Origin of the sequence: Hydrogenimonas cancrithermarum (genome assembly GCF_030296055.1) — a bacterium.
Lineage (GTDB): Bacteria > Campylobacterota > Campylobacteria > Campylobacterales > Hydrogenimonadaceae > Hydrogenimonas > Hydrogenimonas cancrithermarum.
On sequence record NZ_AP027370.1, the window covers coordinates 2,036,500 to 2,094,170 of the forward strand.

Below are 57,671 nucleotides of genomic sequence, written 5' to 3' on the forward strand. Positions count from 1 at the left end.
CCGACAAGGTGAGGTTTTCTGTTCGTCCGTTCCAGCGTAGCGTCGTTTCGATTTCGACACGGTCGTCGCGTACCAGATCGGTCATATGGGTCATGAAAATCGTAAGAGAATCGACCGAAATCGTTTCGATATCGATTGGTACCTGTATCTTCTCTTTGCGCAAGATCCCTTCGAGGGGAGGGACGAGTTCGACATGAACGTTTTTTCGATCGAGTGGTGAATGCATCACCGGTTCGAAGTGACCCAGGCGCACCCACGACTTCTCTTTGTCCAGATCTTCGACAATCGCTTTGAAGTGGGGTTTCTCTTCGGTTTTTATATAGATTTCGCTGTTTCGATGCAGTGCATGAACCGCCACTTTGCGTAACCGTACCCAGATAAGATCGTCGATGATTTTGACGATTTGCGCTTTCGAGTCGATGGGGACTTCGAAATAGTGGTTGACGATCTCCAGCGGCTGTTTCGTCTCGAAAAGGCGTTGGCACTGTGCCAAAAAGGTTTTGGTTGCCGCTTTGATCTTCCTATCCTCTTCCACCAAAAGTGTATCGTCCATGATGGCATCACCACCCTGGTTGATGATACATTGAACGACTCTGTCGCCACGGCCGAGCATCGTATGGGCATCGTCGTCCGGTTGGCAGGAGACGATCGCGATATTGCCTTTCGTATGCTCCTCTTCATTATAGAAGATCGTATGCAGTTCTGCCAACACCTTTTTTGCCAACACCTCGGCATTGTCATGGTCGGCTTCTTCCGCCAGCAAAGCGAAACGGTCGCCGTCGATCCGGGCGAAGAAGCTCTTCTCGTCCAAATGATGAAACATCCCTTCCGCGAAGGTTTTCAATATCAGATCCCCTGCATCCCGGCCGAGCGCTTCGTTGATCTCCGTCAAATTGTGGATATCGATCAGAAGCAGGTAGAATGGTCTCTTTTCCTTCAAATATGTTGCCAGCATTTCATTGAATTTTCGACGGTTGGGCACCTGTGTCAGGGCATCGGTATAGACCATCTGTGCCATCGACGCCAATTGCGCTTTCTGTTCGGTGATATCCTGCATCACGACGATATATTCTCCGGTTTCGCCTTTTGGCATCGAACGGATCGTCATCTCCATCTGAGCTCTTCGATTCGATCGATAATCGAAGAGTTCCACTTCGCATTTGCCTTCACACTCCCGAATACTCTTTTCGATCCATTCCTCATACTTTTTCATAGCGAAAAGCTCTTCGAAGCAGTCGACGTTCTCGATGAAATTCCAGATATCGGGATAGGTGTGCATGAAATCGTCCCGATCGGCGGCACCCACTGTTTCGTAGAACGCGCTATTGGCCAGGAAGAGCCGGTTGTCACGTATTTTAAAGATGGCATTTTCCTGCAGATCCAGAATCGTATGAAGCCGTCTTATATGATCCTGGAAATCTTCCTCGCGCTGTTTTTGGAGCCTCTTTTCAAGGAGCTGTTTTTCGAAATACTCCAGGATACCCGAGAGATTCTGATCGAAGAGTTCGGAAAGAAGTTCGATGATCCAGGACTCCTCTCTACCGATCTTTCCATGGGTGGCCATTTGGGAAAAAAGTGCACGTCTAAATCCCATACAGATGAGAAAGACCTCTTTGACGGTAATCTTTTTCTCATACATCAGGTCGATAAATCTGCTCATGACCGGGCAGCGTCCGACAGGCTCCTGTTGGCGGAGGACTTTCGCGAAATGGTCGATGATTCTGACAGCGATACCGGAACCGAATCTGTCGGGATCCATACGATATTTCGAGAGTATTTGCGAGACACTCTTTTTCGATACCCATGCCTTTGCAACCTCTGCTTTTCTATCCTCGAGCAAGAGTGCGACCTGGATAATTTTCTCTTTTTTATCAATCACCTATACCTTTCCTTTTTCCTATCATCAGAATTCATCAACCTGTTACGGGTGTGGGTTTCCCGATATAAAATCCCTGGAGGTAGTCGATACCGAGCGCTTTGCACATTTCGGCGATCTCTTCGGTCTCCACATACTCGGCGATCGTTTCGACACCGAGTTTTCCTGCGAAATGGACGATACTCTCGACAAGCATTCTCGAATTCGGATCTTTCGTGATGTAGCGAATCAGCGAGGCATCGATTTTGTAGAAATCGACCTTCATCTTCAGAAGATAGTGGAAGTTCGAATAGCCGCTACCAAAATCGTCGATCGCCACTTTCGCTCCAAGCAGATGAACCGTACGGATAAACTCATTGACCAGCTTGAAGTTCGAAACCTCTTCCGACTCCAGAATTTCGAATGTCACGCGTTCCGGCTCGGGATACTCTCTGAGCGATTCATAGATATAGTTTCGGCACATCGGATCTTTGATGTCGTTGATGTGGAGATTCAAAGAGAAACTGTAGTCGCTTTTTTTAAAAGCGGTGAACGTTTTTTTGATAACGATCTGTGTCAATCTGGCATAGAGACGGCTGTTTTGGACCACTTCCAAAAACTCGCCCGGAAGATGGATCTCTCCATTACGGTCGACGAGCCGTACCAAAGCTTCATATTTTTTCACTTCAGGCTGGGAAGCCTTGACGATCGGTTGGTAATAGACGATGAGCCGGTCCTCCTCGATCGCCTCTTCCACCTCTTTTATCCAGCGAATATGACGCTTGTAGTCCACTTCTATCTCTTTCGCGTTGCGATAGAACTCGAAAGGTTTATTGCGGCGTTTTGCCGCATTGAGTGCGATCGATGCCTTTTCTATCAGTCGAGTGTTCTGTTGTTGGACGACACCGCCCGTCATGGTGATTCGCAGCTCTTCGAGTGTGGAGCTTTCGAAGGTCAGGCTTTGAATCTCTGCAAGGATTTCGACAATTTCGTTTGGGTCGAAAGCGTTGAATCGTACCATGCAAAATTCACTGCCACCGATACGGTAAAGCGTTGTTTCCTCTGGAACGATTTTTTTCAGACGCCTTGCAATATCTTTAAGGACTTTATCGCCGACTTCAAAGCCGTAGTAGTCATTCAACTCCTTGAATCGGTCGATATTCAGCAGTAACATCGACGCACGTTTGCCCCCTTCGAGATCTTTTTTCAGCCGATTGATATTGTAAAGGCCGGTAAGCGGATCGATCGAAAAAGAGGCTATCAGTTTGTCGTAGTAAAAACGTATCTGTTTTATCAGTGTATTGAAGGACTTTTCCAGTGTTTTGAGTTCACGGCAGTTCGAGTCAACGTGGATGGTCTCTTCGGGATGCGTTCGAACTTTCGTGGAAGCGATTTTTCTACTCAGTTCGATCAGTGGCTGAACGAGGCGTTTGTCGAACATCCAATAAAAAAAGAGGAAAAAGATAAGAAGAAAGATACCGAGTGTCACGATGAAATAGAGAATCATTTTGTCCAACGATACCACGATTTGCCGAGCGGGAAGGGAAATGTCGATCACGCCGTTGATATCTCCTACCATCGCATTGACATGACACTGCAGACACCGCTTTTCTACGCGTAACGGGTAGAGGTAGCGTATCGTGTTTTCGCGGTTTACGGTAATGATCTCTTTGCCTTTCATCGCTTTTTGTATCAGATCATCCGATTGGACTTTTCGATAGTCCTCTTCGACACGCCCATATGCATCCTCCACGATTTTGCTTCGATATACATGGATCGTCATACCGGGCCTAACGGCATTGAGCCGTTTGAGAATCTTTTCGATATCTTTTTTGCTCCACCCCTCCTGCATTTTGGTGTAGAGATTCTCGAATACAAGTTCGCTCGTATGGCGGGCATCTTCGATAGCGAGATTGTTCAGGGCCTCTTTTTTGAGATAGATCCCGACGAGTATTTCGAACGTAAGACTTACGAGAAGGAAAACTCCAATGATATTCAAAACAAGACGACGTATCGTAATCAGCGTTTCTTTTGGCATATAACGATTATAACTATTTATTTTTACAATGTACTTAACGATATAGTGAAAATATGGAAGGGAGAAACTTGGAGCCGTCGTTAAAGACGGCCCAAGAACATTATATTTTTCCTATTTCGGAAACCTTCAGTGCACGGTCATAGAGGCGAATTTCATCTAAAGTCCCGTTAAAATATCCCCCCATCTCTTCGCTTTCCGGAAGCGGTGCCGCTCCGATGTAGAGCGGTGTTTTCGATCGGATGAACTCGCTTCGAATTTCGCTTCTTCCAACGGCTTTGCCGTCGACATAGAGAGTGAAGTACTCACCGTCGTAAGTGATGGCCACATGGATCCACTCTTTCGTTTCCGGAAGTTCGTAACGGAGTTCTATCGGCTCTTCGTCCTCTTCGAGATAGACGAAGGCCACGATTTCGCCCTCGACGATTTTGACGCCGTAGGGCCCCCACTCGCCTCGGGTCACCAACTGCCGTACACTCTCACCAGGTTCGCCGGGAAGGAAGTGGAAGGAGAGGGTCAGGGCTTTCGGATCGAGTTCTGTGTCGTAAGGGACCTCCAGATAACCGCTCTCTCCATCGAAGAGAAGGGCTTGACCACGGTACCCCTCTTCACACGTCACTTTGCCGTGGATACTTGCAGGGTGTTTCCCCGACGCATCTCTCCCCTTGCAGTCGTCGAAGTTCCACCATCCTACCAGGGAGGCGGGAGGAGCGACTTCGATATGTATCCGCTTCCAGCCGCCCCCGTTGGATTCACGCATGACGACGGCTTCGTAGCTGCCCGGATTTTCGTAGGTATGGGTGGCGTCGTGCCCCTGTGCAGAATCGAATTGGCCGTCTCCTTCGAAATCCCACAGATAGATTCCCACATCGGACGGTTCGGCATGGAACCTGACGGTCAGAGGCGCCTCTCCCTTTTCCGGTGTTGCACTCACGCTCTCGAGCGGTTCGAAAGGCTCTTCGAACGCTTCGTCGATGTCGTGCATCGCAGTCTCGACCTCTTCGGGTCGAAGAGCGTAGGTGTAGAGTTTCACTTCGTCGATGTATCCTTTGTACAAGGAGGAGTCGTTCGTTCCGTCGAAACCGAGGTAGATGGGACCTTCCATCTCTCTAAGTTTCTCCGGTGCCGACATTTTCGCCGCCACCTCACCGTTTTGGTAGAGGGTGATCGTTCCATTCTCGTAGGTGATGGCGAGATGGGTCCAGATATTTTTCGGAAGGGCGACCCCTTCGGCATAAAGAGTCAATTCTCCCTCTTCGGACGTGACGTACCAACGTGGTTTACCATCCACGATTTTCAATCCGAAGGGTATCGCAGAAGCGTCTTCACCCTTTTTAAAAATTCGCGTCGTAAACCAGAGGATCGCGTGTTCTCCTTCGAGCTCCGAAGGTTCGATCCAGAGAGAAACCGTGAATGGCCCGTTCGAAGTGAATCCCCCGATGGCCGGGAGTTCGATGTAGTCTTCGTCCCCATGAAGGTAGAGTGCCTTGTCTTTCGGTGCCTCCTCGATGCAGAGGGGGTTTCCATCGATCTCTCCGTCGCGATTTTCGCCCGAACGATCTTTCGCATCGCATTCCGAAAAGTTCCAATAGCCTGTCAGTTTCGCATGGCGTACAATATCGAACCGTACCGGTTCGCTCTTCATAGATTCGTGGTCGCTGTCGAAACGCTGTTGAAACGAGATATAGAAGGTATCGTGTCCGGCAGGCGGCGTGAAGCGGATGGTATCGTTCGCATCGAGCTCTCCTTTTTGGACGACCGACGTACATTCGCCGTCGAAACAGATCTTGTACTCTACCATTCCCCTCTCTCCACGGCAACCTTTCCAGAGATTTTCGAAAGAGACGGGTATGTTCACGCTGCCGTCCTCAGCCTTCTCGTAGGATGAGGCGAGTGACGGTTCGGGGGTATAGGATGCGAACCGGTCCGCTTTCCAGAAGCTGAAACAGCGCGTTTCGCTCCAGGGGCCTGGTGCCACAGTATAGGAGAAACGGGCGTGCCAGTACCAGTCTCCTTCACCCACTTCCGGCGAATAGTGGAAGATCCCCTTGGCATCCATTGCCTCATCTTTGGCGTTCCATGCGCTGATGCTGCGGTCTACGGTGAAGTTCTCATCTCTCGCCCATTCGTACTGTATGGCACGAATGGCGGAAGTGTTTACATCCTCTTGCGGCATCACCAACAGTTCGAGGGGCGAAGAGATCGCATCGTCGAAGAGGATGGCGCCGTCTTCGGGAGCGATAGGGATGCCCGAAGGCGGTGGGATGACCTTGAAGATGTGATCGTCGTTTTCGTCACCGAACTGGAGAGTCTCACCATATCTGGAAACCGCTTGAACGCTGAAGTTGTAAGTTCCCGATTCTACGGGGGTGAAGTACCAGATGGCTCTCCCATCTTCCGAGACATTGGCATCCAAGACGGTCGTGGTGCCGTTGTGCGAGATGGCGAGGCGGGCGAAGGCGATGGGGTCGCCGTCCGGGTCCACTAAATTCGCCGCGGTGAAGACGAGCTCCTGCCCCTCGATGATCGTCTGAGTCGGGGAGGGTCCCGCTATATCCTCGTCCCTCGGCATTCGGGGAACGCAGTTGACGACGGTGAAAACCCCCGCCTCTTCCTGATGTTCCGCATACCAGTCGCGTTCGAGGCCGGCACCGTAGATATCCTTTCCGAGGGGCTCCACATAAGAGGTGCCGTACCCGGCTTGCGAAGCATCGTACTCCGCCTCCATCCAAAGCGATGGAGATGGGTTTTCGACGGTAACGTTGCGTTCGATGGAAAGCGAAGGATATTTGGAGAGGAGAAAGGTCGCCCCGGAAATCGCGTCTGAGTCGGGGTCTTCGAAATGGAAGCGGATCTTGATCCGTTCGTCGATGCAGATATGGATGTTTTCGCCCAACGTTTTCATGTTTTTTCCGTTGAGATAGTATTCGTGATCGTCCGGAACCGGCGGTCGGTTTTCCACGACGAAGGATCGGGGGGCGCTCCAGTCGCTCCAGACACCGTTGCATTTTGCACGGGCTCTCCACCAGTAGCTACGGCTGTAGGGTTCGCTGTCGAGCGTCGGAAGTGTCGTATTCCATTCTCCTTCCGCCAATGGTCCGGATGACGTCACGTCGGAGCTGAAGTCGCTTTTCGGTGCATATTCTATCACGTAACTGTCAGGGAGTGCGTCCGCTGTCACATTGGGCGTGGTGATACGGAAGGATACGATACTGTGATGTGAAAATCGGACACCATCGGCAGGGGTGGTGAGCGTGGGAGTGTCGGGGACGAGTTTTAGATGTACGATGCCACTGGAGACACGATGGATCGTTCCGTTGGCGTCTTCGAGCGAATAGATGATCCGGATGTAGAAATTTCCGCATTGATAGTCGTTCCAATATGCGGTATCTTCATCCAAGCTGTAGAGCGTCTGACTGAAGATCGTCTCTTCTTCATCGAAGTCCGGAGCGGTGGCGATCTGCACTTCCGCACCTTCGATGTATTCGATGTTTCCGGCGATTTCAAAAGCGTATCCCTCGGCGAGCGATGTGTAACGAACGCTCGCATCGTCTCCTTCCACTTCACGAAGTACAGGATCGCCTGCCGTTTTCACCCAGTACGAGATATAGACGGGGAGCTCGAGGTGGTAATAGAAGGAGACGGTGTTGCTCCAGCCGCTTTCCGCCACACCATCGGTCGCTTTCGCCCGCAGATAGTATCGGTGTCCCCAGGATAGGTTGTCGGGCAGATGGAAAGTTGGGGAGGAAATCGTCATCTCGATATAGTTCGTAAATGTCGTATCTTCGGAAATCTGGACGACATAGGTGACAGGATCTCCGTCGTCATCGGTTGCTGAGAGAGTGAGTGTGCTGTTTTCGTCCAGATCGAGAATATCCGTGGCAGGTAGGGAGAAGGTAGGTTTAGAGGGTGCTTCGTTCAATCGTTCGATGGTCAATGTATCGATTCCGTAGGTACCGCCGCTGCCGGCGATACAGGCGATATGAAGTTCACCGGTGATGGCGGGACGAAGTTGTAAAGTATTGTTTGCCATGGCGATTACGGTCGCGATGGTGTTTCCGTCGTAGAGGAGGGCGTCCGTTCCTTCCACTTTTTCGCCTTCGATATACCACGATACATCAGGCGAGACACCATCGGCAGTGGTGACATCGCACGTGAGGGTCGAACTCTCTCCACTTTCGAGGGAACTTTTGTCCGCACTCATCTTCACGATGACGTCGGGTTTGAGGTTCACGTTCTGGGTCGCGATACTTTCGGCGCCCGAATCGTTCAGGAAAGGATCGCTCGCCACGGTCCACACTCCGTAGATGAAGTCGGCCTGGAAAGCTCCTCCGTAACTGAGTTTGACCCCTTCGTCGAAAGAGACTTCGATGGATGCAGTGAAGGGGTAGCTGAGCGTGACTTCGGGATAGATGCCCGCATGGTCGAGATAGGGGACCGTGGTATCGTTTCCTGCGATGTTCTGAATGATATTGAAAAGGGCTTCGCCGTTGATGGAGAGGGCGGGTTTCCACTCCATCGTCTCTTCGATCGAAACCGCCTCTTCACCCTCCGCATTCTCTCCGATTTCGAGGCCGAAAGAGAGGCTCATACGCTTGGCCATCTCTCTGTAGAGGTTTATGAGGTTCGAATTGTCGGTATCGCGCATCTTCTCTATGAGCTGAACGAAAGTGTCTTTGAAGATCAAAGCCGCCTGCTGCATCGGGTTTTGGTGCAGTAACGCGGCGGCGGGATCACCGCTTTGTGCACTCTCCTCCACCGCTTTTTGCAGCGTTTTGCCCACGCGCTTCATCGGTGAGAGGAAAAAGGTGTCGATATCGTAGGTGTCGAGAACGACGGCGACGGAGTCTGCGAAGAGCCCCAGATCCCAACTCAATCCCGCTTCGACGCCTATTTTGAGGTTAGCGTTGGCGCCGCCGGTTCCTGTGCCGCCCGCACCGACTCCTACGCCGATTTCCGGTTCGAACGAGATGCCAAAGGAGATGCTTTGCGCGATTTCGCTGAGGTTGCTTTCGTCGAGAGCCTCTTTGATCCCCGCGGCATAATTTTTGAGGAAATCGATGAAGAGTTTGTCGTCGGCAAATTGCATGATGCCCGCTTGCACCCCTTCATCGAAAGCTTCCGTGACCAGCCCCATGTTCTCTTTGGTGGCGTTGAACTCCTCGAGGACGATGTTTTTGAGAAGCTCCAGCGTGCCTGACTGGAGATTCAGCGGGTCGATGCCCACGGAGAAGCTAAGCGCCGCTCCGGCCTTGCCGCCCAGTAGAACATGGTAGTTGAACTCCACCCCTATCCCAGCAGACGCCGAAACGGAGATATCGGGATGGGTTGTGGCCGAGATGTCCAACAGGTTTCCACGGAAAGGTATCTTCAGATCGGCCGTGATTTCCGGGAAAGCGGGGCAGCTTTGCTGCAGATGGTTATAGAGTGCCGTGAGAGAGTCCTCTCCCTCCATCGGGGGTACGACTGGGGAGAAGGGGTCGAAGGTCATTCGCAGACGACCATCGCTGCCGGGGAGAGGAGTCACGAGGAACGTGCTTTTCAGGCTTTCTGAAGAGAGGAGTGTGTCGAAACAGAGGGTCGAGGTACTCTCGGCGTCGCACGGCGAGTCGGAGGTGCTGTTCTCTTTGGCGTAGAAGCGTATCTTCTTTTCCGATGCCTTGTAATCGAGTGCGGTGGCGTAATCGGGAAAACTTTGCACGAGCAGATTGAGTTTGTCGTAGAGCCAGACGATCGGAAAATCACTCCCGACTTTCTCGTTGAATGCATCCAGATAGCTTTTGCAGTAGCTGATCGTATCGAATGAGACATTTTGGACGGTGGAACCTTTTTTGAGACTCAGGTAGGCCGTTCCATCGGAAATCCAGAGTTTGATCCGGGCGTCTTTGGAGGGGTCGGGCGCGATTTCGGAGATCATGGTGTCGATATTCCCACGGTAGCTCTTGAAGAGGTCGACGACATCTTCGAGGCTCTTTTTCTTCTCTTGTAGCCGGGAGAAAGCGTAGTCGAAAAACGCCTTGACGTTTGTATCCCCTTTGGAGAGGAAATTGCGAAGGTCGTGCATAAGCCGGTCAGGGTCGGTGGCCGTCGCGACGATGTTGCCCGCATTTTCATAGACCGATTTGAGAGAGTTGTACCGGTTCTTTATCTGAGACGCGATGGCGCTGTAGTCGTCGAGGTTCTCCACTGGATTGAGGCTTTTTACCTTTTTGACGAGACTTTTGAAAGTTTTGAGCAGGTCGAGAATATCATCACCCACCAATGAAACGAGCGTTTCGATGGCCTGTTCCAGTGCGCTCATTCCTGTATCGGCCACCTCCTCTCCCGTTTCAATGATTTTGCTGACATACCCGTTAAATGTTCTCCATACCCCTCTTGTCGAAACCATTCCATAAGATCTTCCACTCGCTTTCTCTTCCTCAAAAACCGGTACTTCCAGCAGCAGTCGTCTCTTTTCGTCCAGATGCAGAATGGGAAGCACCTCCCGAATCTCCCGGGGGAGAGCCTCGGAGAGGCTCTCAAGTGTTTTGCTTCCGATGGGAACGGAGAGAGTGTAAAGAAGCGGTGTAGGAGTCCCCTCGAGCCGATGAAGAGAGATACTCTGTTTCTCGTCGCGGTGGGAGATGGCGGTTCTTCCCCTGTCCAGGGCGATATGCAGGAGATAGCCATCCGATGATGGGTTTTCGCTGTAGGAAAGAATGGCGGGTGCGCCGCCGATGAGAACGATGCCAAGGAAACGGTCGCTTTCAAACAGCTTGTCGAGATAGTTCTCTTTCCATTTCGCGATGGCGTTGGGGCGCATCAGTACGGCATGCAGGAGTTTGCCGGAGAAGTTACGCAAAGAAGAGGTCCTCCGTGTTTTCGTTTCGTAGGAGGCTTCGACCGTTTCGATGACGTTTTCGGACTCCTCTTCGAGCGTTTCGCGTAACGTATCGTCGGGAATCGATTCGATGTCAGTTTTCGCCACTGCCGAAAGAGTGGAACGATTTCGCAATTTCTCTTCGATATCCGGCAAAACGGTGATCCCATGACGTACGGTTACACTTCTTCCATAAGGGTCTTCCACTTCGGTGACGACGACGTAGTGCCCCTCTTCGGGGTATTCGAACGAAACTTCCGGATTTTTTTCTTCGGTTTCACCTGAATGTTCCGCTTCGTCGGCGCTCCAGTGGATTTCTTCGGGTGAAAAGAGCGACTTTAAGGTGAAAGTCGGCGACTCCCCCTTTTTAATGAAGTCGGGCCCTTCGATCGAAGCGAGAGGCACCCCCGTTTGTGTCGTGATTTTGAAGACGACGTCTTTGCCGAGCATCTTTCCGTCTTTCGATGTGGTCGCCATGGATACGAGAGCTTTGTATTCCGCTCCCTCTTCGAGAAAATCTTTTGGAACGAAAATAAGCTCCATACTGTCGCTGGAGAGATAGAGCCGGCCTTCCACCTCTTTGCCATCGCGGTAGAGCCGCAGCCAATCGCTGGTGAGAGGCGTGTAATCGTTTGGTCCGGTTACCGTTTTCTCCCCGTAAAGAGCGAGCGATCCGTTTTCATCCTGTTTCAACGGTCTGGTGAAACCGATTCGAATCACCTGAGAAGGAGCGATACTCCGATATCTCGATTCCAGATCGGCTTTCGTTGCGGCGAGGTCAAATTTTTCCCTGTTTACTACGCTGCTACCGCCTTTCACCTCATGGCGGTCGAATTCGCATCCGCCCATCCAGCCTATCATCAGAATGGATAGGAAGAGCATGAGAATTGTCGATCCATAGTTTTCTATCACTCTCTTCATCACCGCTCCTTTTTGGTTATATTCGCTTCAAATTTAACATATTGTCACGCAAAATTAATAAAAAAATAATTAAATCAACAATATCAATTATTTTATATCCATTTAATAATTTATTTGAAAGATAGAGTTAATCAACGTATGCATGATGGTTTGATTGCGCTACGCTGCTGAAGAGTTTACGATGAATATGTTTCCTATGTGAATCAGCGGTACAAAGATTTTGACAAGTCGATTCAGGTTTATGTTTAGTTAAGTCGGGGTAGGGAGGGGGATTTCGTTTTTTTGATTTTGTGGCTTGAAATGCCCATTAATAGGGGGTCTGTGGCGGACAGGGAGGGATTCGAACCCTCGGTACCCGCAAAGGTACGCACCCTTAGCAGGGGTGTGGTTTCAGCCAGCTCACCCACCTGTCCTTGAAGAAGTGGATGAAATTATAGCGGCTGATTCTTAATATACGGCTTAAACGGCTTTGTATTCACCCGATTTCAGGATGTTTTCTAGAAGTTTCTGAAGCTGCTCTACCATGGCCGAGTTCTGGGTTTTTGCCTCTTCGATTCGTTCTTTGAGCTTGACGACGAGTTCGACTTTGTCCAAAATTTTCATCACTGCTCCTTGCAATTCGTATTCTGGCTGCTTGAATGGTTTGCAACCTGTAATAAAAATCAAGCAAGTTTCGTTCCTTCTTTCGCTTTTTTCCAACTCTTCATGATATTTGGATACAATGGCACAAATAAAATTTCTTAGGAGTTTGGATGTTTCAAAAGTATGCCCCGTTGGTTTTTGTCATACTCTTTGCACTCTTTGTAGGTTGGATGATCTGGGGAATGGAAACGGCAGTTCCACAGGGGAACTGGTAAAAAAAGCCGCCCTTTACAGGGCTTGAAGAATTTTTTCGACTATTTCCGCCGGTTTGTCGGCTTTGTAAACGGGACGGCCGACAACGATGATGTCGACTTTCTCTCTCTTTGCCGTCTCGATATCGGCGACCCGTTTCTGATCGTCGCTCGCTTCTCCAAAAGGACGGATGCCAGGCGTAAGTGTTAAAAATGCGTTGTCTGTTTCATGTTTGATCATACTGCTTTCATAAACACTGCATACCACACCGTCCAGTCCCGCCTGATAGCTTTGGAGTGCGAACTGTTTCGCTTTCTCCTCGATATCGGCTCCGTAGATCTCTTTGAAACTGTGGTAATCGAAAGAGGTGAGGGCCGTCACCGCCAGTACCAGGGGCCTCTTCTCAAATTTGTCAAGCCGCTGCATAACCGTTTGCATCGCTTTTTTCCCGGCACTTGCGTGAATGTTGAACATATCGACATCCATCTTGGCGATCTCTTCTGCGGCATCGGCCATTGTATTGGGAATGTCGTAAAGTTTGAGATCGAGAAAGATTTTGAATTCGGGGTTGATCGCTTTTACTGCGTCCAAAAAGGGACGGCCGTCGCGAATGAATGTTCTGAAACCGACTTTCAGCCACAGGCCACTGTATGACCCAAGCTCTTTTGCGAGTGAAAGATTCTCCTCTTCAGTCGGCAAGTCGAGTGCTACGCAAAGCTGCATGGTGCGTTCCTTTTTTGCAAAATTATACCATCAATCAAGGGAACGGAGGATGTAATGGAGCGTGTGCACAGCGTTGCCGACCGGAATTTTCAGCGTGAATTCTCGACACCCATTTCCCGGCTTTTTGGGGAATTCGACGACGAGATAACCCACTGTCGTCTTATGCGCTCCGAGAAGGTTTTTGTTCGGCATTTTGTAATAGGTCAGATCGTTTCTGATTTTTTGGTAGATAACGGTGAGCTCCCGTTCGGTATCGAGAATCGTTCCGTTACTCTCTTTGTAGTGTTTCGAAAGAAATCTGTGTAAAATTTCATCGTTCTCTTTGAAATTGATCATCGGCTTTGCACAGTCTGGACGTTTGAAATAATCGGGCATCATTTCGAGCGGCATCAGCTTGATCTGTTGTCCCGGATTCTCGAGGCGAATTTGATTCCATTTTATTGTAATGGGCTTTTGCGTAAGGTTTTCGACGGCGATGGCTAGAACACCCTCTCTTCGGCATGCTATGGGATTGTTGATGACGATTGAGGAGACGATGGAGTTCTCTTTTTTCGAAGAATAGATATAGATGCCATCATGGTAGCGGAGCGTTTGTCCATTGGTTGGTGACGGGATAATGAAGGAGAAAACGACTTGCTTTTTCTCCTCTTTTTTCTCGTTGCATCCTGTAAAAAACAGTATTGCAATAAAAAGACCCGTCACCAATTTTTTCACATAATTATCCTATAACACAGGTTTGAATCCTCGCGACGATACTCGGATCTTCGAGTGTCGAGATATCCTGCTTGATCTCCTCGCCTTTGGCGATGGCACGAAGAATTCGGCGCATCACCTTGCCCGAACGCGTTTTGGGAAGGCCTGGAACGACTTTAATTGTATCACATTTTGCGATGTTTCCGATCTCTTTCGCGATGACCTGGTTGATCTCTTTGGCGAGTTCCGCCTCTTCACCGAAGCTGTCTTCGACATCTTTGAGGACGACATAGGCGAAGATACTTTCACCTTTGATCTCATCCGGTTTTCCGACGACAGCGACTTCCGCGACGTGTGGATGCTTTTTGATCGCCGCTTCGATTTCAGCCGTTCCCATACGGTGGCCGGAGACGTTGATGACGTCGTCGACCCGGCCTGTAATTGTGATGTAACCATCTTCGTCGACAATGGCGCCGTCGCCCGAGAAGTAGACGGGTTTGCCATCTTTTTTGGCATCGCCGAAGTAGGACTTCACGAAACGATCGGGATCGTTCCAGATCGTGCGGATCATACTCGGCCATGGTTTGGTGATGCAGAGCAGTCCCTGCTCGCCCGTTTCCAGCGGATTGCCGTCGCGATCGATCACTTCGGCCATGATGCCCGGCAATGGGAAAGTGGCGCAACCCGGTTTGATCGGTGTCGCACCCGGCAGCGGACTGATCATATGGCCACCCGTTTCGGTTTGCCACCATGTATCGACAATGGAACAGCGGCCGCCGCCGATTTTCTCGTAGTACCATTTCCATGCCGGCGGGTCGATCGGCTCGCCAACGGTTCCGAGGACTTTAAGGGAACTCAAATCGTACTTTTCAGGCTCGTGTTCGCCCATTTTATGGAGTACGCGGATCGCCGTGGGTGCAGTGTAGAACTGGTTGATCTTGTACTCTTCGACCATTTTCCATGCGCGTCCCGCATCCGGATAGGTCGGAACCCCTTCGAACATCACGGTCGTTGCACCCATTGCAAGCGGTCCATAAACGATGTAGGTGTGTCCGGTGATCCACCCGATGTCGGCTGTACACCAGTAGGTGTCGTTCTCCTTGACGTCGAAGACCCACTCCATCGTCATCTGTGCCCAGAGGATGTACCCCGCCTGCGCATGCTGAACGCCCTTCGGCTTGCCGGTGGAGCCGGAAGTGTAGAGCAAGAAGAGCGGATCCTCGCTCTCCATGGCCTCTGGCTCGCAATTGTCGCTATCCAAATCGATCAGTTCATTATAGCTGTAGTCGCGTCCTTCTATCCATACGACATCTTCGTGGTTGCGCTGGACGACGAGTACTTTTTCGACGCAATCGCACCCCTCTTCGAGTGCCGTGTCGACGACCGGTTTGAGCATGTAGGGTTTGTCTTTTCGGAAGGCCCCATCGGCGGTGATGACCACTTTCGCCTCTGCATCGATGATGCGGTCGCGAAGCGCCTCGGCACTGAAGCCGCCGAAGACGACCGAGTGGATAGCACCCAGACGTGCACATGCCAGCATCGCGTACGCCGCTTCGGGAATCATCGGCATATAGAGCACGACGCGGTCACCTTTTTTGACGCCGAACTTGTTTTTGAGAAGGTTCGCGAAGCGGTTGACGTTGCGGTAGAGCTCGAGGTAGGTGATGATCTGCTTGTCGCCGCGGTCTCCTTCGAAAATGATGGCCGCTTTGTTCTTACGGACCTCGAGGTGTCGGTCGATACACTGGTAGCTGACATTCAGCTTGCCGCCCACGAACCACTTGTAAAAGGGTGCGTTGGATTCGTCCAGTACCTGCGTGTAGGGTTCGAACCAGTCAATCTTCTCTTTCGCCCAGTGATCCCAGTACCCCTCGTAATCCTCTTTTGCCCAGTTCATCAGGTCATGGTATTCGCACATATTCTTGATGCGGGCTTGTTTGGCGAATTCACGGTTTGGGTAGAAGACTGGTTTTTTCTCTTCACTCATTCTTTTCTCCTTCTAGATTTATAATTTTTTGACGTGTTTGAGTTTGATATACATCATGGCGGTCATGATCGCGTCGTTGAGTGCATCATGCTTGCCAAGCTTTGGAATATCCAGCGTTTCGATTATCGTATCGAAACGCAGATCGACATGCCCTTGAGGTATTGTGCCGATTTTTTTATCATAGTATAGCGCAGAAACTTCTATTAGTTGATTGGGCAAAGTCACACCTAATTTTGGTTTGATCCACTTGTTGATCATCGCAACATCGAATTCGAGATAGTAGCCGACCAGCGGCCTTGGGCCGATGAATCGCAAAAAACGGTCCATCGCTTCGTCTGGGTCGAGTGCATCTTCCATATCGCATACCCTGATCTGGTGGATCTTGATGCTCTCTTCGCTGATGGCCCGATCACATTTGACTTTGATATACATCTGCGAACTGGTCAGGATGCGGTTACCTTTGACTCGGACGGCACCGATCGAGATGATCTCGTCTTTTTTAATATCGAGTCCTGTCGTTTCGGTATCGAAAACGACGACTTCATCCTTCGGCGGGGTATCGAACAAAAAAGCGTACCTCGGCTCTTTCAGCAGCTTTTTCATCCAGTTGCGTTTGAGTCTTTCGAACATTATCCCACCATGTTGAGCCTGAAGTGGTAGCCGATGAAATTTTTCAGCTCTTTCACCACCTTCAGTGCATCTTTGAGCATGTCACGCTCCAGTTTGCTGAATTCCTGCAAGTTTATGGAGTTGTCGGGCGCCTTTCCCTGGGCAAGGCGTGTCAGTTTCCCTTGCAGGATGAAAGTCAAAATGACATCGAACGATTCGATCAGCTCTGTCGCGAATTTGCGATCGATCAGCCCGATATCGTTGAGCCGTTTGATCCGCTCCACCGTCGGGGTCGCCTCGATTTTCTGTTCGAGTGCCAGGGCGCGTATGCCGTGCATCAAGATGAAACTACCGCCCTTTTTGAGGTCGATCTGCTCTTTTCCGAAGGTCCCCATCCATCCCAGCGGTATTTCGAAATTTTCGACCGCTTTTGCGAAGATGGCAAGTGCCGTCGGGTGGTTGCTCATGCGTTCGAAAAGGTAGTGCCGCAGTTCGGTAACCAGTTCGGTATCGCCTGAGACACAGCGGGCATCGAGGAGGATGGCGAGCTTCATCATCGCTTCGCCTTCGGGCATGTCGACCCAGCTGTCGATATTTTTCTTGAACGCATCCAGCGGCATGCACCACTCGGGGTTGTTTACCATCACGCGACCCGGACACTGCGGAAACCCAAGCGTTTTCAGTGCGTGGCTGAACGCGGCCATCTTCTCTTCGAGGCCATCGGCCCGAAAACCGTTTTCGATGACGAGCCCGTTGTCCTGATCGGTTCGGATGATCTGCTCTTCGCGCCCTTCGCTGCCCATCACCATCAGCGCTACATGTGAATGCCACGCTTTGGGTATGACCAGTTCGAACACCTTTTCGAAGACTTTGGTATTCAGTTCGCTGACGATACGTGCGATATAGCGGGACTTGACCCCTTTGTTGTGAAGCGACCGGACGATGTTGACGAACCCCTCCGTGACGGTTCTGAGCTCTTCTACCGAGTGTGCCTTTTCGATTTGTACACTCAGAAGATAGGAGTGGTTGGAGAAGTAGCTGAGCAAGTCGATCTGCTCGATGATTCCGCAGATTTCGCCATTCTGGGTGACGGCCAGGCGTTTGATGCCGTGACGCGTCATCATGAGAAGGGCGTTGAAGAGGAAATCGTCGCGTTCGATCGTTACAAGCCCGTATGTCGCGATTTTCCCTATGGGTTCATCCAGTGATACGCTGCCAAGGATCACGCGTCGTCTCAGATCGGTGTCGGTCACGATACCCGTCTGATTTTCATGCTGTACCAAAACCGCCGCCGCTTTGGCGGTCTCCATTCCAGCCACCGCTTTGCCGATGGGTGTGGAGCCTTCGACAATATAGGGTGCGTGGATAAAGATGTCGCGGATGCGGGCTGTCAGAAATTCGGTGAACTCGGTCTGCCGGCTCTGTTCGCGCAGTGCCTGGATACGTGTGGCGATATCTTCGAGATAGAAGGTTTTGAAGGCTTCGTTGCTTTCGAGCAGTTCCATGAAAAGATTTTTTGGCAGTTCATAACAGAGCAGCTCTTCGATGACACGGTAGGTGCGTGCTTCGCATTTTTGTAGAAGTTCGGAAGCACACAGCGTATCGAGCGTACCGAAATATTCGATGTTACCTTCCCCGTCACTCGTTTCGACACTCCCTTTGATGATCATGTAGAGGCGATCGACCTCTTTGGATGCATCGCAGACGACTGAATCTTTGGGGTAGTAGGCGATATCCATCGCCCCCAGCACCCGTTCCAGCTCCTCGCTGGTGAGAGTGTCGAAAGGGTGAATGGATGCGAGAAAGGCTTTCTGCTCCACAATGCTCATGCAAATCCTTTGAATTCTGGTGAGAACGTTAGAGGGTGAGAAGGCAAGAAGGTTTGTTTTGAAAAGTACTTCTTACCAGGCCCACAGCGCCGAATCACCAAGCGAAGCAAGCTCACCCTTTCACCCTCTTAATGCGACACGGCACCTTCGGCTCCGATACCTGTTTGAGACCGAATATCTTGTGCTTCGAACGCTTCACGCTCTTTCTCGGCATCAGCACTCTTGTCGGTGATCGAGAAAAACCAGATTCCGATAAACGCGACCGTTACACTGAAGAGTGCCGGGTACTTGTAGGGGAAGACCGCCTCTTCGAAGCCGAAGATCTGCTGCCAGACGATCGGCCCCAGGATTACCAGCATCACCGCTGTCGCGAGCCCCAGGCTGCCACCAATGACCGCACCGCGTGTGGTGAGGTTTTTCCAGAACATCGAAAGGAAAAGAACCGGGAAGTTGGCCGATGCCGCGATGGCGAAGGCCAGACCGACCATGAAGGCGATGTTCTGTTTCTCGAATGCGATCCCGAGGATAATCGCGACGATACCCATTGCGACGGTTGCCATTTTTGAAATGCGCATCTCCTGCATCTCGTCGACTCTGCCGCGTCTGAAGACGTTTGCGTAGAGGTCGTGGCTGATTGCCGAAGCACCCGCCAGTGTCAGGCCCGAGACGACCGCGAGGATCGTCGCGAATGCAACCGCCGAGATGAAGCCGAGGAAGAAGTTTCCGCCGACTGCGTGGCTGAGGTGGATCGCCGCCATGTTGTTGCCTCCGATGATCTTACCGGCCGCGTCGAGGTATTGCGGGTTGGTCATGACCATGACGATCGCGCCGAAACCGATGATGAAGGTCAGAATGTAAAAATAACCGATGAAACCGGTCGCATAGAAGACCGATTTACGCGCCTCTTTGGCGTCTGCGACGGTGAAGAAGCGCATCAGAATATGCGGAAGACCCGCCGTACCGAACATCAGGGCGATACCGAGGCTGATCGCGGAGACCGGGTCGCTCACCAGACCGCCGGGGCTCATGATCGAATCGTGGGTCGGATGAATCTCGACCGCCTTGGCGAAGAGCGCTTCGAAGCTGAAGCCGAAGTGCGCCATGACAGCGATCGCCATGAATGTCGCACCCGAAAGAAGGAGCCCCGCTTTGATGATCTGTACCCATGTCGTCGCCAGCATGCCGCCGAAGGTGACGTAGAGGATCATCAGCACGCCGACCAGGATGACCGCCAGTTCGTACGGAAGGCCGAAGAGAATCTGGATCAGCTTGCCCGAACCGACCATCTGTGCGATGAGGTAGAGGGTGACAGTCGCGATCGATCCAAGCGCTGCGAGTGTACGGATCGGGGTCTGCTTGAGGCGGAAGGATGCGACGTCGGCGAAGGTGTACTTTCCGAGGTTTCGCAAGCGCTCAGCGATCAAAAAGAGAATGAGCGGCCAACCGACCAGGAAACCGATGGAGTAGATGAGGCCGTCATACCCTTTGAGGTAGACAAGGCCCGAAATTCCCAGGAAGGATGCCGCAGACATGTAGTCGCCCGCGATCGCCAGGCCGTTTTGAAAACCGGTGATGCCGCCGCCGGCGGTGTAGAAGTCTTTGGCCGTTTTGGTGCGCTTGGCGGCCCAGTAGGTGATACCGAGTGTCGCCGCCACAAAGACCAGGAACATGATGATGGCCGAAATGTTGAGCGGCTGTTTCTGGACTTCGCCTTCGATGGCGCCGCCCGCGAAGAGCGTCAGTGACGAGAGCGCGAGAATCAACAGTTTGTTCATGAAGCATCCTTTGCAAGCTCTTTTTCGAGTTCCGCTTTGACTTCGCGGCTCAGATCGTCGAACTCGCCGTTGGCGCGTTTGACATAGATGCCCGTCAGGGCGAAGGCGATGACGATGATGGCGACACCGACAGGAATGCCGATGGTCGTCACTTTGCCCTCTTCGAGCGGAATGCCCAGCAGGTGCGGATCGAACGCGATGGTGAGAATGAACGCGTAGTAGACCACCAGCATGATGATGGAGAGGGTCCACGCGAATTTGCTGCGTTTCTTGACCAGCATCTGGTATTTAGGATTGTTTCTGATATGTTCTATCATCTCTTTGGTCATGACGACTCCTTGTTAAAAGTTATAGTTTACAATAACACGGTATTCATCCCAGTCGAGATCCTTTTTGAAATCTCTCGGGAAATTGCCGCGCAGACGAAGCTGCAGGTTTTCGACATCGGCCGGATAGTACTTGATGTCGAATCCGCTTTCACTTGCGGTCCATGCCGTGCCGGTGACATAGGGGTTGTTCTCTCCGATGTCGTAACTGCAGTAGTAAAGTGTGGCATTGGCGTTCAGGCCGAAGTTTTTGAAGTTGTAGTTTCCGGCCACTTTCCATGCATCGGTATCGGCAAAGAACTGATGGCGCGTTACCATGCCCTGTGTAAATGCCGGCATGCCACCCCATGTTGTGAGGATGCTCGAACCCAGTTGGTTCGCACTGTCGGAGCCTGTGGTCGAATAGGCAACGTAACCGCTCAAAACGTTGTACTTGGCGGCGAGTTTCAGACCGACATAGTCGCTGTCGACATCACCGGCCAGGCTGTCGCCCACATCGTTTTCATGAATATACTGCACGGACGCTTTCATTTTGACGTCGCCGTTCATCAGACAGTTCCAGCCGAAGTCTCCCTGAAGATATAGGATATTCATGATATCGTGAGCATAGTAGTCCCATGCCTGCAGTGAGAGGTTTTCGATGCCGTTGTATTTGGCGGCAGCGAGAGAGACGCCGTCGGTTTTTTGCCCGATGGCGTATTCGCCCATGTCTGTAAATTCGCCCGTATCGGCATCGACATAACTGTAACCGGCCGTCGCAGCCAGTGCTCCTCCACTGTAGACATTGGCAAAGGTTCCTGCGGCGAATTTCGTGATATGTGCCGCGATGAGGGTCGTATCTTTCAGATCCGTGTTGGTCAGAAGATAGGCTTCGAACATATTGGGAAGCATACGGGCGTCGTCGCTTCCGGCCATCGGCGTGTCGAGGCGCTGGCGTCCCGCTTTGAAGATGGTGTTTTCGTAGTTGTATTTGAGGTACGCTTCGCCGAGGATCGTATAGCCTTTGAGGTCTTCACCGAAAAGTGACGGGTCGAGAACTTCACCCGGAAGATTGTCGGCTCCGATGCCGAAGTGGTTGGTCGTGTAGAAAGCGGCACCGGCACTGAAGCCGTAGTAGGCACCCGTTTCAAATTTCAGATGTCCGCCGGCCGCCAGGGAGGTCCTGTGTACCGTGGCGATGCCATCGTAGTCTCTGTCGAGATAGAAAGCGCGGAATTGTCCGCTTAGTTTGCCGTCGCTGAACGCTTCCGCGAGTGTATCGGCACCGAAGGCTGTGGTCCCGATTGCCGCAGCGGCTGCGAGTGAGATAAACCGTTTGATCATGCTTACTCCTTGTAAATAGGTACAAGGCTATGCTACGAAGTGAACGTAGCGTGAACGTAGCATTTGGTTTTGGAGGATAAAATCGGGATAGATAGATCGTTAGCTGTGCAAAAATGTAACACAAAGTATCATGTTCGCTCGATGCAGTAGCCAACGCCGCGGATATTGACGATAAACTCCTCTTTGAGGCTTTTTTTGAGACGGCTCACCTCTGCGCGTATGACGGCGTTATCGATGATGGCATCGTCCCATACGTAGTGGCGTAACATTTCGAAGTCGACGACACTGCCCTGATGAATCGCCAGCAGCCGGATAATTTGCATCTGACGCCTGGTCAACGCCACCGGTGCATTGTCGAAAAGAAGCCTTTCTCCCGCTTTGTCGAAACTGTAGCGTGCACCGAGGCGGATGTGCTGTTTGTCGCGGATACCGAGAAGCTGGTCGATCTTTTTGATATGCAAAAGCAGTTCAGGCAGATGAAACGGTTTTTTGAGGTAGTCGTAGCAGCCCAGCTCGTATGCCCGCGCGATCTCCTCCATGCCGCGCATTGCGCTGATGAAGATGGCGGGGGTCTGGATCTTGGCGTTTTGTAGTGTTTCGAGGAACTTCAAGCCGTCGATGTTGGGAACATTGATATCGAGAATCAGCAGATCGAATGGCTCTTTTTCAACCTGTTCGAGTGCCGCGTTTCCTTCGAAAAAGGGGACGACTTCATGATTGTGTGCCTCCAGAAACTCTACGATCGCATCGTTTAGCATGGTTTCGTCTTCGAGAAGCAGTATCTTCATTTCTATACTTTCTCATCCTCTTTTGGGGATGGTGTAGGAGAATGTTACCATGTTTTTATCGTGTCTGAGAGAGACGGCGATCTGGTTTTTTTCACAGATACGTTTGACGAGAAAAAGCCCCAGGCCGAAACCGTTTTCATTCTCCGACTCCTGGTAAAACGGTTCGAACAGCTTTTCGATACGTGCGATCTCTTTGGTTTCGTTGCTGAAGCCGAGCAGTACATCATTTTCTTCGTTGATCAGTTCGATCCGGATCTGGCTGCCGGGCAGCGCATATTTGATTGCATTCGAGAGGTTGTTGTCGACCAGGCGGGTGAGCTCTTCGGTATTCATATAAACGGTATCGCACGGTTGCAGCTCAAGTGTAAAATCGAGACGGTTGGCGCGTGCGATCTCTTCGAAAAAATCGACGCGCTGCCGAATGAAGGAGCGCGGATCGATCGGCTCCTTCTCGTGTACGATTCGATGGTGACGCAGCAGATAGCTTAGGTCACCGTAGAGGGTATGGATCATTTTTGTGGCCGCTTCTATTTTTCCGATGTAACGGTTGTCACGTTCTTGCATCTTCAGCAGATCGATCTGTGCCATGATGACCGCCAGCGGGGTATTTATTTCATGGATCGAAGTTTTGATAAACGCATCCTGTGCTTTGACGAGTTGTTCACTGTACTCTTTCTGTTTTCGGAGTTTGGCCGTTTTTTGTCGTACTTTCTCTTCAAGGGAGAGGTTGAGCTGTATCAGTTCACGTTTTCTTCGATGGATCGTGTCGACCATATGGTTGACGTAATCGACCAGAGGTATGAACTCCTTGATCTGGATCCGTTGTTTGTTGATGACGCTGTATCGTGTCGCCGCCGCATTGAAAAATTCACTGAAGGTCTCGATCTCGTCCTGAATGATTTTGTTGATCAGTTTGATACCTGCGAAGGCGAAACCGAAAAGGATAGCTGAGAGCGTGAGAATCTCCATGACATATTTTATCAGGCGGTTTTTCATCGCCTCTTTCTTCTGCTGGACAAGACGGTCGAGTTCGCCCATGTAGACGCCGGTTCCGACCAGCCAGTTCCATGGTTCGAATATTTCGGCATAGGAGATTTTCGGGGAGAAACGTTTTGTGGAGGGCTCCTCCCAGCTATACGATAGATATCCACCCCCTTTTTTCGCCTTTTGTATCAGTTCCCGAAGGATCGGAATACCCGACGGATCGGTCACGTCGAGTATGTTTTGCCCTTTTATTTCCGGACGGTTGGGATCGAAAACATTGGTGCCGTCGAGAGTATAGATGAAGATATAGCGGTTTTCCGGAAGATTGGTATAGAGTTGATTGACGGCGTCGAGAATATGCTGCTGCAATTTTGTCCAATCAAGAGAATCGCGATAGTTCTCATACTCGTACGCGATAAATTGAATCACTTTTCTGGTCTGGTGCCGGATCTCCGCTTTTTTTTGCTGAAGATAACGTGTTTTCAGCTGTGTCACTTCCGTTTCGAAATCGCGGTACTCTTCGAAAACGACCAGTGCCGTAAAAAGAAGAGCGAAGAGCAGCAGAACGGAGATTCCGATCAGATTGATGGTGTTGATACTCAAGTGACATTTGGTTTGTGACACGGTTTCGCTTTTCGGGAAGTGTTGAGAGGATTATACCAAAGAAGATTATGAAAAATTAGAGATTTAAAATAAGAAGAAATCTGTGTAGTTATGAAATAAAAGTGTAGTTAAAAGTAATATAAATATCTTAAATATAAAGAATTATCCATAAATAATGAAGTAAGGTAATAAAAATAACCATTTTAATGTGTATTACAGCTTTCGAAAGTATAATTTTATGATGAACGTTAGCGACATTTTCAACATTGTCCACAATGCCCTCGAAGCCAAGAACAACGGCCGAAAGATATCTCAAAAGGCGATGGCCGAAGAGCTGGGCGTTTCGATGAGGACTTACCAGGATTGGCGTACGGGCAAGGCACAGCCGATTGCGGCACGGGCACTGATGCAGATGCTGGGGGAACTCGACGATGATGAAATTGTACGTGTAGTAAAAAAGATAAAGGCTTTGGATGAGCAATCTGACGCAAAGTGAACGTGAGGGCCTCAATGAACTCTTCTGCCACCTCGAAGTGGCCAATCTCCCTTTTTACAAGCGTCTGCTGCTCAGGCTCAACCATCTTGTCATTCTCATGAAAATGTATCTGCTGCATTGAGCGTGGTATAATCCCTCCTTTGAAATACCTCCAAAACAAAAGGATGAAACAATGTTTGGAAAGAAACTTAAAACCTACGATTATGACCAGGATACGCTGAACCAGTTTCAGTATGCGAAGATCAAGACGAACAAAGGCGATATCTGGCTCAAGCTCTATGTCGATGAAGTTCCAAATACGGTAGCGAATTTCGCGACACTCGCGAAAGAGGGATTTTACGACAATCTTAAGTTCCACCGCGTCATCAAAGGGTTCATGGCACAGGGCGGATGCCCTCACAGTGGCCCCGGCGGCAATCCTGCACAGGTCGGGACCGGCGGCCCTGGCTGGGCGATCGCATGCGAAACCGAGAAAAACAGACACAAGCATGTCAAAGGGAGTATCTCGATGGCCCATGCAGGGAAAGATACGGGTGGCAGTCAGTTTTTTATCTGTTTCGCGCCCTGTCCGCATCTGGATGGCGTACACACGGTTTTCGGCGGTATAGAAGAGAGTGACGCCGACAGCATGCTCGTTCTCGATTCGATCGATCAAAACGATACGATCGAAACGATCGAGATTCATTCAACGCGCGAGAACCGATAATTACAAAGGGTGCACGACGATTCGGTCGCGCCCTCTTTTTTTCGCTTCATAAAGGGCCATGTCGGCCGCTCCGACCAGGTCTGTAGGCTTTCTTCTATCTTTCGGAACACAGTTCGAAATACCGATACTTATCGTCATCTTTATTTTTGTCTTTTTAGAACCGTTTCGTTCGGCAACCAATTTTTGAATTTCGTTTGCAATGGTGCGTGCACCGGAAAGAGGGGTATCCGGAAGGATGAAAATAAACTCTTCGCCGCCATAACGCGCGACGATATCCATAGGGCGGCTTATTGTACGTTCGAGGATCTTCGCGATCTCCTGCAGACAGATGTCTCCTGCCAAATGGCCATAGGTGTCGTTGATTTTTTTGAAGAAATCGATATCGCACATAATGATCGAAATGGCTGTTTTTTCACGCCGTGCGATCTTCCAATAGGTTTTGAGGTTTCGCTCAAACACCCTTCTGTTACATAGATTGGTCAGGGCATCCCTCGTTGAGAGCCTTTCGAGCATTCTGTTGGCATTTTTGAGAGCATCTTCGGCTTTGATTCTCTCTTGAACCTCTCTGCGCAAGCGGGCATTGGTGTTTTCCAGTGTATGTGTACGCTCTTTGACTTTGGTTTCCAGTTCCAGATTGAGTTTTGAAAGGGTTTTCGTATAATCCTGAATCTTCTCCACCATATCGACAACGGCATTCTGGATGATCCCAACCTCGTCGCTTTTGTCTACCCTCGTTTTCGAAAAATTGAGCTTTTTGGGATCGTAGGCTATCAGTTCTCCGGCCAACTCCCTCAAAGGCGTCAGTGCGGAACGAAGCATAATGACAAGGAGACCCACAAGTGCGGCCGCTCCGACGAGAAGAAGTATCGTGAATTCACGATAATGGCCAAGGAGTTGGGTATACCTGGCATTGGAATAGAGCATTTCGATTTTGCCTATGGGTGTCGAAGTGATTTTGTCGAAAATAGTCTGTTCCAGGCGAATGGGTTCAAATCCATATGGGTTGAACGTTTTTGAGGAAAACATGAAGTGTATGCCTTCTTCCATGTCTTTGACGGAAAGTTCCACGATCATGGGATTTTGCTGGATGATTTTCTGCAAATAGTCATGCATCGGTTCATCCAAACCCAAAAACATGTTGATTGTGATGATCGGTTCGATCGAATTGAGAAGAAGCGCACTTTTCTCCGTTTCACTCTTTTTTGTGTACTGCTCCATCGAAAGATAGTGGGAATAGCTGACAAGTGCGAGAAGGAAGAGAAAAAAGAGTGTGACCACGGCGATGATGCGTGTCATGAGTGTTGGACGGCGTTTCATTCCCGGTTCCTGGCCAAAGGGTGGGAAACAAGAGATGACGATGCAGTTTTGAAGAGAGGCCGGTTGGACGTGATACTGAAAATGAGGGGGATTTTCCGAGATTTCGACACGGCAAAAATTGACCGATGCAAGGATGGCACTGATGTCACGGGTATAAAGATGAAAAAAATTGATCGCATATTTACCCTCTCTTTTCCTACCATAGCGAAAATCTCATAATGGGACGATTAAAAATACTTATATAAAATTCTTTTTCATTGAAAATAACCGAAAAACAGAATTTTTGATGATATTCAGTGTCCCTTTATGCAAGTTATACTAAATTTTATCGGTATGAGAAAAATTCTTTTATCGTTAATTTTATGTTTTACTTTGTCATTTTCCGAACAGCATCTGCGTGTCCAGCTCAATTGGGAAGCGCAATTCGAGTTTGCAGGCCTCTATATCGCAAAAGAGAAAGGCTATTATGCGGAGGAAGGGTTCGATGTTGAAATCATACCCGGAGGCCCTGCAAACAGGCTCAGTGTCGAGGAAGCTGTGGATCAGGGGAAGGCCGACTTCGGTATCGGATATGCGGGTGTATTGGTCGATATCGCACAGAAGAGGCCGTTGGTCCTTCTCGGTGCACTCTTCGAACACACACCGCTTTTGTTGATGGTCAAAGGAGAAAAACCAGATACGCTGTCCGATCTCGAGGGTATCGATCTTTTCATGAATCCGTACGAAGAGGGGAAGAGTGCAATTTCATTGTTGCTGAAAAATAGCGGGATCTCCTATGCGATGCATCCATACGACTGGAATGGATTTTGTCGAAAAGAGCGTGCCGCAATCGATGTTTTCGCAGGGAACGGCCATGTATACGAGATGCAAAAGAATGGGCAACCCTATACCCTGATCAATCCGGCGGCATACGGATACGACTTTTACAACGATTTCATCTTCACTTCACGAAGCGTTTGGGAAAAAGATCCGCTGCTCGTGCGCCGCTTCGTGCTCGCGACACTCAAAGGGTGGCGGTATGCACTGGAACACATTCCTGAAAGTGTCGAGGTGATCCATTCCAAATATGCTACCGACAAAGATATCGATGCCCTTCTTTTCGAAGCGAAGCGTTACAGGCATTATGTCGGAAGCGATCCTGCCAGGATCGGACTGCTCGGATATGAAAAACTCCATCTGATGCTGGAACGGTATGCGGAAGCCGGCTTTATCGACAAGATCCCGAAAATCGAAGCGATTGTCGATCCGCTTTTTTTGCACAATGTTTCCATTACACCGAAGGAGAGAGCGTGGATGGCGAGACATCTCATTCGCTACAGCGAAACCGACTGGCCGCCGTTTACGATTCCGAAATTCGGCAAAATGGAGGGAATGGCACAGGACTTTTTGGATCTCGTCTACGAGCGTACAGGTCTTAAGATGGTTTATCTTCCACGGCGGACATGGAGTGAGGTATTGCACGATATCGAGCACAAAAGACTCGATATGGCGATGGCGACGGGTATGACGTCCGAACGGAGAAAATATGCCATTTTCACGATGCCTTACGATACTTTTCTTTTTGGGGCCGCGGTGCAGGGAAGTAGAGACGATATAGAGACGCCGGACGATCTGCGGGGCAAAGTGGTCGCGGTCGGTAAAGATTATACGGCACACCGCTATCTTCAGGAACATTTTCCCGATATCAAACTCCTTTTGGCCCACTCGTCCCGTGAAGCGTTGAAACTGGTTTCGATCGGGAAAGCGGACGCGGCGGTCGATATCGCTCCGACACTCAAATATCTGATTGGACACTATAATTTCACCAATCTCAGAATCGCGACCCCTATCAAGGAGCCATTTGCCCTGCGTGCGATGTTCAGGGACGATTATCGCCAGGCTGTGGAGATTTTCAACAAGGGTTTGATGCAGATTACGGATGAAGAGAAAGCGCAGATCGCCAATCGATGGCTTCCTGTCGAATTGTATGGCGAATCTTTCAAATGGCTTTTTCTGCCCATTCTCCTGTTGATTGCCGTGGCATTGCTGATGGGGTATATGATGATACGGATGAGAAAAGAGATGCGGCTCAGAAAAGCTGCCGAAGAGGAGCTTGTGCGAATGTTCGATATCGTCGATCGCTATGTATTGATGTCGAGAACCGATACGGATGGCAATATCACCTACGTGAGCCAGGCTTTTTGCAAAATGACCGGCTTCAGCAAAGAGGAACTGGTCGGGCAAAACCATCGTATACTCAAAGAGCCATCCACTCCCGAATCGTTCTACAGAAAACTCTGGGATACGATAAGCAGCGGAAAAGTCTGGGAAGCGAAAGAGCTCAGAAACAGACGTAAAAATGGATCGGACTATTGGGTCGAAGCACATATCATCCCGATTACGGACAGCGATGGCCGGATCAGGGAACATATGGCGATCCGAAAAGATATCACCCCGTACAAGGAGATGGAAAAAGCCGCTTCCATCGACACTATGACAGGGTTTTACAACCGGAGGGCCTTTCATCTGATGATGGAGGAGCGCCTTTTGATGGCCCAGCGTGTCGGCGGAAGGATCGCATTCGGTATCTACGATGTGGATCACTTCAAAGAGTATAACGATATATATGGACATCTGGCGGGCGACGAGGTACTCAGGCAAATCAGCGAACAGGTACGGAGAATATGCAGGCGTTCTACCGATATGCTTTTTCGGCTGGGTGGCGAAGAGTTCGGGATTTTGATGATGCATGTCAAAGATGCCGAGAATGTCGAAGCTTTTGCGACGACGATCGCCAAGGCTATCGAATCGATGAAGATAGAGCATGAGGGCAATCCCCCCTACGGTGTCGTGACTATCTCCCTGGGTTTCGTCGTTTGCGAAATTCCAAAAGGTACCCGTGTACACATCGAACCCATTTACAGTGCGTGTGACCGTGTGATGTACCGTGTCAAGAAAGAGGGCCGCAACGGGGCGGCTGTCAAGAGGCTTCCATTGGATGCGTGTATACGAAAAACAGTGTGATGCAAATGTGTTAAAATATTCGACACTGCGCATGAGAGTGGTACGATGAAAATAAACGAAAAAGCGGGACTATGTTTGGATTTTACAGAATAGCGGCGGCTGTACCGAAAGTGAGGGTCGCGAATGTCGATTACAATGTGGAACAGATGGTCGATCTGTGGAAGATCGCGGCGGAACAGAATGCCTCGGTCGTTCTTTTTCCGGAACTGGGGATCTCGAGTTACAGTTGCGGGGACCTCTTCTATCAAGAGAGGTTACACGATGCCGTGAAAGAGGGGCTCGAAAGACTGCTCGAAGTGTCGAAACATTCCATTACGGCAGCGATCGTCGGTCTGCCGTTGTGGCACCGTGGCAGGCTCTACAACTGTGCCGCCGTTCTTCAGGAGGGACGGATTCTCGGTATCGTACCGAAAAGTTACGTTCCAGAACACAAAGAGTATTACGAGAAGCGATGGTTCTCCACAGGCAGAGAGATCGTCGGAGAGAGCGTTCGTCTGTTGGACGAAGATGTGCCGTTCGGGACCGATCTTCTTTTCGAACGGGACGGCGAGTTCGTTTTCGGCATAGAGATATGCGAAGATCTTTGGAGTGTCGTACCGCCAAGCTCCTATCAGGCCCTTGCAGGAGCGACACTGCTTTTCAACCTCTCTGCGAGTGACGAGATTGTAGGGAAGAGCGACTACAGGGAAGCGCTTGTCGCCCAGCAGAGTGCCAGATGCATGGCTGCTTACGTCTATGCATCGTGCGGCGTGGGAGAATCGACGACCGATGTCGTCTTCGGAGGCGATGTGATGATCGCCGAAAACGGTGCGATGCTTGAACGCGGTGAACGTTTTCTCGACGAGTCACAGGTCATTTTCGCCGATGTCGATCTTCAGCGGCTGAAGACGATGCGTATCGCCGAAGGGAGTTTCGCCGATGGTGAGATAAAGCCGTTCCGACGCGTGAGACTATACGACCTTCCCCGTATCGTTCAGCTCAACCGCTACGTCGATCCACATCCGTTCGTGCCATCCAAAAAAGGAGAACGCGCGAAACGGTGTAGGGAGATCTTCGCGATTCAGGCGGCTGCACTGCAGAAGAGATTGGATCATATCGGAGCGAGCGTGAGTGTGTTGGGGATTTCCGGCGGCCTCGACTCCACGCTGGCGCTGCTGGCGACCTATCATACCTACGAGATTATGCAGCGGGACCCGAAAGATATCGTCGCAGTTACGATGCCGGGGTTTGGAACGACGGGAAGGACTCTGGAGAATGCGAAAAAGCTGTGTGAAGGGCTCGGTGTAACCTTTCGACATATCGATATCGCCGATATATGCATGGCGCATTTCCGAAAAATCGGGCACGATCCATCGGACCATTCCGTCGTATTCGAAAACGTACAGGCGAGAGAGAGGACCCAGATACTGATGGACCTGGCCAACAAGCTCGGAGGTATCGTCATCGGTACCGGAGACATGAGCGAATCGGCGTTGGGATGGAGCACCTATAACGGGGATCATATGTCGATGTATGCGATCAATACAGGGATTCCCAAAACATTGATCCGTTATCTGGTGGAGTGGACCACCGAGATTTACCCCGACATTTCAGATGTTCTGCACGATATACTGGCAACACCGGTAAGTCCTGAGCTTCTGCCCCCTGAAGACAACGAAATTGCGCAAAAAACGGAAGAGGTCGTGGGGCCGTACGAACTGCACGACTTCTTCCTCTACCATATGATAAAGAGCGGGGCGGAACCGAAAAAGATCCTCTTTTTGGCCAAAACGGCATTCAAGTTCAGATATGACGAGGCGACACTGAAAAAGTGGCTGAAACTCTTTTTACGCCGCTTCTTTTCACAGCAGTTCAAACGAAGTTGCATGCCGGACGGACCGAAGGTCGGGACCATCGCGCTCTCTCCGCGCGGTGACTGGCGGATGCCAAGCGATGCCGAGGTTGAGGAGTGGATAAAAGATTTGGAGGAGAGTCGATGATAAGAGTGTGGCTCGCCATGATTCTGGCCGTCTCGTTTGTATGTGCGGAAAATGGAATGATAAGGTACAAAAGCCGTTATACGGTCGATGAAACGACGAAGCGTCTCGTCGAAATTCTTCGTGAAAAAGGGGTGACCCTCTTCAAGGTGATCGATCATGCAGAAGGGGCGAAACGGATCGGTTCGCAGCTGCCGCCAAGCAGGCTGGTCATTTTTGGAAATCCCAAGATGGGAACACCTTTGATGAGATGTTCACCCTCTATCGGGCTCGACCTGCCTCAAAAGATGCTCGTTTACGAAAACGACAGCAGTGAAGTGATGGTTACATACAATGCCCCGGCCTATCTCTTTTGGCGGCACAACGTTCCTGCCGACTGTGCCCCGGAACTTCAGAAAAAGATGAGTCTCGTTTTGGAAAAATTCGCCAAGTACGCTGCCGGAATAGAGTAGAGAGATGCTCGTACATATATGCTGCAGTGTCGATAGCCACTTTTTTCTTCAAAAACTGCGAGAGGATTTTCCCGACGAGAAGCTGGTCGGATTCTTCTACGATCCGAATATCCATCCATACAGCGAATATCGGCTGAGGCTTCTGGATGTCCAGCGCAGCTGCGACCGCCTGGGTATCGATTTGATCGAAGGCCCTTATGATTTCGAAAGATGGATGCAGGCGGTCAAGGGGTACGAAAAGGAGCCGGAAAAGGGTGCGCGCTGCGAAATCTGTTTCGACCGCCGCTTCGAAGTGAGTGCGAAAAAAGCGCAGGAGATCGGCGAAAAACGTATGACCACAACATTGTTGGTGAGCCCCAAAAAGTCCCAGGAACAGCTGAAACGGACGGGAGAGCGTTTCGCAAAAGATTACGGGGTGGAATTTGTCCATGTCGATTACCGAAGCGGCGGGGGGACGCAGCTTCAGCAGCGGATCAGCAAAGAGGAGAGACTCTATCGGCAGGATTATTGCGGATGTATGTTCGGTTTGACGATCCAACGGGAACAGCAGGGGACGATCGCGGACGAACTCTTTTCACCGCTCGACGGAAACGTATTGCCGGGATCGATCGAAGAACGGCTGCAGATCTATGAAGAGAGGCTCGAGCTCGAAGCGTCGGGCCGTGATTACAGAATCGTTCGGCAGAAGTTTCTCAACTACCGGCTCAAATTCGGATGGGTAAAACGTAAAAAAGAGACACTTGCCAGTTACATTCTTCCCTATTCGGTTATGAAACGGCGCTACACCAACGGCAAGGTAGAGATGGAAATGAACGGACTTCACTGGTTCAACAGGGAGGAGATCCGTCTTATGACGCTCGAACGCTACAATCTTCTATCCGGCGAGAGTTACACGAGCGTCAAAGCACTCGTTTTCAATCCGCCGCCTTTCGAAACCGATATGCGGGTGCGTGAAAAAGCGGGCCTGGGATTGTGGGACCTCTCACCGATGATCGTACTCGAAACGGTACCGGAGGGAAAACTCGAAATATTAATCGAATCGGAAGCCTACAGAGACGTCAGAGAAAAATTAGTACTCTTGTGATAAAATAAGAGAATTTTTAATCCAAGGACTCTTTTCATGATGGATGTTGTACAGATTCAGAAAATTTTGCCACATCGCTATCCTTTTTTGCTGGTCGACCGGGTCGTGGCCTGCGACAAAGGGACGGCGATCGAGGCTTACAAAAACGTTTCGATCAGCGAGCCTGTTTTTGAAGGGCACTTTCCCGGCCACCCGATCTATCCCGGTGTCATGATCATCGAGGGCATGGCGCAGGCGGGCGGTATTCTCGCCTTCGAGAGCATGGGCGAAGAGGATCAGGAAGAGACATCGGACAAAGTCGTCTATTTTATGAGTATCGACAAATGCAAGTTCCGAAGTCCCGTTCGACCGGGTGACAAGCTTGTCTACAAACTGGGTGTTGTCAAACACAAAGGTGCCATCTGGGTACTCGACGGCAAGGCTTACGTCGACGACAAACTGGTCGCGGAAGCCGAGCTCAAAGCGATGATCGTGGATAAATAATGGCAGTCACTATCTCTCCCCTGGCCGTTGTGGAAGAGGGTGCGCAACTGGGCGTCGACGTGGAGATCGCTCCTTTCGCCTACGTCTCTTCGAAAGCGAAAATAGGCGACCGAACGACGATCGGGCAGTGTGCCAGAATCGACGGTGACACGACGATCGGCAGCGACTGCCGCATCTTTTCGCATGCCGTTGTCGGTTCGATTCCGCAGGACCTGAAATTCCACGGCGAAGATGTTCGGCTGATCATAGGCGACCGCAACACGATACGGGAATTTACGCTGCTCAACCCCGGTACCGAAGGGGGTGGCGGTATGACGAAAATCGGTGACGACAACCTTCTGATGGGGTATGTCCATGTGGCACACGACTGTAGAATCGGTGACCGATGTATCTTTGCCAACGCCGCCACGCTGGCAGGGCATGTCGAAGTGGGCAACGGCGTCGTCGTTGGCGGGATGACACCGATCCATCAGTTCGTGAAAATCGGAGATCTCGCGATGATCGCCGGCGCGTCGGCACTGAGCCAGGATGTTCCGCCTTTCTGTCTGGCGGAAGGAAACCGGGCCGTATTGCGGGGGCTCAACCTGACGGGTCTGCGGCGTGCACTTTCGCGCGAGGCCATCAACCCGCTGCGCATCGCATACAAAGAGCTTTTCGAACGCGGAAAACCGCTCAAGGAGACGGCGCAAAAGCTGTTGGAAACGAGCGAAAGCGAAGAAGTAAAAAAATTGTGCCGTTTCGTGCTTGAAACGAAACGGGGCATTCCATATGAGAGGACGATGAATGACTAATAGAAGCTGCAGTTTCTGTGGAGCACACGAAAGCGCTGAAAATCCGCTGCTCGCAGGAAACAATGTCTATATCTGCAAAAACTGTGTCGTATCGGCGTATAAAATTCTTTTCGGTGAAGTCGAAGAGGAAGAAGAGAATATCGACAAGGAGTTGATGACGCCCAGACAACTGAAAGAGGCACTCGATCAGTATGTCATAGGACAGGAGCGTGCCAAGAGAATTTTTGCCGTAGCGGTTTACAATCACTACAAGCGGATATTCAAGCAGAAACTCCTCGAAGACGACGAAACGGAGATCGCCAAATCGAACGTCCTGCTGATCGGGCCCACCGGAAGCGGAAAGACACTGATGGCACAGTCGATCGCGAAGTTTCTCGATGTCCCGATCGCCATTGCCGATGCGACGAGCCTTACCGAAGCCGGCTATGTCGGAGAGGATGTCGAAAACATCTTGACACGCCTGCTGCAGGCAGCCGATGGCGATGTCAAGAAAGCGGAGCAGGGCATCGTCTTCATCGATGAGGTGGACAAGATTTCGCGCATGAGCGAAAACCGTTCCATCACACGAGACGTATCGGGAGAGGGTGTCCAGCAGGCGCTTTTGAAGATCATCGAAGGAAGTATCGTCAACATCCCGCCCAAAGGGGGGCGTAAACATCCGAACCAGGATTTCATCCAGATCGATACCTCCAACATCCTTTTCATATGCGGCGGTGCATTCGACGGACTTTCGGATATCATCAAACGCCGGCTCGGCGGGAACGTACTCGGTTTCAATCAGGAGAAACGCTCCAAGCGTGACGATGAAGCGGTATTGAGCTTCGTCGAAGCAGACGATCTTGTCGCTTACGGCTTGATTCCGGAACTCATCGGCCGACTTCATGTCCTCGCGACGCTCAACGAAATTACCAAAGAGGATATGGTCCGTATCCTTACCGAGCCGAAAAACGCCCTTGTCAAGCAGTACAAGAAGCTTTTCGCAATCGATGGGGTGGAACTGACGTTCGAAAAGGCGGCACTCGAGGCGATCGCGGAACTTGCGATCCGGCGTAAGACGGGTGCACGGGGGCTGCGTTCCATCATTGAAGAGGTGATGGTCGACATTATGTTCGATCTTCCCGAGTTTGCCGGATATGAGATTGTGATCACGGAAGATGTGGTCAAAAACGGCGCAAAACCGTTGCGCATCAAAAAAACGAAAAAGAGTGCGTAAATGTTTCTCGATAAACTGATCGGTGTATTTTCGAACGATATGGCAATCGACCTGGGCACGGCGAATACACTGGTCCTTGTCAAAGGGGAGGGTATCATCATCAACGAACCTTCCGTCGTCGCGATTCAGAGCGACAGGATGGGACATGAAAAGGTGCTTGCCGTCGGCCATGAAGCGAAAGAGATGGTGGGTAAGACACCGGGTAATATTCGGGCTGTACGCCCGATGAAAGATGGCGTCATCGCCGATTTCGACATCACGGAGAAGATGATCCGCTATTTCATCGAAAAAGCGCACCATCGCTCCACGTTCATTCGTCCGCGCATCATCGTCTGTGTGCCGTTCGGTCTGACGCAGGTCGAACGCAAAGCGGTTCGCGAATCTGCGCTCAGTGCGGGTGCACGGGAAGTCTTTCTGATCGAAGAGCCGATGGCGGCTGCGATCGGTGCCGGCCTTCCTGTCAAAGAGCCGCACGGGAATCTGGTTGTCGATATCGGTGGCGGTACGACCGAGATAGGGGTCGTTTCGCTCGGTGGTCTGGTGATCAGCAAATCGATCCGCACCGCCGGTGACAAGATCGACCAGGCGATCGTCGACTATGTCAAACGAAAGTACAACCTTCTTATTGGTGACCGTGTGGCTGAAGAGATAAAGATCGAGATAGGAAGTGCCCTGCCGCTGACAGAAGAGCGGACGATGATGGTCAATGGCCGCGATCAGGTCAGTGGGCTTTTGAGTTCTGTGGAGTTGACGAGCGAAGATGCGAGAGAGGCGATCAAAGAGCCGCTCCGCGAAATCGGCGAAGCACTCAAGGATATACTGGAACGGACGCCGCCCGATCTGGCCGGTGATATCGTGGAAAACGGCATCGTTCTGACTGGGGGAGGGGCTCTGATCCGAATGTTGGACAAATATCTTTCCGATATCGTCAAACTTCCGGTCTATGTAGCTGAAGAGCCGCTTTTGGCCGTAGCGAAAGGAACCGGACGCGCCCTGGAAGAGATCGATCTTCTCCAGCAGCTTTCGTATGACTAGATTTTACGGAAGAAAACTCTCTTTTTTCCTGCTTCTTGTGATTGTAGGGGGGCTGATCCTCTACAATCCTGCGATACGAACACTTTTTACAGCCTTTTCAACCACCATCCAGTCACTCTATTTCGACACGAAACACTCCGTTGAAGAGGCGATCGAACACCATTTTTTTCAAAGCAAAACCATCGAAAGGCTCCGCCGGCGGGAAATCGGACTTGAAAAAGAGCTGCTAGGGTGCCGTCAGGATGCGCGAAAATATTATGCAATTATCGAAGAGCTGGGCATAAGGCCGGACAACAATGCGACATTCATTCCAGTTCCTTCGCTGGGGTATGCATTGTTGGGGAACTTTCAGCAGATCTGGCTCAGGCGTTTCGAACGGTACGACCCGTCGAAGAATTATGGCGTTGTGCGCAATGGTTTCGCCATCGGTATCGTTGTGGAACAGAAGGGCCGGCCTCTGATGATACTGGCAGGCGATCCCTCGTGCAATTTTGCAGTGTATATCGGAGACAACCGTGCACCGGGCATTGCGATGGGGCTCGATGCCCGTCATATGGTCGTCAAATATATTCCGGAGTGGATGAAACTCGAAATCGGAGACGAAGTGTTCACAAGTGGTCTCGACCGGATTTTTCCGCTTGGCTTACCTGTCGGACGGGTTCTCTCTTTGGAAAAGATGCAGGGGTTCAAAAATGCGAAAATCGAACTTTTCGGAGATACGCTCCACCCGGATTACGTATGGATCGTCGACAAACGGTAGAGAGAATGTTCTGCTCTTTTATTGACCATGTTTTAAGACCTTTTTTTGTAAAATAGAAAAATTTCTCCAAGGAGTGCGCTTTAATGCCAAAACGTGATGATATTCAGACGATTCTGCTGATCGGATCGGGACCGATCGTCATTGGCCAGGCCTGTGAATTCGACTACTCCGGGACCCAGGCTGCCAAAACACTCAAAGAATTGGGTTACCGTGTCGTACTGATCAACTCCAATCCCGCAACGATTATGACGGACCCCGAGTTTGCCGACAGAACCTACATCGAACCGATCAATGAAGAGGTGATCGCCAAAATCATCGAAAAAGAGGGGGTCGATGCGATTCTCCCGACGATGGGAGGACAGACGGCACTCAATGTCGCGATGAGCATGCACGAAAAGGGAATGCTCGAAGGGATCGAATTTCTTGGTGCCAACCCCGAAGCGATCAAGAAAGGGGAGGACCGCCAGGCTTTCAAAGAGGCGATGATAAGAATAGGCATGGATCTTCCGAAGAGTCAATATGCCTATTCGATGGAGGAGGCGATGAACGCGGCGGAAAATATCGGTTTTCCGCTCATCATTCGTGCATCCTATACCCTCGCCGGAGGCGGCAGCGGCGTGGCTTACAACATCGATGAGTTCAAAGCCCTTGCAGCGGCGGGTCTCGAGGCGAGCCCCATCAGTGAAATTTTGATCGAAGAGAGTCTTCTGGGGTGGAAAGAGTACGAGATGGAGGTGATCCGTGACAGAGCGGACAACTGTATCATCGTCTGCTCCATCGAGAACCTCGACCCCATGGGGGTTCATACCGGTGACTCGATCACCGTGGCACCTGCATTGACGTTGACGGACAAAGAGTATCAGCGCATGCGTGACGCAAGCTTCAAAATCCTGCGGGAAATCGGTGTCGATACGGGGGGGTCGAACGTACAGTTTTCAGTCAATCCTGAAACAGGCCGTATGATCGTCATCGAGATGAACCCGCGTGTCAGCCGCTCTTCGGCACTGGCATCGAAAGCGACGGGATATCCGATCGCGAAAGTGGCGACGCTTCTCGCCGTAGGGTATACACTCGACGAGATCAAAAACGATATTACCGGAACACCGGCGAGTTTCGAACCCGTTATCGACTACATCGTCACGAAGATTCCGCGTTTTACCTTCGAAAAATTTCCACAGGCGGATTCCACGCTGACCACATCGATGAAGAGTGTCGGAGAGGTGATGGCGATCGGACGGACTTTCAAAGAGTCGGTTCAAAAAGCGCTCTGTTCGCTCGAGACGGGTCTTGTCGGGTTCGATCCGGTAAGCTGTGACGAAGAGACGCTTCGCCGCGAGATACGCCGTCCAAACGAAAAAAGACTCCTTTATGTGGCACAGGCATTCAGAGAGGGTTACGGTGTCGAGGATCTCTTCGAACTCAGTAAAATCGACCCTTGGTTCCTACGGCAGATCAAACAGATCGTAGATCTGGAAAAGCGGATCGATATCGCGATACTGCAGAATCCCACGCTGCTTCGTAGCGTCAAAGCAGACGGTTACAGCGATGCGATGATCGCCAGGATCATCAATGAAAAAGAGCACATGGATCTCAGTGAAAACGACATCTACGCCGCACGCAAAAAGTATGGGATCGAACTCGAATATCACGAAGTCGACACGTGTGCCGCCGAATTCAAAGCGCTCACCCCGTATCTCTATTCGTCGACCAATATTATGAAACTGCCGGATAATCCAAAATCCGAAGTCCAAAATCAAAAATCGAAAGAGAAGGTTTTGATCATCGGTGGCGGTCCAAACCGAATTGGTCAGGGGATTGAATTCGACTACTGCTGCGTGCATGCCGCTTTCGCACTCGAAGATATGAATATCACTTCCATCATGTACAACTGCAACCCGGAAACTGTTTCGACCGATTATGACACAAGCGACATTCTCTATTTCGACCCGATCGATTTTGAGCATGTTCGAAACGTTATCGAGACCGAAAACCCCGACGGTATTATCGTCCACTTCGGCGGACAGACGCCGCTGAAGCTGGCAAAAAAGATCACTTCCATCGGCGGGAAGATCATCGGAACCAGTGCGAAGGTGATCGATGAAGCGGAAGACAGAGAGAAATTTTCCACCTTTATCGAGAAACTTGGACTGAAGCAGCCGGAAAACGGTACGGCGTTCACCAAAGAGGAAGCGTTTGCGATTGCATCGCGCATCGGATATCCTGTGCTTGTGCGGCCGAGTTACGTGCTGGGTGGCCGGGCGATGCGAACCGTCTACAACGAAGATGAGTTACGCGCCTATATGGATGAAGCGGTCAGTGTGAGCAACGAGTCTCCTGTTCTGATCGACAAATTCCTCGACCATGCCATCGAACTCGACGTCGATGCTATCAGTGATGGCAAAGAGGTCTATATCGGTTCGATTATGCAGCATATCGAAGAGGCCGGAATTCACTCGGGCGACAGCGCCTGTTCGCTTCCAACCGTCTCGATCAGCGACAAACTGGTCAAAGATGTCGAAAATCAGACCAAGGCGATCGCGCTTGGACTGGGTGTGAAAGGTTTGCTGAATATTCAGTATGCGATTTTCCGGGACGAAGTCTATCTCATCGAAGTGAACCCCCGAGCGAGCCGTACGGTGCCGTTCGTTTCCAAAGCGACAGGCGTGCCCCTTGCAAAGGTGGCGACACGTGTCATGGTCAGGGGCGATTTGCGAGAAGCGTTGAAGTACTATGATACATTCGGGGTCGTTATCGACGATGGAAACGTCCTCAAACCGAAACTAAAAAACCATATCGCCGTCAAAGAGGCGGTTTTCCCTTTCAGCAAACTGACGGGTTCGGACCTGATCCTCGGGCCTGAAATGAAGTCCACAGGTGAGGTGATGGGTATCAGCAGATCGTTTGGTATCTCTTTCGCGAAAAGCCAGTTTGCATCCAAAAACCGTATACCGACATCGGGTACCATCTTTATGTCGCTTACCGATCACGATAAAAGCGAAGCCGGCGTGATCGGGAAAATGTTTACCGACCTTGGCTTCAAAATCGTCGCGACATCCGGTACACACAAAGTCCTTTCCGAAGCCGGCGTCGTCTCGGAAGTCGTTCTAAAAATCTCGGAAGGGCGTCCCAATGTCGAGGATCTTCTCAAAAACGGGGATATCGACATGGCTCTCAACACTTCCGACAACAAATCGAGCAAAGATGACGCCAAGCGTATCCGTCAGGCTGTTTTACGTTTCAATGTCCCCTATTTCACGACACTTGCCGCAGCCCGCGCGTCGGCAGCTGCGATCCGCGAGATCAGAAACGACGGAGCTCTCGATCCGAAAGCTTTGCAGGACTATCTTACCGAGTGATGCACCGCGACCTCGTCTATCTGGTTCAAACCGATACGACGGCGGGATTTCTCTCCTGTTCCGCCGAACGGCTCGCCCTCATCAAGGAGCGGCCGCGGCGAAAGCCCTTTCTCAAAGCGCTGGCCCATTTCAGCGACATTCAAAATATCGGAAGGGTTCCCGCGATTCATCGAGCTATGGTTCGCAGAAGCAAAAAACGCTCTTTTATTCTTCCCAACGGAGAATCGTTTCGTGTCGTTCATGAGCGGCACAAAGCCTTCATCGAAAAGTTTGGATGGTGTTTTACGACCTCTGCGAACAGGCACGGGGAATCGTTCGACGAAGCGTATGCAAGAAAAATGTGTGACGTTGTGGTAGAATCTATAGAAGGGTTCAGCGCCAAAGAGCCTTCTGGCATATGGCGTCTCCACAGAACCGGAAAGGTGAAGATTCGATGATGAACCGGCTGTTGACGATCTTTTTTTTCGGTACACTCTTCTGGATGGCGTTCGATTTTATATTTTATGCCGGATTGATGGTCAACTATATCGAGGCACACGGTATTCCGATCTTTTTTAACGAGTTTTTCACGGATACACAATATTGGTGGCTGTGGATCATAGGAATTTCCCTTTATGGAACCATCTTCCTCGTAAAAAACAAAACACGGGAGAAGATACTGTTTTTTCTACTCTCGTGTATGCTCGCGGCTATTCCATGGATTCCGGATTTTGGAGAACAGATTGGTCGGGCGATTTTTTCGAAAGAGAATGTGGCATACCGTTTCGACAATGTTTTGGTCAAAAATGCCACGCTGCTCTACAGCGGAAGGGGTTACGATTATGTCGTTATACCGGGAAACGACAGGACGCTTCGTTACCTCTCCTCCAAGCGGGTGAAATAACCGTTATCTTTCGTTTTCGAGCATCTGTCGATACTCCAGCTCGATTTTTTTGATCATGTTTCTGTCCGGTACTTTCCGTCCGGCGATGTACCCTACGATATTGCCTTCATTGTCGAATTTCGGTTTGATCCATACGATAACCCAGTAGTATTTTCCGTCTTTGCGCATGTTCTTGACATACCCTTCCCACATTTCACCGCGTTTTATCGTCTCCCACATCTTTTCGAATGCGGCTTTTGGCATGTCGGGATGGCGATTGATGCTGTGAGGCGTTCCGATGAGCTCCTCTTTCGAGTAGACCGTCATCTCCCGAAATTTTCGGTTGGCGTAGGTGATGATGCCGGCCGTATCGGTTTCGGTGATCATCACGCCTCCTTCGAAAAAGACCTCCTCATTGACCGGATCCGGTTTCGCGATGCTCGCTCCGTTTTTTATATTTTTGATTGTTTTTCCCATATCTGCGGCCTTACTTGGAAGAAATTATAGGAATCATAGCATTGTGAGAGTAAAATAAAGCTAATAGACTTTTTGCATAACCTCTCTTCGGCCGATGGGTGATATCGACCGAGAGGCCATGCAAGATGTCTTGTATCTTACCTGTCGACATGGATAGATGGGAACAGATAATTAAAACGAAGGAAAGCAGTTTGGTTGCAGCTGATAAAATCAAAGAGTTGATGGAGGAGAAAATCCTCGTCATCGACGGGGCGATGGGGACACAGATCCAGTCGATGGAGATTCCCGACGAGGCATGGGAAGGAAAAGAGGGATGCAATGAGCTGCTTAATGCCACGGCCCCCGAGTTGATACGCCGTATCCATGAACGCTACGCGATGTCGGGTGCGGACCTGATCAAGACCAATACCTTCGGCGCTATGGACTGGGTTCTGGACGAGTATCAAATCGGCGACCGGGCGTACGAGCTGAGCAAAAAGGGATGTGAACTGGTCAAGTCGGTCTGTGAGCAGTACAGCACGCCCGATAAGCCGCGTTTCTGTCTCGGATCGATCGGGCCCGGGACGAAACTGCCGTCTCTGAAACATATCGAGTATGATGAAATGTATGCCGGCTACTATGAGATGGCCGAGGGGATGATCGACGGTGGTGTCGACATCTTTTTGCTCGAGACGTGCCAAGATCCGCTACAGATCAAAGCGGCGCTGCACGCCTGTCAGGATGCAGCGAAAGAGAAGGGTGTCCGGATTCCGGTTATGGTCTCGGTGACGATTGAACTGAGCGGGTCGATGCTGATTGGTACCGATGCCGGGACGATCGCGACGATCATGGAGCCGTTCGAGATCCTCTCTTTGGGATTCAATTGCGGCACGGGGCCGGAACAGGTCGAAAAGCATGTCAAAACCCTCTCGCAGCTTTGGCACAAGCCGATCTCCGTCCATGCAAATGCAGGCCTTCCGCAAAACCGTGGTGGTTACACCTATTATCCGATGGGGCCCGAAGAGTTCAGCGCACTGCAAAAGAGTTTCACAAAGTATGACGGCGTTACCTTTCTGGGCGGTTGCTGCGGAACGACGCCGCAGCATATCAAGGCGCTTTGCGATGCCGTCGAAGGAGTGAAGCCACGGCCGGCTTCCGGAAGCCATCCCGCTTCGCTCGCCTCGCTTTTCAACTCCGTTCCCCTCATGCAGGATCCGCCGCCCCTACTGATCGGCGAACGCTCCAACGCCACCGGTTCCAAAGCCTTTCGCGAATTGCTTTTGGCGGAAGATTATGAAGGCACACTCACGGTCGGACAGCAGCAGGTACGTGCTGGTGCCCATGTACTCGACGTTTCCGTCGGATTCGCCGGCCGAGACGAAACAAAAGATATGCACGAGGTGATCAGCCTCTATGCGCAGAAGATACCGCTACCGCTGATGCCTGACTCGACCCAGGTCAAAGGGCTGGAGACGGCACTCAAGTGCATCGGAGGCAAACCGATCCTCAATTCGGTCAACCTCGAAGACGGTATCGAGAAGTTCGATGCCGTCTGCCGGCTCGCCAAACGCTATGGTGCATCGCTGGTCTGTCTGACGATCGACGAGACAGGGATGGCCAAAACGGTGGAACGCAAGCTCGAAGTGGCGGAGCGCATCTACAAACTGGCGACCGAAAAACACGGTATCAGGGCTGAAGACCTGGTCTTCGATGTTTTGACATTCACCGTCGGATCGGGGGATGAAGAGTACCGCGACGCGGCGGTTCAGACGATCGAGGCGATCCGCGAACTGCGCCGCAGGCACCCTGAAGTCGGTGCGACGCTGGGCCTCTCGAATATCTCCTTTGGGCTCGACAAAGATGCAAGGCCCTATCTGAACTCGGTCTTTTTGCACCACTGTCTGGAGGCGGGACTGACGTCCGTCATCATCAATGTCAAGCATATCATTCCGATGAACCGTATCAGCAAAGAGGATCGCAAAGTGTGCGAAGACCTTCTCTTCGACAATCGGGAGGAGGGGGACCCGCTCTTCAAGTTTATCGAACACTTCAGTAAAAAAGAGGCGGTCGACCAGGGGGCGGAGGATGAAGCCTATCTGAAGATGAGCGATGAGGAGAAGATCCACAAACTGCTGCTCGACGGCGACAAAGACCGGATGATCCCACTGGTGGAGGAGGTGCGCCACCGTATCGCGCCAGAAAAAATCGTCAACGAGATTCTAATCGAAGCGATGAAGGTGGTAGGAGAGCTTTTCGGAAGCGGCCAGATGCAGCTGCCGTTCGTTCTTCAAAGCGCCGAAACGATGAAGGCGGCGGTGGATCACCTGAACCCTTATCTTCCGAAAAAAGAGAAGGCGAGCGATACGACACTGGTGCTCGGCACCGTCAAAGGGGATGTGCACGACGTCGGCAAGAACCTGGTAGACATCATCCTCACCAACAACGGCTTCAAAGTGGTCAATCTCGGTATCAAGGTGGAACTGGAGCAGTTTCTGGAGGCGGCGAAAGAGTACAACGCCGACGCGATCGGCTTCAGCGGCCTACTGGTCAAATCGACGCAGGTGATGAAGGAGAATCTCGAACTGATGAGAGAGAAAGGAGTCGATATCCCGATTCTCATGGGCGGCGCCGCACTGACCAAAGGGTTCGTCGATGACTACTGCCGGCCGATCTACAAAGGGCCCATCTTCTATTGTCGCGACGCATTCGACGGTGTCATCGCAATGAGCCGCATCGAGGAGGGGAATTTCGATACGCGGCTTGCCAGCGATGGCAAAGAGGAGGAAGAGATTGCCGTACCGAAGAAGAAGGAGGTGGTCATTCCGCCTCTGGAAGAGATTCCGATGCCCTCGCGCGAAGTCAAAGTACCGGTACCGCCGTTCTGGGGACGCCGTGTCATGACCAAAGCCGACTTCGACCCGGCGATCGCTTTCGAGTGGCTCAACCATCGCATTCTCTTCAAGTCGCGCTGGGGCTACCGCTCCAAAGGGATGACGAAAGAGGCATACGAGAAGCAGCTCGACGAGGTGGTGCGCCCGGCCTACGAGCGGCTCAAGGCGCAATTTTTGGACGAAGGGCTCTTCGAGCCAACGATCATCTACGGCTACTATCCGTGCCGTGGCGACGACACGACGCTGCTGGTATTCGATGAAAGCGAAGGATGGAGCAGTGACAAGGACGCCAATCGCGAACCGCTCGAGGAGGTGATCGGACGCGCGCGCGAAGCGATGACATTCCCGCGCCAGACCAAGAAGCCGTGGCGATGCCTCGCCGACTACTTCCACAGCGACCGCCACGATGTCGTAGCGTTCACGACGGTGAGTGCCGGCAGCAAAATCAGCGAGTACGAACGAAAGCTCTACGATGAAGGGAAGTTTCACGAGTACTATCTTGTCCATGGGCTGGGAGTCGAACTGGCGGAAGCTTTGGCCGAGGTGGCGCACAAGCAGATTCGACTCGATCTGAACATCGCCGACAAAGAGGGGCATACACTGCGCGATGTCGAGATGCGAAAATACCAGGGGGCGCGTTATTCGCCGGGTTATCCCGCATGCCCCGACCTGGAGCTCAACAAACCGATCTTCGATCTTCTCAAACCGGAGGATTTCGGGATCGAACTGAGCGAAACGTTTCAGATACACCCCGAGCAGTCGACGGCGGCGATCGTCGTTTACCATCCCGAAGCGATGTACTACAGTATTTAGTTATAATGAAAGATAGAGATGTTTCGGAGGTGAGCGATGGTGCCGGGTGAAAATTCGGAAAATTACAGTCACGAAGATTCTCTTCAGATCGACCAGACGACGAAAAAGAAGGAGCGGAAAACGTTCGTTTTCGAGGTTCTCGAAAGGGAGAGGGGGTGATCGAACATTTCTTCACATGCCCCTACTGCTGGCAGCGTGTCTCTCTACTGATCGATGCAGGAACCGACCGTTTCGAGGGGATCGAAGACTGCGAAGTGTGCTGCAACCCCATCGAATTCGATGTTTCCGTCGAAGCGGGCAGCGTCGTCGGCTTCTCCGCACGTAAAGCCCAATAAGGATGAAACGATGAAAGTTTTGAAACCCCTTCTGATTGTCTTGGCGGCGACGCTCGTGACGCATGCCGCGACGCTCGAAGTCTATCGTGACGGCGCAATCTACACCTATAGACCGTCCGGGAAGTTTGTCGGTTTTCCCCCGAAAGATCTCAAAGCGGAGTGCAATGGACGGGCCGTTACGCTCTATCATGCATCCGAATGTCCGAAACAAAGTCGTCTGTGCAAAGAGAAAAGAGCCATTGAGAAGTTTTCCCTCGCCTCTTTTTCGGCGCTGCAACAGATGCATTTTATCGACACGTTGATCGAGCGGGCCGAAGTGAAGATCGCTGCACCGGACAAGGTGCTCGAGATGTCGAAAAAAGCGGCGGAAATCTATTCTGCACTGCAGAAGAGAAAACGTGAAAGCGACAACGAAGTGAAATGGCGCAATACACGTTTTATGCAGCAGGCCCCCTCGATGGAGCCAAAACAGCTGCCACTCGGCTGCAAAGGTGACGTGAAGTTGACGATTCCTTCGGGCTACATCCGTTTCGGCCTCTACTACGAAGCGGATCTCTCCAAGAGTGCGACGATCGGTGTGACGCGCCACCTCGAACTCACCAACAGAAGCGGCATCGATATCGATGCCGATCGTGCGGTACTTTTTTATCAGCCGATCAAGCGTTACCTGCGTCCGATCCATTTTTCTCCCTGGGTGATTCACGACAAACGTTTGCCCCGGCCCGTGGCGACGGAGCGCAAAATGTCACTGCAGGCACGCGCTCCCGTGGTAGAGGATGCGGCTGGTAAACGGTTTGAAAGCGTGGCGTCGTCATCACCGAGATCCTACCGTATAGAACGGCTGCATCTGCCTTCCGACGGGGAAACCGTCGATATCGCCATCGATTCATGGAGCGTCGCCGCCCAGAGATTCGAGGTTGTCTATCCCTATCGTGACGTCAATGTCTACGAAGCGGTGAAGTTCAGCCCCAAAGAGGTCATCGAAACCAACCGCTGGCGGATACGCTCGGGGAAGAAAGTGCTTGCCGACTATGCTTACGGTGAATTTTTCGAAAGAAAATACAGACTCTACACGGGGGTTGACGAAGATCTCGTCGTCCGCAGGGAAAAGATGATTTTAAAAGAACGTGAAACCGGAATTTTCGGTAAAACCGTCCGTAAAAAGGATGGCTATACGATCCGTATCTTCAATCAGTCGAAACGGCCGAAAACATTGCAGGTCGTCGAGCGGATTCCCGTCGCTAGTCGTGAAGATGTCGAAGTGAAACTGCTACACGTCAAATCCGACCGCGGTTCGATGGATCATAGGCTGGAAAAAAAGGGAAAGCTTTTGATCGACGTGACGGTTCCGGCACATGAAGAGGCCAGGATCGATGTGCTTTTCGAAGTGAGCTACGACAAAGATAAACCGGTGGTCTTTTAAAGCAGATGGCATTGCGGCAAGGATATATTCAGCTCTATACCGGTGAAGGAAAGGGCAAAACGACGGCGGCAGTCGGGCAGACACTTCGGGCGCTCGGAAATGGATTGAAAGTCGTTTTCGTCCAGTTTATGAAGAGTGTGCCGAGCGGCGAGATCACGATGCTCGAGCGCTGCGGCGGTGAGAAGATAGCGATATTTCGTGAGTGGGATGACAGCTTTGTCATCGGTGAGCCAAGTGAGAAACAGGTTGCGATGAGCCGTGGGTTGTGGTCCCGGATGGTCGAAGCCATGCGATCGATGCAACCGGACATGCTGGTGCTCGACGAAGTGGCTGTGGCGCTCACATACGGTCTGCTGAATGAGCAGGATGTCCTCTCTTTTTTAAAACAGAAACCTGCCAAACTCGAGATCGTACTGACCGGCCAGAACGCTTCTGCGTCATTGATCGCCGCAAGCGATCTCGTGACGGAGATGAGAAAGGTCAAACACTATTACGACAGAGGTGTCATGGCGCGCAAGGGGATCGAATATTGAGAATCCTGCCGCGCAACTATATCGGTTACAAGGGAGTCAACTCCTTCTTTACGGGAATGACCGTCGGTGCCGTCTTTACGATCTATGCGGCGCTCGATCCTTCGATCTTTTCGCTCGGCGGCATAGTGCTGGCAGTCGGGATGCTGGTGATCGCGAAGTTTTACGAAACCATTCTCAATCTCAGGGCCTTTTACCGTATCTCGCTGCTGGTGGAGTGGGTGATGCTGGGTCTTGTGGCCTTGTATCTTTTCAGACCCTACGCTTTTTCGACGGCACTGCTTGTCTATGCGGGTTATCAGGTGACGTTCATGTTCGGTGCCTATCTGGTACGTGCGGAAACGCTTTTTTTGAACCGAAAACGCATTCTTTCATGGCTCGATATGGCCAAACAGACGGGGTATCTGGCCGGGATGCTGGTATCGTGGCTCTTTTACAAGATGCTGGTATGGGGCTGGCATATCGAAGATCATGCAAGGCAGGTTTATTATCTTCACTGGCTTCTACTCGTGACGGAGATCCTCATTCTCCGGCTTCTTGTCCGGTCGTTTGAAAAGGTCGAGCAAAGAGCAACGACCCGGTGAACATCTCCCCTTTTTTCTCATAATCGCCTTGATGTTGTTTTGAAGCAGCCAGATGAAAAAGGTGGCGATGGTACCATAGAGCGCTGCGAAAACCCAGTCGTTTTGCATTACGGCTCCAATAGCTAAAACGAGAAATAAAACTGTTAAAATTAAACACACTTATAATCCTTTGTGCTATGATAGGTCAAAAACGGACGTTCGAATGCGCTATTTTATCCTAATCCCCATATTCTTGACGACCCTCTTGGCGTCAGAACCGGACTACACCAACCATCTGATCGACGAACCCTCGCCCTATCTGCAGCAGCATGCCCACAATCCGGTCGACTGGTACCCCTGGGGCGAGGAGGCATTCGAGAAGGCGAAGCGCGAACACAAGCCGATCTTTCTCAGCATCGGCTACAGTACCTGCCACTGGTGCCATGTGATGGCACACGAATCGTTCGAAGATCCCAAAATCGCCGAAATCATCGACCGCTGGTTCGTACCCGTGAAAGTGGATCGCGAGGAGATGCCCCATCTGGACAAATATTTTCAGAAAGTCTATGCGCTGCTGCACCGAAGAAGCGGCGGATGGCCGTTGACGATTCTGTTGACGGAAGATCTCAAACCCTTTTTCGCCGCCACCTACATTCCGCCAGTCGATTCATATGGCGTGGAAGGGCTGGAGACACTGTTGCCGAAAATGGGCCGTCTCTATCGCAACAACCGCATGAAAATAGATCAGCGTGCCGATGCGATTGAAGCGTTGATGCGGCGGGTGCAGAATCTTCCTTCCAAGCCAATCGATGCCGATCTGAAAATCGCAGATAAAGCGATCGAGGCGATGCACGGCTATTACGACCCCCTCTATAAAGGTTTCGGCGACCGGCCGAAATTCCCGGAGAGTTCCCGGCTTCGTCTGTTGCTGGATATCTACCGCCTCAACGGCAACGAGAGGGCACGGACGATGGCTCTCGAGACGCTGGATGCGATGCAAAGAAGCGGTCTTTATGATCAGATCGACGGAGCCTTTTTCCGCTACTGTGTCGATCGCCGCTGGCGGATGCCTCACTTCGAGAAGATGCTCTATACCAATGCAGAGCTGATACCTCTATATCTACAGGCGTGGAAGATGACGGGTAAAGAACGCTACAAAGAGGTTGTGAAGGAGACGATTTCGGAGATCGATCGCAGATTCAGAACCCAAGAGGGGCTCTACTTTAGTGCGAGCGATGCCGACAGCGACCATCAGGAAGGCGGGTATTTTATCTACCGCTATGATGAAGCGCTCGAGGCATTGAAGCGTGCCGGTTACGACGAGATGCATGCGAAGATGATTTTGAAATTTTTCGATATCGAAGAGGATGGCAATTTCGATACCGAATTTTCACACCCGAGACGGGCGGCCGAGAGGGAACCTGAAGGGTTCGAAAAGGCGAAAAAGGTGCTTGGAGCGATGCGAAACGGGCGAACTTATCCTTTTATCGATAAAAAGGTCATTACGGCCTGGAATGCCATGATGATCAAAGCGCTTTTTGTAGCTTCTGGACTCGACGACCGCTATATGGCAGAGGCAAAGCGATCTTACGCGGCATTGAAGCATCTGATGCAGCAAAACGACGGGTCGTTGTACCATCAGGTGCTGTTCGGCAACCGGCCGGAGCAAGGCGGATTGCTCGAGGATTACGCATTTTTGATCGATGCCGCATTGACAGCCTATCAGATGACATTGGAGGAAGCCTATTTGAACGATGCCGACCGTTGGACGAAGATCGCGTTGAAAATGTTTTACAGAGAGGGGCGCTGGCTGCTTGGAAGCGACGGATTCGAGAGCTATGCCGATCTTCAGGACAACTACTATACCTCTTCGCTTTCGGTCATGCTCGATAATCTTCTCGATCTGGCGCTGTTGGAGAGCTCGTTGTCTTATGAAACCGCCGTGAAAAAGACGCTCGATGCCAACGGTGCCGTGATAACGAAACGGCCCGATGCCTATCCGGAAGCGCTGCGTGCCTATCTTCGCCTCAAGCGTGGCATCGTCGGGATCAAGTCCAGTCGCGCTACGCTGCTGGCAAATGCACGAAAGATCGAAGCGGTTGGTTACCCATTCCTGTTGAAAAAGGCGGAGGAGCTCCACATTTTCATCGCATGTGATATGCGGACCTGCTTCGCATTCGGTGAAGATTTCGAGAGTATAAAAGAGAGTATCGAGAGCCGTTGAGAAGGGGAATGGGTATCACTCCCTCTTCGCGTCAGACTTTGAATTGGCTGATCTGTTGAAGAACTTCATCGGCGAGTTGACCGATATGTTTGATATTTTCTTCGCTTCCGAGAATGCTCTCTTTGTTGGTTTCCGAGAGCGCTTTGATCTGGTTCATCTTTTCGATGAAAGTCGCCATGATAGTGGCCGCCTCGTCGATTGCCTGAACCGTGTTCTCGACACTACCGACAGCTTCGGTCATTTTTGACGACACGTTTCCGATTTCGTTCTGGACATTGGAAGTGTCTTCGGTCAGACGGTTGACATTTTCGATATTTTTGTTCATCTCGGAACTGCTGTCCATGATCGCCTGGACGATGATGTTGATGGTCGCATTGATGTCGGCCAGGCTCTTTTGGGTCCGTTCCGCAAGTTTTCTTACCTCGTCCGCGACGACGGCGAAACCGCGTCCGTGTTCACCGGCGCGTGCCGCTTCGATCGCAGCATTGAGGGCTAGAAGATTGGTCTGGTCGGCAATATCGGAGATGACGGTCAGTACCTCTTTGACCTGCTCCGCATCGTGGCTCAATTGCTGCAGGCGCTGAGCCAATTCGTTTTCAACCACTGCATTGTTTTCGATCTGGTTGATCGTATGTTGAATGAGTTCGATGGCGTGATGAAGATTTTCGTTGGCCTGAAGCATGTTCGTTTTCGTCAACAACGCCTCTTCCGTGCTCGCGATCAACTTGTCTTTCAGATGGGCGGCTTCGTTGGCTCCCTCCTCCACGATATCGGCTTCGGTCTGTATGTTGTCGGTGATGGATCGGAACGCCTTGTCGAGGTTGACCGATACACGCTTGTTCTCGTTGGCACTGCTTTGCGTATGGGAAGTGAGGTCGTGAAGGGCCTTCAGGAAATCTCTCAGTGCCGCGCGTATGCTGCCGAATTCATCATGCTCATAGATGCGGACTTCGGTCGTCAGGTCTTTTGTCTGGGCGATATTGGTAATAAGCGACTTAAGCGAGTTGAGTCGTTTTTCCAGATCCTGAACGGAGAAGAATGCAATGATTAGCATGAAAAGGATGACGCTGAAACCGATAAGGGCATCGATAAAGGCACTGTCGTGAAAACTGTTCAGATCTCTTTCTATCTGTTGTGCGATCGTGTCGTCGATCTTTTTAAGGACATTGATTTTTCGGGTAATGGTGTCGAACCACGCTTCGGCATCCACGTCGAATCCACCTTCGATCGCATGTGCTATGGCGATACTACGCAGTTTTTCCACTTCGGAAAATGAAGGATCTTCCGTCGCTTTTTTGTAGAGTGCAACCATCGAAACGGGTGCGAAAGAGAGGAAGTCGTCCAGGTAGGCGTTCTGTTCGGCCATAAGGGTAATGAATTTTCTGTACATCCCGGGTGCAAATCTGTCGGCGCCGAACGTGGCACTCAGTACGGCTCGTTCGATTCCAGCCCTCTCTTTCGACTTCAGGAAAGATGTGTAGGCGACGAGATCGATCGTGATGCGTTCATCGGGCGAAATTTTGGAGGTCGTCGCGATGATATTGAGTATTTTGGCGTTCATACCGGAATAAAAAGCGACGACATCTTTGAGTGGAAGTTCGAGACGTGATACTTTTTGGCGGATTTTCGGAAGTTTTTCAAGATCGAGATTCAGTTCGTCGATCTTCGTTTTGAGTTCGTTGGAAAATTTCGAAAGATCGATTTTCGAAAGGGTCTCTTTGTACTCTTGGATGCGCAGATCGGTGATTTTGCGTTGCTCGGGAAGTTTGGTGGCGAACTTTTCTCCTCTGCTTCCAGTGTATCCGGCACTCGCTCCCCGCTCTTTTTGTGTTTCGTGTACCAAACGGCTCAGAGCTTCACTCAAGTGGACAAGCTCTTTGACTCGTTGAACTTTGTCGGCGAATTCGAAATGTTTTGTCAGTTCGGTTCCAGTAAAATAAAGCAGTGCCAAAATCGGCAGCACGACCAAAAGGAGCATTTTCCCTTTGATCGTTAGACGCGAGAGAGGATTCATTCTTGTCCTTTCAACAGTTTGTTGGGAATATCTTTGTAGTCCACGAGGTTCTCATCGCATTCGCAATGATAGAGCCCCTCCGCATCGTAGTATTCGATACAATCTCGATAGCGTTTGGAGGAGATTCCGTCATCGTTGAAATAGACGCAACCTTGGATTGAGAGTAATATCGACAAAATCAAAATATATTTCATGCGTTTATTCTACAAAACGAGGCTTAAATCTACTCAATTTCGTTAAAATCCGGAAAAAAAAGGTCGAAAATGGTTGAAGAGGTCATAAAGCTCTTTCTGGAGATCACCAAAATTCCCCATTGCAGTGGGGATACCGTAGCGATGAAAAATCATATCATGCAGATTGGAAATGGGAACGGATATCGGGTCGAGTGCGACGATGCAGGAAATATCATGGCGTATGCGAAGAAGAGCCGTCTGACACTGCAGTCGCATTACGATATGGTCTGCATCGGTTCCGCACCGAAGATAGAGACGGTCATCGAGAATGGCTGGATGTCTGCCAAAGGGAGTTCACTCGGTGCCGACAACGGCATGGGTGTGGCGATGATGCTCTATCTGATGAAAAAAAAGATGGAGGTCGATTTTCTCTTTACGAACGACGAAGAGATCGGTTTGATCGGAGCGAATCACCTGGAACTTCCGATCAGGACGCCGTATCTGCTCAATCTCGACAGTGAAGAGTTGGGAAAAGTCTATATCGGGTGTGCAGGTGGTGAGGACATCCATGTTCAAAAGAGGATTTCTATGGCATTTCCACAAAAAGGAGGCAAGTGGTTCAAACTCCGATCCACTGCACCGGGAGGGCACTCGGGAGTCAATATAGCCGACGGAATTCCAAATGCCGTGACCGAGCTTTGCGGCGTGATATACGACACCCCTTCGATGATGCTTCACTCACTGAGCGGCGGAGAGCGGATCAATGCAATTCCCGCGCATGCGGAGGCGGTGGTATGGATGCCCGAAGAGGAGACACTGCATCTGGAGCATCCGGATATCGATGTTGAAGCGCTCCCGTCTGCCGAGAGAAAATTGATGAAAGATGGACGTGCGTTGGTCTCCGCGGTTTTTGGTTTCGCACACGGAGTTCGGGCTTGGAATCGGGATCTCGATTTGCCCCAGAGCAGTATCAACCTGGCGGAGGTTTCGGCGAAAGGAGGGAAGGTGAAGATCTCGCTTTCTGCCCGTGCGATGGCCAACGAGGATCTTCATCGGCTTGTCGTTCAGACGAGAGCAGGGTGGGAAGCGTTGAATTTCACGACTGCCACCGAAGGGAAATATCCGGCGTGGAGACCGGTTGTCAACGATTTCAGCGAGAAGGTTTTGAAACACTATAGAAAGATCGTTCCCGACGCCGAATATGCCGCAATCCATGCCGGTCTGGAGTGTGCGCTTTTCGCCAAAAAGTTTCCGGAACTTAAAATCACATCGGTAGGGCCGACGATTCTCGATCCCCATTCAGAGCGAGAACGTGTCGATCTCTCCTCTGTTGAAAAAATCGTTGATTTGGTTATGGCGCTCGTCGACGATTTATCGTCGATTTAAACTTTTGGTGTTATAATCCTTTCAATTTAAAAGAACAAGGAGATAGTGTTATGAAAATCGGTGATATCGTTATCGTGAGCGATCTTGGAGAGATGAAAATATACAGAGCCGAACCTCGTGGTCTCGAGGCGGAAGCGGGCCTCAAACCGGATCATGTCAAGCTCGATCTGATCGATGCGAAAGATTATGTGGCATCCCACTGGAAAGTTCAAGATATCGTGACGGATCAGGCGGGCCAGTTCAAAGGCGGAAGCCAAGGCCGTGGTGAGTTTTCTCAAGGCAGTGTCGGAGAGCGGCATGAACTCGAAAAGCATCTTGAAGAGGAAGTGATCGAAGCGATCGCGAAAGATATTTCCGATACGGTTTCCGCCAACAATCCCCCAAAATGGTACCTTGGACTTCCCGAAACGATCTATGCCCGTGTGATGGAAAAAGTCTCTCCCGCCGTGAAAGAGAAGCTTTTTCTCGGTCTGAAAAAGGATCTGGTCAAAACGGACAAAAACGATCTCGTCGAAATCTTCAAAAAGTAGTCCGGTTTAACCTGACGCCAAGGCAGTTTCCGATCGGAAACTGCTTCTATCTCGCTTTGAAACTCTCTTTGCTTTTGCACAAATCCGTCAAAAAACACTCGGTATAGCATTTCGGATTTTTCGCCGTACAGATATAGCGTCCGAAAAGGACCATCGCCTGATGAATCCGATGCAGATCGGTTTTGAATTTTTTTACGAGATCTTTCTCGGTTCCTTCCGCCGTTTTGGCATCGCTCAGCCCCAGCCTATGAGCGACGCGGAAAACATGGGTGTCGACTGCCATCAGATTGGCCCCGGTATATTCGATCATGACGACATGAGCGGTTTTCTGGCCGACACCCGGCAGTTTGACGAGCTCCTTTTCGTCCAATGGGATCTCTCCATTATACTTTTCCATCACCATCTGTGCCATTTTGATGAGATTTTTTGCTTTGTTGTTGAAGAAAGAGCAGCTTTTGATGAGTTCCTTCACGTCGTCGAGATCTGCGTTTGCGAGGCTCGGAATGTCTGGATACTTTTCAAACAGCGCCGGCGTGATCAGATTGACACGTTTATCGGTGCACTGTGCCGACAGCATGACTGCGACCAGGAGTTCGTAGAGGTTGTGATAGTGCAGTTCCGTTACCGAATCGGGGTAGTGCTCGAGAAGCCGTCTTTTTATCTCTTCGATCTCTTTTTTCGTTGCGAGTTTCATGGAAAACCTTTGGTTTTTGGATTGGAGCGATGACGGGTGAAAAGGTATGGTTTAGACTCTTTTCCATCCGTTGACCAGTGCGAAGCACGATCTCGTCCTTTTTTAACGAAATTATACTTGATAAAAGGTATAATATGCCCAAATTTCTTCGATAAGAGGGTATTAATGGCAGGTCATAACAAATGGTCGAAAGTCAAACACATCAAAGCGAAAGAGGATGCGAAAAAAGGCAAACTCTTTACCAAAGCCGTGCGTGATATTACCACCGCGGCCAAAGCGGGCGGTGGCGACCCCGACACGAATGCCGCGCTTCGGCTCGCGATCGAACGTGCACGTGCCGTTTCGATGCCGGCTGAGAACATTCAGCGTGCCATCGACAAGGCGACCGGCAATCTAAAAGGCGTCAACTACGAAGAGATTACCTACGAAGGATACGGTCCGGGCGGTGTGGCGATCATGGTCGAGACGATGACCGACAATAAAAACCGCACCGTGGCGAACGTCCGTCATGCCTTCAGCAAAGCGGGAGGAAGTCTGGGCACGAGTGGAAGTGTCGCATGGATGTTCGAGAAAAAGGGGATCATCACGATTGAAAGAAGCGATAAAGACGACGAAGTGATGGAAGTGGCGCTTGAAAATGGTGCAACCGATATCAAGGAGTTCGACGAAGTCCTGGTCATCGAGAGCGAACCGGCGGACTTCGATACACTTTTGCAGGCGGTCGAGAAAACCGGTGTCAACATTCTTGAGAGCTCTGTCGGACTCGTCGCGACCAACATGATCGATGTCGATGACGAAACGGCAGAGAAGGTTGAAAAACTTATCGAGACGCTCGAAGAGGATGACGATGTTCAAAATGTCTATCACAATATGGCATAAGAACGGAGATTAACCTTCATTAATCGATGTTTGAGTACAATACCACAATCAATCACAAAAGGAACAGAATGAAAAAACTGATCATGGCCGGCCTCAGTGCGGCGACACTGGCACTTTCGCTTCCAGCATCGGATGTTCTGGCGACCGTCAACAGTCATAAAATCACAAAAGAGGATGTCCAGTCGGTACTCAATGCGATGGGTGCCCGTACAAGTTACGATGCACTTCCGGACGATGTGAAAAAGAAGGTACTCGACCAGGTGATCGAACAACAGCTTCTTCAGGAGAAAGCACTCGCAAGCGGTATCGAGAAAGACAAAGAGTACAAAGAGGCGCTTGAAAAACTGAAAAAGAAGTTGGCACTCGATATCTGGATGAAAAAGCAGCTCGATACGATCGAAGTGAGCGATGCCGAAGCGAAAAAGGCGTATGAGGAGCACAAAAATGCATTTCAGCGACCCGAAACCGTCCATGCGCGGCATATCCTTGTAAAAACCGAAGCGGAAGCGAAGCAGATTATAGAAGAGCTTAAAAAAACACCCAAATCGAAACTCAAAACGAAATTCGAAGAGCTTGCCAAAGCGAAGTCGACCGGGCCGAGTGCACCGCGTGGAGGAGATCTTGGGACATTCGGGCGCGGACAGATGGTCAAGCCGTTTAGCGATGCGGCTTTTGCGCTTAAAGCCGGAGAGTTCACACAAACTCCTGTCAAAACACAGTTCGGCTACCATGTGATCTATGTCGAAGAGAAGCACCCAGCACAGACCGTTCCCTTCGATGAGGTCAAAGAACGCATAAAGCAGAATCTGAAGATGGAGAAATTCAAAGAGAATATCAAAAAGATTGCACAGGAACTTCGCACCAAAGCGAAGATCAAATACCAGTAATTTTTCAAGAAGGAGCGATGATGAAGGGTGTAAAGATTTCAGATTACGTCGATGCCGGTGTCGCAACGGGTGATGATGTCCAGAAGATTTTTGAGATCGCCAAAGCGAATGAGTTCGCGTTGCCGGCGGTCAACGTTGTCGGAAGCAACTCGATGAATGCGGCGATGGAAGCGGCCAAAGAGGTCAACTCCCCGA

The 57,671-nt window shown here is 50.9% G+C and carries 46 protein-coding genes and 1 tRNA gene (2 of these 47 only partly in view); 27 read left to right on the forward strand and 20 right to left on the reverse strand.

All coding sequences use genetic code 11. The features are described from left to right. The 15 genes from QUD54_RS10440 to QUD54_RS10510 all read right to left on the reverse strand — a co-directional run. A protein-coding gene (locus QUD54_RS10440) for a sensor domain-containing diguanylate cyclase (RefSeq protein WP_286336676.1) crosses the window boundary here: on the reverse strand, positions 1-1,879 show its 5' portion. 149 nt of this gene lie to the left of the window's left edge; 1,879 of the gene's 2,028 nt are visible here — the first part of the coding sequence; the start codon lies at positions 1,877-1,879; its stop codon lies off the left edge, out of view. Between the two features lie 34 nt (positions 1,880-1,913). Next, positions 1,914-3,893 (reverse strand): EAL domain-containing protein, encoded by a 1,980-nt coding sequence (locus QUD54_RS10445; RefSeq protein ID WP_286336677.1) that lies wholly within the window; start codon positions 3,891-3,893, stop codon positions 1,914-1,916. A gap of 100 nt (positions 3,894-3,993) precedes the next feature. Continuing rightward, on the reverse strand, positions 3,994-11,670 hold the full coding sequence (locus QUD54_RS10450; protein ID WP_286336678.1) for a LamG-like jellyroll fold domain-containing protein: 7,677 nt from the start codon (positions 11,668-11,670) through the stop codon (positions 3,994-3,996). A 322-nt stretch (positions 11,671-11,992) separates the two neighbouring features. Beyond that, positions 11,993-12,083, reverse strand: a tRNA-Ser gene (locus QUD54_RS10455). Between the two features lie 46 nt (positions 12,084-12,129). Beyond that, positions 12,130-12,273: a hypothetical protein gene (locus QUD54_RS10460; protein WP_286336679.1), complete on the reverse strand. Its 144-nt coding sequence runs from the start codon at positions 12,271-12,273 to the stop codon at positions 12,130-12,132. Positions 12,274-12,540: 267 nt separating this feature from the next. Further along, positions 12,541-13,227: an orotidine-5'-phosphate decarboxylase gene (gene pyrF / locus QUD54_RS10465; RefSeq protein ID WP_286336680.1), complete on the reverse strand. Its 687-nt coding sequence runs from the start codon at positions 13,225-13,227 to the stop codon at positions 12,541-12,543. A gap of 30 nt (positions 13,228-13,257) precedes the next feature. Then, complete coding sequence (locus tag QUD54_RS10470) at positions 13,258-13,941, reverse strand: hypothetical protein (protein WP_286336681.1); 684 nt, start codon at positions 13,939-13,941, stop codon at positions 13,258-13,260. A gap of 4 nt (positions 13,942-13,945) precedes the next feature. Next, positions 13,946-15,907 carry an acetate--CoA ligase gene (gene acs, locus QUD54_RS10475; protein WP_286336682.1) on the reverse strand — a complete coding sequence of 654 codons (1,962 nt, stop codon included), beginning with the start codon at positions 15,905-15,907 and terminating at the stop codon, positions 13,946-13,948. An 18-nt stretch (positions 15,908-15,925) separates the two neighbouring features. Further along, a complete protein-coding gene (locus tag QUD54_RS10480; protein ID WP_286336683.1) occupies positions 15,926-16,537 on the reverse strand; it encodes a 3'-5' exonuclease in 612 nt (203 codons plus the stop codon). After that, positions 16,537-18,345 (reverse strand): DUF294 nucleotidyltransferase-like domain-containing protein, encoded by a 1,809-nt coding sequence (locus tag QUD54_RS10485; RefSeq protein ID WP_286336684.1) that lies wholly within the window; start codon positions 18,343-18,345, stop codon positions 16,537-16,539. The genes QUD54_RS10480 and QUD54_RS10485 overlap by 1 nt, the downstream gene beginning before the upstream one ends. Positions 18,346-18,473: 128 nt before the next feature. After that, a complete protein-coding gene (locus QUD54_RS10490; protein WP_286336685.1) occupies positions 18,474-20,120 on the reverse strand; it encodes a cation acetate symporter in 1,647 nt (548 codons plus the stop codon). Next, positions 20,117-20,449 (reverse strand): DUF485 domain-containing protein, encoded by a 333-nt coding sequence (locus QUD54_RS10495; RefSeq protein WP_286336686.1) that lies wholly within the window; start codon positions 20,447-20,449, stop codon positions 20,117-20,119. Before QUD54_RS10495 ends, QUD54_RS10490 begins: the two co-directional genes overlap by 4 nt. 12 nt (positions 20,450-20,461) lie before the next feature. Further along, on the reverse strand, positions 20,462-21,769 hold the full coding sequence (locus tag QUD54_RS10500) for an OprD family outer membrane porin (RefSeq protein WP_286336687.1): 1,308 nt from the start codon (positions 21,767-21,769) through the stop codon (positions 20,462-20,464). A 128-nt stretch (positions 21,770-21,897) separates the two neighbouring features. Continuing rightward, positions 21,898-22,557 (reverse strand): response regulator transcription factor, encoded by a 660-nt coding sequence (locus QUD54_RS10505; protein WP_286336688.1) that lies wholly within the window; start codon positions 22,555-22,557, stop codon positions 21,898-21,900. Between the two features lie 12 nt (positions 22,558-22,569). After that, a complete protein-coding gene (locus QUD54_RS10510; protein ID WP_286336689.1) occupies positions 22,570-24,165 on the reverse strand; it encodes a sensor histidine kinase in 1,596 nt (531 codons plus the stop codon). Positions 24,166-24,385: 220 nt separating this feature from the next. On the opposite strand from QUD54_RS10510, the gene QUD54_RS10515 reads away from it, so the two are divergent. Genes QUD54_RS10515 through QUD54_RS10525 form a run of 3 tightly spaced genes read left to right on the forward strand, consistent with a single transcriptional unit; the run spans position 24,386 to position 25,346 of the window. Next, on the forward strand, positions 24,386-24,640 hold the full coding sequence (locus tag QUD54_RS10515; RefSeq protein ID WP_286338044.1) for a helix-turn-helix domain-containing protein: 255 nt from the start codon (positions 24,386-24,388) through the stop codon (positions 24,638-24,640). After that, positions 24,618-24,761 (forward strand): hypothetical protein, encoded by a 144-nt coding sequence (locus QUD54_RS10520; protein WP_286336690.1) that lies wholly within the window; start codon positions 24,618-24,620, stop codon positions 24,759-24,761. The genes QUD54_RS10515 and QUD54_RS10520 overlap by 23 nt, the downstream gene beginning before the upstream one ends. Positions 24,762-24,812: 51 nt before the next feature. After that, the gene (locus tag QUD54_RS10525) at positions 24,813-25,346 is read left to right on the forward strand and encodes a peptidylprolyl isomerase (protein ID WP_286336691.1); all 534 of its coding nucleotides are present in this window, start codon (positions 24,813-24,815) and stop codon (positions 25,344-25,346) included. Here the strand turns inward: QUD54_RS10525 and QUD54_RS10530 are convergent, their stop codons facing one another. Next, entirely contained in the window at positions 25,347-26,663 is a 1,317-nt protein-coding gene (locus QUD54_RS10530; RefSeq protein WP_286336692.1) for a diguanylate cyclase, read from the reverse strand. A 372-nt stretch (positions 26,664-27,035) separates the two neighbouring features. Between QUD54_RS10530 and QUD54_RS10535 the strand changes: the two genes are divergently transcribed. From QUD54_RS10535 to QUD54_RS10590, 12 genes are all read left to right on the forward strand, one after another. After that, positions 27,036-29,666 carry a diguanylate cyclase gene (locus tag QUD54_RS10535; protein WP_286336693.1) on the forward strand — a complete coding sequence of 877 codons (2,631 nt, stop codon included), beginning with the start codon at positions 27,036-27,038 and terminating at the stop codon, positions 29,664-29,666. A 71-nt stretch (positions 29,667-29,737) separates the two neighbouring features. Next, positions 29,738-31,645, forward strand: coding sequence for an NAD(+) synthase (locus QUD54_RS10540; RefSeq protein WP_286336694.1), 1,908 nt, complete (start codon positions 29,738-29,740; stop codon positions 31,643-31,645). Further along, on the forward strand, positions 31,642-32,094 hold the full coding sequence (locus tag QUD54_RS10545) for a DUF302 domain-containing protein (protein WP_286336695.1): 453 nt from the start codon (positions 31,642-31,644) through the stop codon (positions 32,092-32,094). Before QUD54_RS10540 ends, QUD54_RS10545 begins: the two co-directional genes overlap by 4 nt. Before the next feature lie 4 nt (positions 32,095-32,098). Then, complete coding sequence (locus QUD54_RS10550) at positions 32,099-33,178, forward strand: epoxyqueuosine reductase QueH (RefSeq protein WP_286336696.1); 1,080 nt, start codon at positions 32,099-32,101, stop codon at positions 33,176-33,178. A gap of 36 nt (positions 33,179-33,214) precedes the next feature. Beyond that, positions 33,215-33,661, forward strand: a complete 447-nt coding sequence (fabZ, locus tag QUD54_RS10555; protein ID WP_286336697.1) for a 3-hydroxyacyl-ACP dehydratase FabZ — start codon at positions 33,215-33,217, stop codon at positions 33,659-33,661. Beyond that, complete coding sequence (gene lpxA / locus QUD54_RS10560; protein ID WP_286336698.1) at positions 33,661-34,452, forward strand: acyl-ACP--UDP-N-acetylglucosamine O-acyltransferase; 792 nt, start codon at positions 33,661-33,663, stop codon at positions 34,450-34,452. Before fabZ ends, lpxA begins: the two co-directional genes overlap by 1 nt. Further along, positions 34,445-35,665 (forward strand): ATP-dependent Clp protease ATP-binding subunit ClpX, encoded by a 1,221-nt coding sequence (gene clpX, locus QUD54_RS10565; protein ID WP_286336699.1) that lies wholly within the window; start codon positions 34,445-34,447, stop codon positions 35,663-35,665. Before lpxA ends, clpX begins: the two co-directional genes overlap by 8 nt. Further along, on the forward strand, positions 35,666-36,700 hold the full coding sequence (locus tag QUD54_RS10570; RefSeq protein ID WP_286336700.1) for a rod shape-determining protein: 1,035 nt from the start codon (positions 35,666-35,668) through the stop codon (positions 36,698-36,700). Next, positions 36,693-37,460 (forward strand): rod shape-determining protein MreC, encoded by a 768-nt coding sequence (gene mreC, locus QUD54_RS10575; RefSeq protein ID WP_286336701.1) that lies wholly within the window; start codon positions 36,693-36,695, stop codon positions 37,458-37,460. The genes QUD54_RS10570 and mreC overlap by 8 nt, the downstream gene beginning before the upstream one ends. Before the next feature lie 83 nt (positions 37,461-37,543). Continuing rightward, positions 37,544-40,816: a carbamoyl-phosphate synthase large subunit gene (gene carB / locus QUD54_RS10580; protein ID WP_286336702.1), complete on the forward strand. Its 3,273-nt coding sequence runs from the start codon at positions 37,544-37,546 to the stop codon at positions 40,814-40,816. Beyond that, positions 40,816-41,253 (forward strand): Sua5 YciO YrdC YwlC family protein, encoded by a 438-nt coding sequence (locus QUD54_RS10585; protein WP_286336703.1) that lies wholly within the window; start codon positions 40,816-40,818, stop codon positions 41,251-41,253. Before carB ends, QUD54_RS10585 begins: the two co-directional genes overlap by 1 nt. Next, positions 41,250-41,699 carry a hypothetical protein gene (locus QUD54_RS10590; RefSeq protein WP_286336704.1) on the forward strand — a complete coding sequence of 150 codons (450 nt, stop codon included), beginning with the start codon at positions 41,250-41,252 and terminating at the stop codon, positions 41,697-41,699. Before QUD54_RS10585 ends, QUD54_RS10590 begins: the two co-directional genes overlap by 4 nt. Positions 41,700-41,702: 3 nt before the next feature. On the opposite strand, the gene QUD54_RS10595 is transcribed toward QUD54_RS10590, so the two are convergent. Further along, positions 41,703-42,155, reverse strand: coding sequence for a PAS domain-containing protein (locus tag QUD54_RS10595; protein WP_286336705.1), 453 nt, complete (start codon positions 42,153-42,155; stop codon positions 41,703-41,705). Between the two features lie 221 nt (positions 42,156-42,376). Here QUD54_RS10595 and metH point away from each other — a divergent pair, with 221 nt between their 5' ends. From metH to QUD54_RS10630, 7 genes are all read left to right on the forward strand, one after another. Then, the gene (metH, locus tag QUD54_RS10600) at positions 42,377-45,838 is read left to right on the forward strand and encodes a methionine synthase (protein WP_406600591.1); all 3,462 of its coding nucleotides are present in this window, start codon (positions 42,377-42,379) and stop codon (positions 45,836-45,838) included. 36 nt (positions 45,839-45,874) lie between these two features. Beyond that, a complete protein-coding gene (locus QUD54_RS10605) occupies positions 45,875-45,997 on the forward strand; it encodes a hypothetical protein (RefSeq protein WP_286336707.1) in 123 nt (40 codons plus the stop codon). Further along, positions 45,994-46,173 carry a CPXCG motif-containing cysteine-rich protein gene (locus QUD54_RS10610; RefSeq protein ID WP_286336708.1) on the forward strand — a complete coding sequence of 60 codons (180 nt, stop codon included), beginning with the start codon at positions 45,994-45,996 and terminating at the stop codon, positions 46,171-46,173. Before QUD54_RS10605 ends, QUD54_RS10610 begins: the two co-directional genes overlap by 4 nt. A 10-nt stretch (positions 46,174-46,183) precedes the next feature. After that, the gene (locus tag QUD54_RS10615; protein ID WP_286336709.1) at positions 46,184-47,596 is read left to right on the forward strand and encodes a DUF4139 domain-containing protein; all 1,413 of its coding nucleotides are present in this window, start codon (positions 46,184-46,186) and stop codon (positions 47,594-47,596) included. Between the two features lie 5 nt (positions 47,597-47,601). Next, entirely contained in the window at positions 47,602-48,129 is a 528-nt protein-coding gene (locus QUD54_RS10620; protein ID WP_286336710.1) for a cob(I)yrinic acid a,c-diamide adenosyltransferase, read from the forward strand. Beyond that, positions 48,126-48,710 carry a hypothetical protein gene (locus QUD54_RS10625; RefSeq protein WP_286336711.1) on the forward strand — a complete coding sequence of 195 codons (585 nt, stop codon included), beginning with the start codon at positions 48,126-48,128 and terminating at the stop codon, positions 48,708-48,710. Before QUD54_RS10620 ends, QUD54_RS10625 begins: the two co-directional genes overlap by 4 nt. 202 nt (positions 48,711-48,912) lie before the next feature. Then, complete coding sequence (locus QUD54_RS10630) at positions 48,913-50,913, forward strand: thioredoxin domain-containing protein (RefSeq protein WP_286336712.1); 2,001 nt, start codon at positions 48,913-48,915, stop codon at positions 50,911-50,913. A 31-nt stretch (positions 50,914-50,944) separates the two neighbouring features. Here the strand turns inward: QUD54_RS10630 and QUD54_RS10635 are convergent, their stop codons facing one another. Together QUD54_RS10635 and QUD54_RS10640 are read right to left on the reverse strand one after the other, a co-directional pair. Next, positions 50,945-52,927 carry a methyl-accepting chemotaxis protein gene (locus QUD54_RS10635; protein WP_286336713.1) on the reverse strand — a complete coding sequence of 661 codons (1,983 nt, stop codon included), beginning with the start codon at positions 52,925-52,927 and terminating at the stop codon, positions 50,945-50,947. Next, positions 52,924-53,121 (reverse strand): hypothetical protein, encoded by a 198-nt coding sequence (locus QUD54_RS10640; RefSeq protein ID WP_286336714.1) that lies wholly within the window; start codon positions 53,119-53,121, stop codon positions 52,924-52,926. Before QUD54_RS10640 ends, QUD54_RS10635 begins: the two co-directional genes overlap by 4 nt. Before the next feature lie 69 nt (positions 53,122-53,190). Here QUD54_RS10640 and QUD54_RS10645 point away from each other — a divergent pair, with 69 nt between their 5' ends. Both QUD54_RS10645 and QUD54_RS10650 read left to right on the forward strand, forming a co-directional pair. Beyond that, complete coding sequence (locus QUD54_RS10645; protein WP_286336715.1) at positions 53,191-54,486, forward strand: M20/M25/M40 family metallo-hydrolase; 1,296 nt, start codon at positions 53,191-53,193, stop codon at positions 54,484-54,486. Between the two features lie 50 nt (positions 54,487-54,536). Continuing rightward, entirely contained in the window at positions 54,537-55,016 is a 480-nt protein-coding gene (locus QUD54_RS10650; protein ID WP_286336716.1) for a host attachment protein, read from the forward strand. A gap of 46 nt (positions 55,017-55,062) precedes the next feature. Here QUD54_RS10650 and nth read toward each other — a convergent pair whose 3' ends face one another. After that, a complete protein-coding gene (gene nth / locus QUD54_RS10655) occupies positions 55,063-55,710 on the reverse strand; it encodes an endonuclease III (protein WP_286336717.1) in 648 nt (215 codons plus the stop codon). Between the two features lie 165 nt (positions 55,711-55,875). Between nth and QUD54_RS10660 the strand changes: the two genes are divergently transcribed. From QUD54_RS10660 to fbaA, 3 genes are all read left to right on the forward strand, one after another. Then, positions 55,876-56,589 carry a YebC/PmpR family DNA-binding transcriptional regulator gene (locus tag QUD54_RS10660; protein WP_286336718.1) on the forward strand — a complete coding sequence of 238 codons (714 nt, stop codon included), beginning with the start codon at positions 55,876-55,878 and terminating at the stop codon, positions 56,587-56,589. 68 nt (positions 56,590-56,657) lie between these two features. Further along, positions 56,658-57,476 carry a peptidylprolyl isomerase gene (locus QUD54_RS10665; RefSeq protein ID WP_286336719.1) on the forward strand — a complete coding sequence of 273 codons (819 nt, stop codon included), beginning with the start codon at positions 56,658-56,660 and terminating at the stop codon, positions 57,474-57,476. A gap of 20 nt (positions 57,477-57,496) precedes the next feature. After that, positions 57,497-57,671, forward strand: partial view of a class II fructose-bisphosphate aldolase gene (fbaA, locus tag QUD54_RS10670; RefSeq protein WP_406600592.1) — the 5' end (the start) only. Its footprint extends 902 nt past the window's final position; only the first 175 of its 1,077 coding nucleotides appear in the window; its start codon is at positions 57,497-57,499; its stop codon lies off the right edge, out of view.

Coding starts and splice junctions, on each gene's coding strand:
- nth (WP_286336717.1), bottom strand. CDS start 55,710: ATGAAACTCGCAACGAAAAAAGAGATCGAAGAGATAAAAAGACGGCTT.
- QUD54_RS10445 (WP_286336677.1), bottom strand. CDS start 3,893: ATGCCAAAAGAAACGCTGATTACGATACGTCGTCTTGTTTTGAATATC.
- clpX (WP_286336699.1), top strand. CDS start 34,445: ATGACTAATAGAAGCTGCAGTTTCTGTGGAGCACACGAAAGCGCTGAA.
- QUD54_RS10585 (WP_286336703.1), top strand. CDS start 40,816: ATGCACCGCGACCTCGTCTATCTGGTTCAAACCGATACGACGGCGGGA.
- QUD54_RS10660 (WP_286336718.1), top strand. CDS start 55,876: ATGGCAGGTCATAACAAATGGTCGAAAGTCAAACACATCAAAGCGAAA.
- QUD54_RS10620 (WP_286336710.1), top strand. CDS start 47,602: ATGGCATTGCGGCAAGGATATATTCAGCTCTATACCGGTGAAGGAAAG.
- QUD54_RS10545 (WP_286336695.1), top strand. CDS start 31,642: ATGATAAGAGTGTGGCTCGCCATGATTCTGGCCGTCTCGTTTGTATGT.
- QUD54_RS10500 (WP_286336687.1), bottom strand. CDS start 21,769: ATGATCAAACGGTTTATCTCACTCGCAGCCGCTGCGGCAATCGGGACC.
- QUD54_RS10485 (WP_286336684.1), bottom strand. CDS start 18,345: ATGAGCATTGTGGAGCAGAAAGCCTTTCTCGCATCCATTCACCCTTTC.
- pyrF (WP_286336680.1), bottom strand. CDS start 13,227: ATGCAGCTTTGCGTAGCACTCGACTTGCCGACTGAAGAGGAGAATCTT.
- QUD54_RS10595 (WP_286336705.1), bottom strand. CDS start 42,155: ATGGGAAAAACAATCAAAAATATAAAAAACGGAGCGAGCATCGCGAAA.
- metH (WP_406600591.1), top strand. CDS start 42,377: ATGGAGGAGAAAATCCTCGTCATCGACGGGGCGATGGGGACACAGATC.
- QUD54_RS10450 (WP_286336678.1), bottom strand. CDS start 11,670: ATGAAGAGAGTGATAGAAAACTATGGATCGACAATTCTCATGCTCTTC.
- QUD54_RS10540 (WP_286336694.1), top strand. CDS start 29,738: ATGTTTGGATTTTACAGAATAGCGGCGGCTGTACCGAAAGTGAGGGTC.
- QUD54_RS10645 (WP_286336715.1), top strand. CDS start 53,191: ATGGTTGAAGAGGTCATAAAGCTCTTTCTGGAGATCACCAAAATTCCC.
- QUD54_RS10505 (WP_286336688.1), bottom strand. CDS start 22,557: ATGAAGATACTGCTTCTCGAAGACGAAACCATGCTAAACGATGCGATC.
- QUD54_RS10460 (WP_286336679.1), bottom strand. CDS start 12,273: ATGAAAATTTTGGACAAAGTCGAACTCGTCGTCAAGCTCAAAGAACGA.
- QUD54_RS10525 (WP_286336691.1), top strand. CDS start 24,813: ATGTTTGGAAAGAAACTTAAAACCTACGATTATGACCAGGATACGCTG.
- QUD54_RS10550 (WP_286336696.1), top strand. CDS start 32,099: ATGCTCGTACATATATGCTGCAGTGTCGATAGCCACTTTTTTCTTCAA.
- QUD54_RS10640 (WP_286336714.1), bottom strand. CDS start 53,121: ATGAAATATATTTTGATTTTGTCGATATTACTCTCAATCCAAGGTTGC.
- QUD54_RS10530 (WP_286336692.1), bottom strand. CDS start 26,663: ATGAAACGCCGTCCAACACTCATGACACGCATCATCGCCGTGGTCACA.
- QUD54_RS10635 (WP_286336713.1), bottom strand. CDS start 52,927: ATGAATCCTCTCTCGCGTCTAACGATCAAAGGGAAAATGCTCCTTTTG.
- QUD54_RS10665 (WP_286336719.1), top strand. CDS start 56,658: ATGAAAAAACTGATCATGGCCGGCCTCAGTGCGGCGACACTGGCACTT.
- carB (WP_286336702.1), top strand. CDS start 37,544: ATGCCAAAACGTGATGATATTCAGACGATTCTGCTGATCGGATCGGGA.
- QUD54_RS10605 (WP_286336707.1), top strand. CDS start 45,875: ATGGTGCCGGGTGAAAATTCGGAAAATTACAGTCACGAAGATTCTCTT.
- QUD54_RS10590 (WP_286336704.1), top strand. CDS start 41,250: ATGATGAACCGGCTGTTGACGATCTTTTTTTTCGGTACACTCTTCTGG.
- QUD54_RS10650 (WP_286336716.1), top strand. CDS start 54,537: ATGAAAATCGGTGATATCGTTATCGTGAGCGATCTTGGAGAGATGAAA.
- acs (WP_286336682.1), bottom strand. CDS start 15,907: ATGAGTGAAGAGAAAAAACCAGTCTTCTACCCAAACCGTGAATTCGCC.
- QUD54_RS10615 (WP_286336709.1), top strand. CDS start 46,184: ATGAAAGTTTTGAAACCCCTTCTGATTGTCTTGGCGGCGACGCTCGTG.
- QUD54_RS10490 (WP_286336685.1), bottom strand. CDS start 20,120: ATGAACAAACTGTTGATTCTCGCGCTCTCGTCACTGACGCTCTTCGCG.
- QUD54_RS10495 (WP_286336686.1), bottom strand. CDS start 20,449: ATGACCAAAGAGATGATAGAACATATCAGAAACAATCCTAAATACCAG.
- fabZ (WP_286336697.1), top strand. CDS start 33,215: ATGATGGATGTTGTACAGATTCAGAAAATTTTGCCACATCGCTATCCT.
- QUD54_RS10520 (WP_286336690.1), top strand. CDS start 24,618: ATGAGCAATCTGACGCAAAGTGAACGTGAGGGCCTCAATGAACTCTTC.
- QUD54_RS10630 (WP_286336712.1), top strand. CDS start 48,913: ATGCGCTATTTTATCCTAATCCCCATATTCTTGACGACCCTCTTGGCG.
- QUD54_RS10480 (WP_286336683.1), bottom strand. CDS start 16,537: ATGTTCGAAAGACTCAAACGCAACTGGATGAAAAAGCTGCTGAAAGAG.
- lpxA (WP_286336698.1), top strand. CDS start 33,661: ATGGCAGTCACTATCTCTCCCCTGGCCGTTGTGGAAGAGGGTGCGCAA.
- QUD54_RS10570 (WP_286336700.1), top strand. CDS start 35,666: ATGTTTCTCGATAAACTGATCGGTGTATTTTCGAACGATATGGCAATC.
- mreC (WP_286336701.1), top strand. CDS start 36,693: ATGACTAGATTTTACGGAAGAAAACTCTCTTTTTTCCTGCTTCTTGTG.
- QUD54_RS10515 (WP_286338044.1), top strand. CDS start 24,386: ATGAACGTTAGCGACATTTTCAACATTGTCCACAATGCCCTCGAAGCC.